This window comes from Streptomyces sp. WM6386 (genome assembly GCF_000972385.1).
Classification (GTDB): Bacteria; Actinomycetota; Actinomycetes; order Streptomycetales; family Streptomycetaceae; genus Streptomyces.
Map to the genome: position 1 here is coordinate 57,672 of NZ_JXTE01000009.1, position 56,878 is coordinate 114,549.

General features: G+C 71.3%; 55 protein-coding genes and 1 riboswitch (1 of these 56 running past the window's edge). Of the genes, 26 read left to right on the top strand and 29 right to left on the bottom strand.

Going from position 1 to position 56,878, the window contains the following annotated elements:
• The 3 genes from ectA to TN53_RS07845 all read right to left on the bottom strand — a co-directional run.
• Window positions 1–388, bottom strand: the 5' portion of a protein-coding gene (gene ectA / locus TN53_RS07835; RefSeq protein WP_046257673.1) for a diaminobutyrate acetyltransferase. The gene continues 131 nt to the left of window position 1, outside the view; only the first 388 of its 519 coding nucleotides appear in the window; the start codon lies at window positions 386–388; its stop codon lies beyond the left edge, outside the window.
• 299 nt (window positions 389–687) lie between these two features.
• Complete coding sequence (locus TN53_RS07840; protein WP_046257674.1) at window positions 688–1,215, bottom strand: DinB family protein; 528 nt, start codon at window positions 1,213–1,215, stop codon at window positions 688–690.
• A gap of 191 nt (window positions 1,216–1,406) precedes the next feature.
• On the bottom strand, window positions 1,407–2,507 hold the full coding sequence (locus TN53_RS07845; protein ID WP_046257675.1) for a pyridoxal-phosphate-dependent aminotransferase family protein: 1,101 nt from the start codon (window positions 2,505–2,507) through the stop codon (window positions 1,407–1,409).
• Between the two features lie 189 nt (window positions 2,508–2,696).
• Between TN53_RS07845 and TN53_RS07850 the strand changes: the two genes are divergently transcribed.
• From TN53_RS07850 to TN53_RS07895, 10 genes are all read left to right on the top strand, one after another.
• On the top strand, window positions 2,697–3,554 hold the full coding sequence (locus tag TN53_RS07850) for a transporter substrate-binding domain-containing protein (protein WP_046257676.1): 858 nt from the start codon (window positions 2,697–2,699) through the stop codon (window positions 3,552–3,554).
• Window positions 3,551–4,384: an amino acid ABC transporter permease gene (locus TN53_RS07855; RefSeq protein WP_046257677.1), complete on the top strand. Its 834-nt coding sequence runs from the start codon at window positions 3,551–3,553 to the stop codon at window positions 4,382–4,384. The genes TN53_RS07850 and TN53_RS07855 overlap by 4 nt, the downstream gene beginning before the upstream one ends.
• Complete coding sequence (locus TN53_RS07860; protein ID WP_046257678.1) at window positions 4,381–5,157, top strand: amino acid ABC transporter ATP-binding protein; 777 nt, start codon at window positions 4,381–4,383, stop codon at window positions 5,155–5,157. Before TN53_RS07855 ends, TN53_RS07860 begins: the two co-directional genes overlap by 4 nt.
• Window positions 5,158–5,242: 85 nt before the next feature.
• Window positions 5,243–6,340, top strand: a complete 1,098-nt coding sequence (locus tag TN53_RS07865) for an amidohydrolase family protein (protein WP_046257679.1) — start codon at window positions 5,243–5,245, stop codon at window positions 6,338–6,340.
• Window positions 6,341–6,574: 234 nt separating this feature from the next.
• Complete coding sequence (locus tag TN53_RS07870) at window positions 6,575–7,471, top strand: SCO1860 family LAETG-anchored protein (RefSeq protein ID WP_046257680.1); 897 nt, start codon at window positions 6,575–6,577, stop codon at window positions 7,469–7,471.
• 233 nt (window positions 7,472–7,704) lie between these two features.
• The gene (locus tag TN53_RS07875) at window positions 7,705–8,559 is read left to right on the top strand and encodes an ABC transporter permease (RefSeq protein ID WP_046257681.1); all 855 of its coding nucleotides are present in this window, start codon (window positions 7,705–7,707) and stop codon (window positions 8,557–8,559) included.
• Window positions 8,556–9,443 carry a carbohydrate ABC transporter permease gene (locus TN53_RS07880; RefSeq protein ID WP_046257682.1) on the top strand — a complete coding sequence of 296 codons (888 nt, stop codon included), beginning with the start codon at window positions 8,556–8,558 and terminating at the stop codon, window positions 9,441–9,443. Before TN53_RS07875 ends, TN53_RS07880 begins: the two co-directional genes overlap by 4 nt.
• Window positions 9,444–9,480: 37 nt before the next feature.
• Window positions 9,481–11,118 carry an extracellular solute-binding protein gene (locus TN53_RS07885; RefSeq protein ID WP_046257683.1) on the top strand — a complete coding sequence of 546 codons (1,638 nt, stop codon included), beginning with the start codon at window positions 9,481–9,483 and terminating at the stop codon, window positions 11,116–11,118.
• A gap of 52 nt (window positions 11,119–11,170) precedes the next feature.
• Complete coding sequence (locus TN53_RS07890) at window positions 11,171–12,220, top strand: LacI family DNA-binding transcriptional regulator (RefSeq protein ID WP_046257778.1); 1,050 nt, start codon at window positions 11,171–11,173, stop codon at window positions 12,218–12,220.
• Between the two features lie 109 nt (window positions 12,221–12,329).
• Window positions 12,330–14,228: a DUF2264 domain-containing protein gene (locus TN53_RS07895; RefSeq protein WP_046257684.1), complete on the top strand. Its 1,899-nt coding sequence runs from the start codon at window positions 12,330–12,332 to the stop codon at window positions 14,226–14,228.
• Here TN53_RS07895 and cobC read toward each other — a convergent pair.
• The 6 genes from cobC to cobM are packed head-to-tail and all read right to left on the bottom strand — an operon-like array spanning window position 14,176 to window position 20,499.
• Window positions 14,176–15,252, bottom strand: coding sequence for an Rv2231c family pyridoxal phosphate-dependent protein CobC (gene cobC, locus TN53_RS07900; RefSeq protein WP_046257685.1), 1,077 nt, complete (start codon window positions 15,250–15,252; stop codon window positions 14,176–14,178). The genes TN53_RS07895 and cobC overlap by 53 nt on opposite strands.
• Window positions 15,242–16,168: a sirohydrochlorin chelatase gene (locus TN53_RS07905; RefSeq protein WP_046257686.1), complete on the bottom strand. Its 927-nt coding sequence runs from the start codon at window positions 16,166–16,168 to the stop codon at window positions 15,242–15,244. Before TN53_RS07905 ends, cobC begins: the two co-directional genes overlap by 11 nt.
• Complete coding sequence (locus tag TN53_RS07910) at window positions 16,165–16,755, bottom strand: precorrin-8X methylmutase (protein ID WP_046257687.1); 591 nt, start codon at window positions 16,753–16,755, stop codon at window positions 16,165–16,167. Before TN53_RS07910 ends, TN53_RS07905 begins: the two co-directional genes overlap by 4 nt.
• On the bottom strand, window positions 16,752–18,455 hold the full coding sequence (cobJ, locus tag TN53_RS07915) for a precorrin-3B C(17)-methyltransferase (protein WP_046257688.1): 1,704 nt from the start codon (window positions 18,453–18,455) through the stop codon (window positions 16,752–16,754). The genes TN53_RS07910 and cobJ overlap by 4 nt, the downstream gene beginning before the upstream one ends.
• Window positions 18,452–19,684 carry a bifunctional cobalt-precorrin-7 (C(5))-methyltransferase/cobalt-precorrin-6B (C(15))-methyltransferase gene (locus tag TN53_RS07920; RefSeq protein ID WP_046257689.1) on the bottom strand — a complete coding sequence of 411 codons (1,233 nt, stop codon included), beginning with the start codon at window positions 19,682–19,684 and terminating at the stop codon, window positions 18,452–18,454. The genes cobJ and TN53_RS07920 overlap by 4 nt, the downstream gene beginning before the upstream one ends.
• A complete protein-coding gene (gene cobM, locus TN53_RS07925; protein ID WP_046257690.1) occupies window positions 19,681–20,499 on the bottom strand; it encodes a precorrin-4 C(11)-methyltransferase in 819 nt (272 codons plus the stop codon). The genes TN53_RS07920 and cobM overlap by 4 nt, the downstream gene beginning before the upstream one ends.
• Window positions 20,500–20,588: 89 nt before the next feature.
• Here cobM and TN53_RS07930 point away from each other — a divergent pair, with 89 nt between their 5' ends.
• Entirely contained in the window at window positions 20,589–21,317 is a 729-nt protein-coding gene (locus tag TN53_RS07930) for a ZIP family metal transporter (protein ID WP_046257691.1), read from the top strand.
• Window positions 21,318–21,343: 26 nt separating this feature from the next.
• Here TN53_RS07930 and cobI read toward each other — a convergent pair whose 3' ends face one another.
• From cobI to TN53_RS07980, 10 genes are all read right to left on the bottom strand, one after another.
• Window positions 21,344–22,090: a precorrin-2 C(20)-methyltransferase gene (gene cobI, locus TN53_RS07935; RefSeq protein ID WP_046257692.1), complete on the bottom strand. Its 747-nt coding sequence runs from the start codon at window positions 22,088–22,090 to the stop codon at window positions 21,344–21,346.
• A complete protein-coding gene (locus TN53_RS07940) occupies window positions 22,075–23,598 on the bottom strand; it encodes a cobyrinate a,c-diamide synthase (protein WP_046257693.1) in 1,524 nt (507 codons plus the stop codon). Before TN53_RS07940 ends, cobI begins: the two co-directional genes overlap by 16 nt.
• A complete protein-coding gene (cobO, locus tag TN53_RS07945) occupies window positions 23,598–24,197 on the bottom strand; it encodes a cob(I)yrinic acid a,c-diamide adenosyltransferase (RefSeq protein WP_046257694.1) in 600 nt (199 codons plus the stop codon). The genes TN53_RS07940 and cobO overlap by 1 nt, the downstream gene beginning before the upstream one ends.
• A complete protein-coding gene (locus TN53_RS07950; RefSeq protein WP_046257695.1) occupies window positions 24,197–26,191 on the bottom strand; it encodes a putative cobaltochelatase in 1,995 nt (664 codons plus the stop codon). The genes cobO and TN53_RS07950 overlap by 1 nt, the downstream gene beginning before the upstream one ends.
• Before the next feature lie 109 nt (window positions 26,192–26,300).
• Entirely contained in the window at window positions 26,301–29,954 is a 3,654-nt protein-coding gene (gene cobN, locus TN53_RS07955; protein WP_046257696.1) for a cobaltochelatase subunit CobN, read from the bottom strand.
• Window positions 29,951–31,462 carry a cobyric acid synthase gene (locus TN53_RS07960; protein ID WP_046257697.1) on the bottom strand — a complete coding sequence of 504 codons (1,512 nt, stop codon included), beginning with the start codon at window positions 31,460–31,462 and terminating at the stop codon, window positions 29,951–29,953. Before TN53_RS07960 ends, cobN begins: the two co-directional genes overlap by 4 nt.
• The gene (locus TN53_RS07965) at window positions 31,459–32,400 is read right to left on the bottom strand and encodes a cobalamin biosynthesis protein (RefSeq protein ID WP_046257698.1); all 942 of its coding nucleotides are present in this window, start codon (window positions 32,398–32,400) and stop codon (window positions 31,459–31,461) included. The genes TN53_RS07960 and TN53_RS07965 overlap by 4 nt, the downstream gene beginning before the upstream one ends.
• Before the next feature lie 100 nt (window positions 32,401–32,500).
• Window positions 32,501–32,633: riboswitch (cobalamin riboswitch) on the bottom strand.
• A 140-nt stretch (window positions 32,634–32,773) separates the two neighbouring features.
• Window positions 32,774–32,995, bottom strand: coding sequence for a hypothetical protein (locus tag TN53_RS07970; protein WP_046257699.1), 222 nt, complete (start codon window positions 32,993–32,995; stop codon window positions 32,774–32,776).
• Between the two features lie 34 nt (window positions 32,996–33,029).
• Window positions 33,030–34,277 (bottom strand): inorganic phosphate transporter, encoded by a 1,248-nt coding sequence (locus tag TN53_RS07975; protein WP_046257700.1) that lies wholly within the window; start codon window positions 34,275–34,277, stop codon window positions 33,030–33,032.
• Between the two features lie 144 nt (window positions 34,278–34,421).
• On the bottom strand, window positions 34,422–35,171 hold the full coding sequence (locus tag TN53_RS07980; RefSeq protein WP_046257701.1) for a lysozyme: 750 nt from the start codon (window positions 35,169–35,171) through the stop codon (window positions 34,422–34,424).
• Between the two features lie 196 nt (window positions 35,172–35,367).
• Here TN53_RS07980 and TN53_RS07985 point away from each other — a divergent pair, with 196 nt between their 5' ends.
• The 3 genes from TN53_RS07985 (at window position 35,368) to TN53_RS07995 (ending at window position 38,917) form a co-directional block, all read left to right on the top strand.
• Window positions 35,368–36,099 carry a class II aldolase/adducin family protein gene (locus TN53_RS07985; RefSeq protein ID WP_095046365.1) on the top strand — a complete coding sequence of 244 codons (732 nt, stop codon included), beginning with the start codon at window positions 35,368–35,370 and terminating at the stop codon, window positions 36,097–36,099.
• Between the two features lie 123 nt (window positions 36,100–36,222).
• Window positions 36,223–37,350, top strand: coding sequence for an alpha/beta hydrolase (locus TN53_RS07990; protein ID WP_046257702.1), 1,128 nt, complete (start codon window positions 36,223–36,225; stop codon window positions 37,348–37,350).
• Between the two features lie 319 nt (window positions 37,351–37,669).
• Window positions 37,670–38,917, top strand: coding sequence for a hypothetical protein (locus tag TN53_RS07995; protein WP_046257703.1), 1,248 nt, complete (start codon window positions 37,670–37,672; stop codon window positions 38,915–38,917).
• 7 nt (window positions 38,918–38,924) lie between these two features.
• Here the strand turns inward: TN53_RS07995 and TN53_RS08000 are convergent, their stop codons facing one another.
• Window positions 38,925–39,338 (bottom strand): VOC family protein, encoded by a 414-nt coding sequence (locus TN53_RS08000; protein WP_046257704.1) that lies wholly within the window; start codon window positions 39,336–39,338, stop codon window positions 38,925–38,927.
• A 297-nt stretch (window positions 39,339–39,635) separates the two neighbouring features.
• On the opposite strand from TN53_RS08000, the gene TN53_RS08005 reads away from it, so the two are divergent.
• The 3 genes from TN53_RS08005 to TN53_RS08015 all read left to right on the top strand — a co-directional run bounded on the left by TN53_RS08005 (window position 39,636) and on the right by TN53_RS08015 (window position 42,716).
• Complete coding sequence (locus TN53_RS08005) at window positions 39,636–41,234, top strand: ABC-F family ATP-binding cassette domain-containing protein (RefSeq protein ID WP_046257705.1); 1,599 nt, start codon at window positions 39,636–39,638, stop codon at window positions 41,232–41,234.
• A gap of 335 nt (window positions 41,235–41,569) precedes the next feature.
• On the top strand, window positions 41,570–41,791 hold the full coding sequence (locus TN53_RS08010; protein ID WP_004002281.1) for a helix-turn-helix domain-containing protein: 222 nt from the start codon (window positions 41,570–41,572) through the stop codon (window positions 41,789–41,791).
• Window positions 41,792–41,921: 130 nt separating this feature from the next.
• Complete coding sequence (locus tag TN53_RS08015; protein WP_046257706.1) at window positions 41,922–42,716, top strand: enoyl-CoA hydratase/isomerase family protein; 795 nt, start codon at window positions 41,922–41,924, stop codon at window positions 42,714–42,716.
• Between the two features lie 4 nt (window positions 42,717–42,720).
• On the opposite strand, the gene TN53_RS08020 is transcribed toward TN53_RS08015, so the two are convergent.
• The gene (locus TN53_RS08020) at window positions 42,721–43,419 is read right to left on the bottom strand and encodes a hypothetical protein (RefSeq protein ID WP_046257707.1); all 699 of its coding nucleotides are present in this window, start codon (window positions 43,417–43,419) and stop codon (window positions 42,721–42,723) included.
• A gap of 87 nt (window positions 43,420–43,506) precedes the next feature.
• Between TN53_RS08020 and TN53_RS08025 the strand changes: the two genes are divergently transcribed.
• The 5 genes from TN53_RS08025 to amaP are packed head-to-tail and all read left to right on the top strand — an operon-like array spanning window position 43,507 to window position 45,832.
• Window positions 43,507–43,971 carry an Asp23/Gls24 family envelope stress response protein gene (locus TN53_RS08025; RefSeq protein ID WP_046257708.1) on the top strand — a complete coding sequence of 155 codons (465 nt, stop codon included), beginning with the start codon at window positions 43,507–43,509 and terminating at the stop codon, window positions 43,969–43,971.
• Between the two features lie 28 nt (window positions 43,972–43,999).
• Window positions 44,000–44,191: a hypothetical protein gene (locus tag TN53_RS08030; protein WP_046257709.1), complete on the top strand. Its 192-nt coding sequence runs from the start codon at window positions 44,000–44,002 to the stop codon at window positions 44,189–44,191.
• Window positions 44,192–44,196: 5 nt separating this feature from the next.
• On the top strand, window positions 44,197–44,571 hold the full coding sequence (locus TN53_RS08035; protein ID WP_046257710.1) for a hypothetical protein: 375 nt from the start codon (window positions 44,197–44,199) through the stop codon (window positions 44,569–44,571).
• Complete coding sequence (locus tag TN53_RS08040; RefSeq protein WP_046257711.1) at window positions 44,568–45,248, top strand: DUF6286 domain-containing protein; 681 nt, start codon at window positions 44,568–44,570, stop codon at window positions 45,246–45,248. The genes TN53_RS08035 and TN53_RS08040 overlap by 4 nt, the downstream gene beginning before the upstream one ends.
• A 5-nt stretch (window positions 45,249–45,253) precedes the next feature.
• Window positions 45,254–45,832, top strand: a complete 579-nt coding sequence (gene amaP / locus TN53_RS08045; protein ID WP_046257712.1) for an alkaline shock response membrane anchor protein AmaP — start codon at window positions 45,254–45,256, stop codon at window positions 45,830–45,832.
• Between the two features lie 60 nt (window positions 45,833–45,892).
• Here the strand turns inward: amaP and TN53_RS08050 are convergent, their stop codons facing one another.
• From TN53_RS08050 to TN53_RS08070, 5 genes are read right to left on the bottom strand one after another with little or no spacing between them, the layout of a single operon-like run.
• The gene (locus TN53_RS08050; RefSeq protein WP_046257713.1) at window positions 45,893–46,648 is read right to left on the bottom strand and encodes an SDR family oxidoreductase; all 756 of its coding nucleotides are present in this window, start codon (window positions 46,646–46,648) and stop codon (window positions 45,893–45,895) included.
• A 5-nt stretch (window positions 46,649–46,653) separates the two neighbouring features.
• Window positions 46,654–48,438: a glycoside hydrolase family 15 protein gene (locus TN53_RS08055; protein WP_046257714.1), complete on the bottom strand. Its 1,785-nt coding sequence runs from the start codon at window positions 48,436–48,438 to the stop codon at window positions 46,654–46,656.
• Window positions 48,439–48,472: 34 nt separating this feature from the next.
• Entirely contained in the window at window positions 48,473–48,748 is a 276-nt protein-coding gene (locus TN53_RS08060) for a hypothetical protein (RefSeq protein WP_046257715.1), read from the bottom strand.
• A complete protein-coding gene (locus tag TN53_RS08065; RefSeq protein WP_046257716.1) occupies window positions 48,745–49,314 on the bottom strand; it encodes a SigE family RNA polymerase sigma factor in 570 nt (189 codons plus the stop codon). The genes TN53_RS08060 and TN53_RS08065 overlap by 4 nt, the downstream gene beginning before the upstream one ends.
• Window positions 49,311–50,843, bottom strand: a complete 1,533-nt coding sequence (locus TN53_RS08070) for a sodium:solute symporter family protein (RefSeq protein ID WP_046257717.1) — start codon at window positions 50,841–50,843, stop codon at window positions 49,311–49,313. Before TN53_RS08070 ends, TN53_RS08065 begins: the two co-directional genes overlap by 4 nt.
• A 179-nt stretch (window positions 50,844–51,022) precedes the next feature.
• On the opposite strand from TN53_RS08070, the gene TN53_RS08075 reads away from it, so the two are divergent.
• From TN53_RS08075 to TN53_RS08090, 4 genes are all read left to right on the top strand, one after another.
• Entirely contained in the window at window positions 51,023–51,238 is a 216-nt protein-coding gene (locus tag TN53_RS08075) for a DUF3311 domain-containing protein (RefSeq protein ID WP_046257718.1), read from the top strand.
• 106 nt (window positions 51,239–51,344) lie between these two features.
• Window positions 51,345–53,447, top strand: coding sequence for a carbon starvation CstA family protein (locus tag TN53_RS08080; protein WP_420719087.1), 2,103 nt, complete (start codon window positions 51,345–51,347; stop codon window positions 53,445–53,447).
• Window positions 53,444–53,632: a YbdD/YjiX family protein gene (locus TN53_RS08085; RefSeq protein WP_046257720.1), complete on the top strand. Its 189-nt coding sequence runs from the start codon at window positions 53,444–53,446 to the stop codon at window positions 53,630–53,632. Before TN53_RS08080 ends, TN53_RS08085 begins: the two co-directional genes overlap by 4 nt.
• Before the next feature lie 73 nt (window positions 53,633–53,705).
• Window positions 53,706–54,644, top strand: a complete 939-nt coding sequence (locus TN53_RS08090; RefSeq protein WP_046257721.1) for a hypothetical protein — start codon at window positions 53,706–53,708, stop codon at window positions 54,642–54,644.
• Window positions 54,645–54,689: 45 nt separating this feature from the next.
• Here TN53_RS08090 and TN53_RS08095 read toward each other — a convergent pair whose 3' ends face one another.
• From TN53_RS08095 to TN53_RS08105, 3 genes are all read right to left on the bottom strand, one after another.
• A complete protein-coding gene (locus TN53_RS08095; protein WP_046257722.1) occupies window positions 54,690–55,481 on the bottom strand; it encodes an SURF1 family protein in 792 nt (263 codons plus the stop codon).
• Window positions 55,482–55,529: 48 nt separating this feature from the next.
• The gene (locus tag TN53_RS08100; RefSeq protein WP_079083468.1) at window positions 55,530–55,763 is read right to left on the bottom strand and encodes a hypothetical protein; all 234 of its coding nucleotides are present in this window, start codon (window positions 55,761–55,763) and stop codon (window positions 55,530–55,532) included.
• 79 nt (window positions 55,764–55,842) lie between these two features.
• Window positions 55,843–56,829: a DEDDh family exonuclease gene (locus TN53_RS08105; RefSeq protein ID WP_046257724.1), complete on the bottom strand. Its 987-nt coding sequence runs from the start codon at window positions 56,827–56,829 to the stop codon at window positions 55,843–55,845.
• Window positions 56,830–56,878: the final 49 nt, after the last annotated feature.

Sequence of the window (56,878 nt, forward strand, 5' to 3'; positions counted from 1 at the left end):
GCTCGGAGGCGGTGTTGCCGGGCGTGATGGTGGTCTCGACGGCGGTGATCCGCTGCTCGGCCGAGGCCCGCACGGCGAGTGCGTCCAGCAGCGCCCCGGCGAGCCCGCGCCCGCGGTGCGCCTCGTCCACCGCCACCTGCCAGACGAGCAGGGTGCGCGGACGGTCCGGCCGCAGGTAACCGGTGACGAAGCCGACCGGCTCCCCGCGCTCGTCCCGCGCGACGGCCGACGTCGCGGCGAAGTCGCGACACCACAGCAGATAGCTGTACGACGAGTTCAGGTCGAGGACCTTGGAGTCCCTCGCAATCCGCCACAACGCGGCACCGTCCGCGATGGACGGACGGTCGATTTGCAGTTCTGCTGTCGTGTCTGCTTGTGCGGCAGTCATGCGAATTGAATTTACCCAGGGAAATTAAAAATTGCATCGCCGAGAGGGGTTACGGGTCGGCGGTGCATGTGTTATCACGCGGGCGGACGCGTGAAAGGTGCGAGGTATGGGTGCTTTTATCCCCGCCAAAAGGCACAAACAACCCACGATGTGTAACGCGTCACAGCCATGTAATCCCCATGAGATCTGCCCGAATTCATCCGGTTGGCGTTCGCAGAATCTTTGCGTTTAGGATGGGAGAAAGCGGGCAGGAGAAGACGGGAAACTGCTCTGGAATGAATTCCAGAATTGCCCCTGAATTAGGCTCCGGTCACCCCGTCGATTCGTTCCCGCAAGATGTCGGCATGCCCGTTGTGCCGGGCGTACTCCTCAATCATGTGGATGAACACCCACCGCAGACTCACCTCCATCCCGGGAGCGGGCCCCTCCATGACCCGCCCGGTGTCGTCGAGCGACCGCCCGGCGACGATCTCGCGTCCCCGGGCGATCTCCCGCCGCCAGACATCGAGCGCGTCCTCGAGCGTGCGGGCGGGATCGAGGCGGTACCCGGTCGCCTCACCGAACACGGGCGGCACATCAAGCCCCGCGACCACCCGCTGGAACCAGTTCCGCTCGACCTCGGCAAGATGCTGCACCAGCCCGAGCAGCGTGAGCCCGGACGGCTCGGCAGAAGGGCGCCGCACCTGCTCATCGTCCAGCCCCGCGCACTTCAACTCCAACGTGGCCCGATGAAAGGCCAACCAGCTCTCCAGCATGGGGAGTTCACCGCCGGTGAGGAGGGGGACGGGGCGGCCGTCGGGCAGGGTGAGGGATGTGTTGGTGGTCATGGGGGGAGCATGGCACGGGGGTACGACAGTCGGTACGTGCCTTCCAGCCCGTCCGGCGTTCGAGGACGAGGCCCTTTCGGGGCCGATCGGGGTCTGGGGCGGAGCCCCGGTGGGGTCGAAGGGGCGGAGCCCCTGGGGATGGGACGGGTAGGGGCGGCGGGGGGGAGGAAACCCGGCCCCCGCCCGAACAGCTACGGCCAACTGTCCCCCACAGCCCGCAGTGCCCCCTCCACCTCCACATCCAGCCCCTGCTCGCTCAACGCGGCCCCCAGCGCCGCAAGGCTCGCCCGCACGGCCCCCGGCGTCGCATCCGCCCCGTAGTGGTTGACCCGGATCATCTCCTTGGCCAGCGCGCCCCCACCCGCGGCCAGCGGCAGCGCCGGATCCGATGCCAGCGCCCGAGACACCAGCTCCGACGCCACCACCCCCGCCGGCGCCCGCAGGGTCGTGGCGACCGGCGCCGCGTCCCGGGCCTCGTACACGTACGGCTCCAGCCCGCCCCCCAGGGCCACGACCCCCGCCCGGGTCGCCGCGGCCGCCGACGCGTGGCGAGCCATCACCGTGTCGAGCCCGACCGACTCGATCCGCTCGACGCAGGCCTGAAGCGCCAGCATCTCCAGCTGGGCCGGCGCGTGCAGCAACGCCTTGCGTCCGCCGTCGACCCACCGCTCCTTCCAGTCCAGCAGCGAGAGGTACGACCGTCGCGGCGCCTGCGGGTTCGCCGCCATCCGGGCCCACGCCCGGGAGCTCACCGAAACCGCCGAAACACCCGCGGGCCCGCCCATCGCCTTCTGCGCCCCGATCACACACAGGTCGACACCCCACGCGTCCGGCAGCACCGGCTCCGCCCCGATCGAGGCGACGGCGTCCAGATAGAACAGCGCACCGTGCGACCGCACCACCTCCCCGATCTCCGCGACCGGGTTGGTGTTGCCCGTCGCCGCCTCCGCATGCACCAGCGAGACGAAGTCGATCGACGGATGCTCGGCGAAGGCCTCCCGGATCTGCTCCGCGGTCACCGCCGTGTGGAACGGCACCGCCAGATCGATCACGGTGGCCCCGCAGTCCCGCAGCCAGTCCCCGAAGGTCTGCCCGTACGGCCCGGTGATCACGTTCAGCGCCACGGTGCCGGGACCCGCGGTCGCGCGGATCGCCCCCTCCAGCGGCAGCAACGCCTCTCCCTGCATGATCACGACATCCTGCGAGGTGCTCAGCAGCCGCGCCACGCGGTCCTCGATCGACGCGAAGTGCGCCGCGCTGAGCGGGGCCAGGTCCAGGAAGGGGTGCGTCACAGTGGTGCTCTCTTCACTCACGGGATCAACGAATCGAGGGTAACCGGCACCCTGGACACCCCGCCCCGCCACCGACTTCTTAGGTCAGACGGCCCTATAACCATCAGTTTGATTTGAGGGTCTCAAACTTCTCCTTATAATCGGAACCCGATATCCGGAACAGACAGTTCCCTCACAGGAGGCTTCCCCGTGCAGACGATCCTCGGGCGTCGGGCCCGCATCCTGGCCGCCACCACCGCGACGGCCGGGCTCGTGCTCGTGGCCGGCTGCTCCTCGGACGACGACGGCGGCAGCGGCACCAAGACCGCCGCCGGCGGTGTCGAGCTCGTCAAGGCGGGGCAGCTCACCACCTGCACCCACCTTCCGTACCCGCCCTTCCAGTCGGAGATCGACGGCAAGGTGCAGGGCTTCGACGTGTCGCTGATCGACCTCGCCGCCAAGAACCTCGGCGTGAAGCAGGAGATCCTCGACACGCCGTTCGAGAACTTCAAGACCGGTGCGTTCCTCAACTCCGGCGAGTGCGACCTCGCGGCCGCCGGCATGACCATCACCGAGGAGCGCAAGAAGAACGTCGACTTCTCGGACCCGTACTTCGAAGCCACCCAGGCCCTCCTCGTCGACAAGGGAAGCGGCATCACGTCGCTCGCCGACGCCAAGTCCGAGAAGGTCGCGATCGGCGCCCAGGCGCAGACCACCGGCGAGGACTACGCCAAGAGCCAGGGCCTGGACCCGGTCTCCTTCGAGTCCTCCGACGCCGTCCTCAACGGTCTGCGCTCCGGCCAGGTCAAGGCCGTCGTCATCGACTACCCGGTCGTCCAGGGCTGGCTGAAGACCAAGGCCAACGCCGACGCCTTCCAGGTCGCCGAGCAGATCAACACCGGTGAGGAGTACGGCTTCACGGTCAAGAAGGGCAACACCAAGCTGCTCGCCGCCATCAACAAGGCCCTCGCCGAGGCCAAGTCCGACGGCACGTACAAGACGCTGTACGAGAAGTGGATCGGCCCCTACGACGAGTCCGCGGCCTCCGCGTCCCCGTCCGCCTCATGACGAGCCCCGACGCACAACTCCAGCCTCGCAAAAAGGGCCTGACCCGCAGTCAGAAGCGCAGTCTGTCGCGCGGCGCCCAGTACGTCGTGTTCGTCGCGGCCGTCGTCGCCTTCGCGGCGTCGGCCGACTGGGGCCGGCTCAAGAACCAGTTCGCGCAGTGGGACATCGCCGAGCAGATGTTCCCGGACGTCATCACGCTCGCGCTGAAGAACACCGTGCTCTACACGCTGTCCGGCTTCGCGTTCGGGCTCGTCCTCGGCATGGTCATAGCGTTGATGCGGCTGTCGTCGGTGGGCCCGTACCGCTGGTTCGCCGGCGTGTACATCGAGATCTTCCGCGGCCTGCCCGCCCTGCTGATCTTCATCTTCATCGGCGTGGCGGTACCACTGGCCTTCCCGGGGACCGAGATCCCCGGCGGCACCTACGGCAAGGTCGCCCTCGCGCTCGGCCTGGTGGCGGCCGCGTACATGGCGGAGACGATCCGCGCGGGCATCCAGGCGGTGCCCAAGGGGCAGATGGAGGCGGCCCGTTCACTGGGCTTCTCGCCCGCGCGGGCCATGATCTCGATCATCATCCCGCAGGCGTTCCGGATCATCCTTCCGCCGCTGACCAACGAACTCGTCCTGCTCTTCAAGGACTCCTCGCTGGTCCTCTTCCTCGGCGTCACCCTGGAGGAGCGCGAACTGTCCAAGTACGGCCGTGATCTGGCCAGTACGACCGCCAACTCCACGCCGATCCTCGTCGCCGGCCTGTGCTATCTGCTGGTGACGATCCCGCTCGGCTTCGTCGTGCGCCGTATGGAGGCGAAGGCCCAGGAGGCCGTGAAATGAGCCGACCGGAAATCGAAGTCCGCGGCCTGCACAAGTCGTTCGGCGACAACGAGGTCCTCAGGGGTATCGACCTGGAGATCGGCCAGGGCGACGTCGTCTGCGTCATCGGCCCCTCCGGCTCCGGCAAGTCCACGCTGCTGCGGTGCGTGAACCTCCTGGAACAGCCCACCAAGGGCCAGGTCTTCGTCGGCGGCACCGAACTCACCGACCCCGATGTCGACATCGACGCCGTACGCCGCCGTATCGGCATGGTCTTCCAGCAGTTCAACCTCTTCCCGCACCTCACCGTCACCGAGAACCTCACGCTGCCCCAGCGCAGGGTGCTCAGGCGGGACAAGGCGCAGGCGGCGAAGGTGGCCGCCGAGAACCTGGAGCGGGTGGGCCTGTCCGAGAAGGCGAACGCCTACCCGGCCTCCCTCTCCGGCGGCCAGCAGCAGCGGGTCGCGATCGCCCGTTCGCTGTCGATGGGCCCCGAGGTGATGCTCTTCGACGAGCCGACGTCGGCACTGGACCCGGAGCTGGTGGGGGACGTGCTCGCGGTGATGCGGATGCTGGCCCAGGAGGGCATGACGATGATGGTCGTCACGCACGAGATGACGTTCGCGAAGGAGGTCGCGGACAGGGTGGTCTTCATGGACGGCGGGGTGATCGTGGAGGACGGCACCCCGGCCCAGGTCATCAGCAGTCCCAGCCATGAGCGGACGCGGCATTTCCTGTCGCGGCTACTGGACCCGGCGATGGCTGATGTCGAGGAGGAGGACAGCGCCCCGTAAGGGGCGCGGGGAACTGCGCGACAAGCCCCCCACCGGGCCGCAGTCCAAGAACAACCCGTCGAGCCAAGCGCATATCGTGCGGTACATGAGTGATCAGGTGGTGCTGCACGTAAAGGGCCGAGTTCTCGTAGGCCCAGAGGACGTCCGAGACGAACTCTGGATCATCGACGGCCGCATCACCTACGACCGCCCCCTCGGCGCCCAGGACATCCGCACCGTCGAGGGCTGGACCCTCCCCGGCCTGGTGGACGCGCACTGCCACGTGGGCCTGGGCCCGCACGGCCCGGTCGACACCGACGTAGCCGAAGCGCAGGCCCTCACCGACCGGGACGCCGGCACCCTGCTGATCCGCGACGCCGGCTCCCCCTCGGACACCCGCTGGACGGACGCCCGCGAAGACCTGCCAAAGATCATCCGCGCCGGCCGCCACATCGCCCGCACCCGCCGCTACATCCGCGGCTACGCCCACGAGATCGAACCGGACGACCTGGTCGCGTACGTCGCCCAGGAGGCCCGCCGGGGCGACGGCTGGGTCAAACTCGTCGGTGACTGGATCGACCGCGAAGTCGGCGACCTGGCCCCCAGCTGGCCGCGCGACGCGGCGCAGGCGGCGATCGCCGAGGCCCACCGCCTGGGTGCGAGGGTGACGGCCCACTGCTTCGCGGAGTCATCGCTGCGAGACCTGGTCGAGTCGGGCATCGACTGCATCGAACACGCCACGGGCCTCACCGACGACCTGATCCCCCTCTTCGCCGACCGCGGCGTGGCGATCGTCCCGACACTGGTCAACATCGCCACGTTCCCGAGACTGGCCGAGGGCGGCGAGTCCAGGTTCCCCCGCTGGTCGGCCCACATCCGCCGCCTCCACGAACGCCGCTACGACACGGTCCGCAGCGCTTACGACGCCGGCATCCCGGTCTACGTCGGCACCGACGCCGGCGGCACCCTGCCCCACGGCCTGGTCGCGGCCGAGGTCGCGGAACTGACCAAGGCGGGCATCCCCCCGACCGAGGCCCTCGCGGCGACGACCTGGGCTGCCCGCGAGTGGCTGGGACGCCCGGGCCTGGAGGAGGGAGCCGCGGCCGACCTCGTGGTGTACGACGAGGACCCGCGGGTCGATGTACGCGTACTGGCGGCGCCGCGACGGGTCGTGCTGAACGGGCGCGTCGTTGACGGAGCGTGACCGAAAGTCGCCCTGCTTCGTTGTGCACTCCAGCTCTCGGACCGGCGCGTCAACGGGAGCGCTCGCACACATGGGGGTCCAGGGGTGACTTCGAGGAACACCCGTGCCGCACGATTCGAAAAGGTTCACGGAAACACCACGTTGGGGTGAAGTCCCGCCGGACTGCTGACTGTTCACTCTGAGTACGTAATTCTTGCCGGGTCCCGAGCAAGTCTCCTCTGAGGGGTCCCCACCTTGAACGGCAAGAACTTCCGCATGCCCGCACGCCGTCTCGCGACCGTCGCGACGGCCATGGCCCTGGCCGCAGGTCCCGCGGTCCTGGCCGGCGCCGGCTCCGCGCACGCGACCGGTGACGAAGGGCGTGCGAGCGCCGTCGTCCTGCGTACCGGGCTCGACGTGTCCCTGCTCAACAAGACCGTGAACGTCCCGCTCGCGGTCTCCCTCAACGAAGTGCAGGCGCCGCAGAGCGCCGAGAAGACCGCGCTGAGCGCCCAGTTGAACGGCGTCGACGGCGGAAAGGCCTTCAGCGTCCTCGACGCACAGGTGGCGTCGGCGAAGGCGGACGTGACCGACGCCAAGGCCGAGGCCTCCACCACCCTCGCCCACGCCAAGCTCCATGTCCCCGGCCTGCCCCTGCTCTCGCTCATCGAGCTCGGCACGGTCACCTCCAAGGCGACGTGCGAGGCGGGCAGGACCCCGACCGCCACCTCCAACCTGCTGGGCTCGGTCACCGTCCTCGGCAAGAAGGTCACGCTCACCGCCGGCGGCCCGACCGAGGTCAAGGTGCCCGGCGTCGGCGAGGTCCGTCTCGACCTCTCCAGGACCGAGACCACCACGGACACGGCAGCCGCCACCGCCCTCGAACTCACCGTCTCCATCAACCCGTTGAAACTCAACGTGGCCGAGGTCGAGGGAACCCTGACGCTGGCGAAGGCCACCTGTGAGGCCCCGGCCGCACCCGCCGCCGCGACCACTCCCGCGGGAGAAGTGGAGCCCCAAGGCGCCCCCGCCGAGGCCGGTTTGGCCGAGACAGGCGGCAGCTCGACGACCCCGTACATCGTGGGCGGCGCCCTCGCCCTGCTCCTCGCCGGCGGGGGAGCGGTCGCAGTCGCCCGCCGCGCCCGGAACTGATCCCGGGGTCCCCAAAGTCAACAGCCTTTCTCTGCCAGAGCTGTTGACCGACCAATGAAAACGTTTTAACTTCCTCTCGCTCCGACTTCGAGACGTGAGGGGGACCCGTGGCCGCTGTACTACGGGAACGTGCAGGTACCGAGGAGGTGAAGGAGGCGCGCCGTCGATCCGGCGGTGCGCCCCGACGGCGAAAAGGTTTTCAGGGCAGGGCCTCACGATCCCTGGTCCTGCTCATGCTGCCCGGCCTCGCCTACTTCCTGCTCTTCCACTACGGCGCCCTCGTCGGCAACGTCATCGCCTTCAAGGAGTACGTCCCCTTCGACGGCATCTGGGGCAGCCCCTGGGTCGGACTGGGCAACTTCCAGCGGATGTTCGAGGACGCGGCGTTCTGGGACTCGGTCCTCAACACCCTCTGGATCTCCGTCCTCCAGCTGGTCTTCTTCTTCCCCGTGCCGCTCGCCCTCGCCCTGCTCCTGCACAGCCTCACCTGGAGCAGCGTCCGCCGGTTCGTGCAGTCGGTGGCGTATCTCCCCCACTTCATCTCGTGGGTGATCGTCGTCGCCCTCTTCCAGCAGCTCCTCGGCGACACCGGGCTGCTCAACTCCGGCCTGGACGGCATGGGCCTGCACACCGTCGACATCATCGGCAACCCCGACGCCTTCAAGCCGCTCGTCGTCGCCCAGGTCATCTGGAAGGACGCCGGCTGGGGCACGATCATCTTCCTCGCCGCCCTCGCCCAGGTCGACGAGCAGCAGTACGAGGCCGCCGCGATCGACGGCGCCGGCCCCTGGCGGCGCTTCTGGCACGTCACGCTGCCCGCCATCCGCCCGGTGATCGTGCTGCTGCTGATCATGCGGCTCGGCGAGATCCTCTCCGTCGGCTTCGAGCAGATGCTGCTCCAGCGCGACGCGGTCGGCCCGGAGGCCGCCGAGATCATCGACACCTTCGTCTACTACCAGGGCATCGTCGGCGGCGACTACGGATTCGCCGCCGCCGCGGGCCTGTTCAAGGGCGTCGTCGGCGCCCTCCTCGTCTACGCCGCCAACAAGGTCGCCCACCGCCTCGGCGAACAGGGGGTCTACAAGTGAGCAGCCATGTACGGCCCGGCTGGATGGAGAAGCCGAAGCCGCTGACCCAGGCAGCCAAGGGCCTCGCCCTCGTGGCCGTCGTCCTCCTGGTCTGCGTCCCGTTCCTCGTCATCGTCTCGACCTCACTCGCCTCCACCGACGAGGTCGTGGCCAACGGCGGCTGGGTGCTCTGGCCGACCGAGCCCTCGCTCGACGCCTACCGCGACATCCTCGACGGCGGCATCGTCACCCACGCCCTCGGCGTCAGCGCCGGCGTCACGATCGTCGGCACCCTGCTCAGCCTCGCCTGCACGGTCACCCTCGCCTACGCCCTGTCCCGCCCCGGCGTCTTCGGCGGCAGGCCCGTCCTGCTGCTCGTCCTGTTCACGTTCCTCTTCCCGCCCGGCATGATCCCGAGCTTCCTGCTGGTCAAGGAGCTCGGCCTGCTGGACAGTTACGCCTCGCTCGTCCTGCCGGTCCTCGTGAACGTCTTCAACCTCGTCGTCCTGCGCGGCTTCTTCCAGGGCATCCCCGAGGAGCTGTACGAGGCCGCGCGTCTGGACGGCGCGGGGGACTGGCGGGTGCTCTTCTCCGTCGTACTGCCGCTGTCCAAGGCCGCGCTGGCGGTCGTGGGACTGTTCTACGCGGTGGCCTACTGGAACTCCTGGTTCTACGCCTCGCTCTATCTGGAGAGCGATCACTGGCCGCTCCAGCAGGTGCTGCGCACCTATGTGGTGGCCGGCTCCGGACTCACCGACGCGACCACCGGCGAGGGCTCGGTCACCGCGCCGCAGACCGTGCAGATGGCGGTCCTGGTGATCGCCACCGTGCCGATCCTGCTCGTCTACCCCTTCCTGCAGAAGTACTTCACCAAGGGCGTGCTCACCGGCGCCATCAAGAGCTGACGCAAGCTCCCACAAGCTGACACGAGGTGATTCACCCATGCCCCGCATGTCCCGTCGCACCCTGCTCGGCTCCATGGCCGCCGTCGCCGTACCGGGCGTACTGACGGCCTGTTCCACCGGCTCCGGCGACAGCGACGTCTCCAACGCCGGCAAGAAGCTCGCCCCCTGGCCGTCGTACCGGCCCGCCACCGGTCCCAAGCCCGACCTGGCCCCCACCGACGCCGGCGTCCAGGCCGGATACACCGCCTACCCCGCCGAGTTGGTGAAGTCCGTCGCCCGCACCCCGGGCGACGGTTCCACGGTCAAGGTCATGTCGGTGTCCTTCGGTACGCCGCCCAAGCCGGCCTCCGCCAACCAGTTCTGGGCGGCTGTCGAGAAGGCCCTCGGCGTGAAGATCGAGTACACGATCATCTCCCAGGCCGACTACCAGAAGAAGATGGCGACGGTGATGGCGGGCGATCCCGACAGCCTGCCGGACATCATCAACATGTTCTCCGGGTTCGTCCTGCCCCGTGAGGCCGAGTTCGTGCAGCGCAGGGCCGAGGACCTCACCCCGTTCCTCTCGGGTGCGGCCATCGCCGACTACCCCAACCTCGCCAACATCCCCACCCACGCCTGGCGCGACATGGGCCGCATCGGCGGCCGTGTCTACGGCATCCCCCTGGAACGCCCGCTGCCCGGCTCCACCCTCTGGCTCAACCAGGGCATGTTCACCGACGCCGGCATGACGGAGGGCTGGACGTCGGAGGACTTCGCGGCCGTCGCCAAGAAGGCCACCAGCGGCCGTACCTACGCACTCGGCGCCGCCCAGGGATCCCTGTTCGGCAACGCCGTGCACTCCGCCGCGCACAACGCGCCCCAGGAGTGGGCCGTCACCAAGTCCGGTGCGTTCCAGCCGGGTTGGGCCGACGAACGCTTCAAGGCCGCGATCGCCTTCCAGGCCGGACTGCGCAAGGGAGGCGCGTACCACCCGGACGCGACCTCCATCTCCCAGATCGACCTGACGACCCTCTACTACAACGGCACCGTCGGCTCCATGCAGGACGGCTTCGGCGCCTACCTCCCCAAGTATCGTGAGAGCCAGGGCAAGTTGACCCCGGCCGCCGCCCTCCCGTACAGCGTCGACGGCACCACCGGCGGGATCGTCGCCGCCCGTCGCTCATTCGGCTACACCGTCCTGAAGAAGGCGAAGAAGGAACGCGTCGAGCTGCTCCTGCGCATCCTCGACTACCTCGCCGCCCCCTTCGGCAGCAAGGAGTGGGAGCTCGTCCACTACGGCGTCGAGGGCACCCACTTCACCCGCGGCAAGGACGGCTCCCCGCAGCCCACCAAGCTCGGCGAGGTCGAGAACAACACCAACCTGCCGCTGAAGTACCTCGCCGAAGGCCCTCAGGTGCTGTTCGTGCCGGGGATGCCGGACGCCGTACGGGCCCTGCACGCCTGGCAGCAGCAGACTGTGCCGCATGCCGTCCGCAACGCCTCGTACGGACTCCAGTCCCGCACGAAGAACGCTCAGGGGACCACACTCAAGGCGATGCTCGACGACACGGTCACCGGGATCGTCGCCGGACGGATCTCGCTGTCGGAGTGGGACGCGGCCGTGAAGAAGTGGCGATCGCGGGGCGGCGACAGAATGGCCGAGGAGTTCGCGAAGGACTATGCGGCCAATACGTGACGCTCCGCCGGTGGAGCGAGAGGCGCGGGGGATGGGGAACGGCATGACCGGTATGACAGGCAAGGGACGGGTCACGATCCGCGAGGTCGCCGAGCGGGCGGGTGTCTCGACGGCGACGGCGTCGCGTGCGCTCAGCGGGAACCATCCGGTGCCGCCCGCGACCCGGGCCCGTGTGCTGCGTGCCGCGCGTGACCTCGACTATGTCGCCAACGCGCACGCCCGGGCGCTGGTCGGGGGCGGCCGGAAGATGGCCGCGGTCGTCGTCCGACAGGTCACCAGCCCCTTCTACGCCCAGGTCGCCGAGGGCGTCGAGGCCGAGGCCGCCGATCGGGGGTGGCTGTGCGTCGTGGGGGCCACCGGCGGGGATCCGCAGCGGGAGATGGAGTTCGTGCAGCTCATGCGGGAGGAGGGGGCGCGGCTGGTGATTCTGGTGGGTGGCGTGGTCGAGGACGACGCGTACCGCTCGCGGGTGGCTCACTACGCGCAGGCACTGGACTCGTCGGGGGCGCGGCTCGTGCTGTGCGGGCGTCCGGCGCCGGATCCGGACATCCCGGCGCTGGTCGTGGAGTTCGACAACGAGGCGGGGGCGCGGGCGATCACGGGGCACCTGTTGTCGGCGGGGCATCGCCGGATCGTCTTCCTCGGTGGACTGCCCGGGAACACGGCTCTGGATGCTCGTGTCGCCGGTTATCGTGCGGCGCTCGCCGAGCACGGGCTGCCCGGGGAGTCCGCGCGTGTCGTCGACTGCGGGCTCGGACGGGCGGCGGGGTTGCGGGCCATGGCCGAACTCCTCAAGGAGACACGGGAGTTCACCGCTGTCGTGGCCGGTGACGACATGGTCGCGGCGGGGGCGCTCCGCGCGATAGCGGACGCGGGGCTGAGGGTGCCGGACGACATTTCCGTCGTGGGTTACAACGACATCCCGCTCGCCGAGGACTTCAATCCGCCGCTGACCACTGTCCGTACGCCTGCCGAGGAGTTGGGGCGGGCCGCCGTGCGGATCGCTCTGCGGGATCCGGACAGTGCGGCCGGGAGCCATCACCTGCTGGGCACGCACATCGTTGTGCGCCGCAGTGTCGCACCGCCGGATCGGCCGTCGTGAGGCTGCGGGTGCGTTGTGGCTGGTCGCGCCCACGCGGCGGTAGCCGCAAATCGACACAGCCCCGCGCCCCTAGGGCACCTATGTACCGACGTTCGGAGGACCACCCCGCATGACCGCGCCGTACGTGTCGCTTCCTGACGACCCGACGCATCTTTCCGACCTCCCGCCCCAGAACCCAGAACTGTCTCCCCTCACCGGCTGGACCCGCGCCCACTGGGAAGCCCTCGCCGACCGGCTCCTCGACGGCCTGCTTCCCTACGCCTCCCCGAACTACGCCCAATACCGGCTCCCCGGGCCTCCCAGCCACTCCGGCCCCTGGTCCGACGGACTCGAAGGGTTCGCCCGGTCCTTTCTGCTCGCCGCGTTCCGTGTCGCGGGCGCCGAGGGCCGGGTCGACCCTGCCCTCATCGAGCGGTACGCGGCCGGGCTGGCCGCCGGTACCGATCCGTACGGCGACGAGCGCTGGCCGCCCATCACCGACCGGGGGCAGCCGATGGTCGAGGCCGCCTCGATCGCCATCGCCCTGCACGAGTCGCGGCCCTGGCTCTGGGATCAGCTGGATGACACCGTACGAGGTCAAGTCACCGACTGGCTGGGCCACTTCGTTGGTGCCGTCGCCAACGACTCCAACTGGCGGCTCTTCCAGGTCATCACGGAGGAGTTCCTCGCCTCCGTCGGCGCCCCGCACAGCCGTGGCGAGATCGACGCCGGGCTGGCCAGGCTGGACGACTGGTACCGGGGCGGGGGCTGGTACACCGACGGTGAAGGCAAGAAGTTCGACTACTACAACGCCTGGGCGCTGCACCTGTACCCGGTGCTGTGGGCGCGGATCGCCGGCCCCCGTGCGGACGCCGGCACCGTCGCCCGACACCGCACCCGCCTGCGTGAATTCCTCACCGCCCACCAGTACTTCTTCGGTTCGGACGGCGCCCCCGTCCACCAGGGCCGCTCCCTCACCTACCGCTTCGCCGCGGCCGCCCCCCTCTGGGCCGGCGCCCTCGCCGACGCCACCCCGCTGCCGCCCGGCCGCACCCGGCGCCTGGCCTCCGGCACCCTGAAGCACTTCGCCGAGCGAGGCGCACCCGATGAAAACGGCCTGCTCAGCCTCGGCTGGTACCGGCCCTTCCTCCCCGTCACCCAGCGCTACTCGGGCCCCGCCTCCCCGTACTGGGCGAGCAAGGCCTTCCTCGGCCTCCTCCTGCCGCAGACCCACCCCGTGTGGACGGCCACCGAGGAACCCGGCCCCGTCGACACCGCCGACTCCACCCTCGCCCTGCCCGCCCCGGGCTGGCTGCTGCACTCCACGGCGGCCGACGGGATCGTCCGGCTCGTCAACCACGGCAGCGACCGCCTCCCGCCCCCACCGGCCACGGACGAGGACAGCCCGCACTACGCCAAGCTCGCCTACTCCAGTGCCACCGCCCCGGACACACCGAGCGGGCCCGACAACCACATCTCCCTCCTCGGCCCGGACGGGACACCGTCCGAACGGGGGCGCATCCACCCCCTGGGCGTCGAGGGCCGACGCGCCGCCTCCCGCCAGACCACGGGGATCGAGACGGTGAGCGTCGTGCACGGACCGTGGGAAGTACGGGTCCACCGCGTCCCCGGCAACTCCCGGGTGCGCGAAGGAGGTTGGGCCGTCGCCGACGACACCGCGGCACCCCGCGCGCAGACCGGCCCCGGCCACGCCCTCGCCCGCCGCACCGACGGCCTCACCAGCGCCCTCGTCGCCCTGTACGGCTGGAGCGACGCCGAGGGCACGGTCGTCCGCGCCCTCGACGCCAACGCCTACGGACGCCACTCCGCGACCCCCGTCCTCGAAGGCACCGGCCCGCTCCTGGTCACCCTTGTCGTCCTGACCAAGGGCGACGCCCGCACCACCGGCGCGAGCGTCACCGTCGACGACGAGGGCGCCATCGACATCCGCTTCCCGGACGGCACCCGGGAGCGGATCAGTACGTCGCCAGGACCATCGCCTGATCCAGCGCCTGGAGGAACGAGTTGACCGTCTGCCGGTCCCGCACCGCCAGCCGCAGCCACTCCTCGTCCAGACCCGGGAACGTGTCCCCGCGCCGCACCGCGAAACCGAGGTCGCGCAGATGCCGGCGTACGGCGGCCGCACGGGGCAGCCGTACGAGCACGAAGGGGCCCTCCGCCGGTTCGGCCACCGTCAGTCCGTCCGGGGCGAACTCCCGTAGTCCGGCGACGAGATGGGAGCGGTCGGCGGCGATGCGGTGGGCCGCGTGGGCCGCCTCGGCCAGGGCTCGTGGCTCGACGCAGGCCTGCGCCGCCGCGAGCGCCGGCGTGGACACCGGCCACAGGGGCTGGGCGCGTTCGAGTTCCGCGATGGTCTCCGGGGCGGCCAGGACGTAGCCGATGCGCAGGCCCGCCAGGCCCCAGGTCTTCGTCAGGCTGCGCAGGACGACCAGGCCCGGGATGTCCGTGCGGCCCGCCAGCGCCTCCCGCTCGCCCGGCACCGCGTCCATGAACGCCTCGTCCACCACCAACGTCCGCCCTGGACGGGCCAGTCGGGCGATGGTGTCGGCCGGGTGCAGGACGGACGTGGGGTTGGTCGGGTTGCCGATCACCACCAGGTCCGCGCCCGCCGGGACGGCCGCCGGGTCCAGGCGGAAGCCGTCCTCCTGGCGCAGCAGCAACCGGTCGACCGTGTGGCCCGCGTCCCGCAGCGCCGCCTCCGGCTCCGTGAACTGCGGGTGCACGACGAGCGGCTGACGGGCATTCAGGGCGCGGGCGAGCAGCACGAAGGCCTCGGCCGCGCCCGCCGTCAGCAGGACGCGGCCCGCCGGGAGGCCGTGCCGGGCCGCCACCGCCGCCCGCGCGTCCCGGCCGTCCGGGTAGGCGGCCAGGCCGGTCAGCGACTCGGCGATCCGCTCCCGCAGCCACGCCGGGGGCGTGTTCGCGCGGACGTTCACGGCGAGGTCGGTGAGCCGGGCCCCGTCGTCGCGGACCTCGGCGTCGCCGTGGTGGCGGAGGTCGTGCGCCGCCGCCCCCTCCTTGTCAGTGCGCATGTGAGTGGGTGCCATGGTGGTGTCCGTGGTGGTGATGGTGGCCGTCGTCGTCGGGGTGGAAGTGCGGCTGCTGCGGCAGACCGACCTTGTTCTCGAAGCCCGGCAGGGCGATGCGGTACACGCACGAGTCGCAGTTCATCCGCAGATCGCCCTCGAGGGCCTCCCGGTATCGCTCCATCACCAGGTCGAGGAGCTCCGGCTCCGGACCGATGACGTCCGCCGAGCGCACCTCGACCTCCGCGTGCGCTGCCGCCCAGCCCTCGGTCTGCTGCCGGACCCGCTCCGGGAGGATGCCGGTGAACAGGAAGTAGGGGAGCACGACGATCCGCCGCGCGCCCAGCTTCACACAGCGGTCGAGCCCGCTCGGCACGTCCGGCGCCGCCAGCGACACGAACGCCGTCTCCACACCCGCGTACCCGCGCCCCTCCCACAGCAGCCGGGCCGCCTTGTACACCTCGGCGTTGGCGTCCGGGTCGGTCGAGCCGCGCCCGACGAGCAGCACGGTCATGTCCGAACGGTCGCCGGGGGAGCGCTCGCCGGAGCCGAGTGCCTCGTCCAGCCGCCGCTCCAGCACCGACAGCAGCGCCGGGTGCGGGCCCAGCGGACGGCCGTAGGTGTACGAGATGCCGGGGTGCCGCTCCTTCTCGCGGGCCAGCGCCGCCGGAATGTCGCCCTTGGCGTGCCCGGCGGACACCAGCATCAGCGGAACGGCGGCGAACCGTCGTACACCCCGCTCCACCAGCTCGGCGACGGCCTCGCCCAACGGCGGCGGGGACAGCTCGATGAAGCCGCCCGCGACGGGCAGATCGGGGTTACGGTGCCCCAGCTCCCGTACGAAGTCGCGGAACGCCTCGGCTCCGGCCTCGTCCCGGGTGCCATGTCCGGCGATGAGCAGGGCGGGCTGGGGGGTGGTCACGATTTCTCCTCGGAAGACGAAACGGGGTGGTACAGCAGGGCGTTGAGCGCGGCAGAGGCGACCGCGGAGCCGCCCTTCTCGGACACGTTGCTCACGGCGGGCAGCCCGCTCTCGCGCAGCGCGGCCTTGGACTCGACCGCGCCGACGAAGCCGACGGGCAGACCGATGACGAGTGCCGGGGCGGCGTTCAGGGTCAGCAGCTCCTCCAGCGCGGTGGGCGCGTTGCCGATGACCCACAGGGCGCCGGGTCCGACCTGCTCGTAGGCGAGCCGGATGGCGTGCGCGGAACGGGTCAGCCCCGCACCGGCCACGGCGTCCCTCAGCCGGCAGACGGTCTCGCGCCGGGTGATGCCGGCCGCGACCATCTCCACGTCCACGACGACGGGCGCACCGCCGTGCAGGGCCGCGTGGGCCTTCTCCAGCTCGCCCTCGACCATGACGAGATCGCTCGCGTACTCCAGGTCGGCGGCGGAGTGGATGACCCTCTCGACCACTGACCGGGTCAGCGGCGGGAAGTGCGAGGTGTCCAGGCGGGCGCGCAGCCGCCGGTAGGACTCCACCTCGATCGGATGGACCTCACGGATCACCGGGCTCCCTCCTCTGCCGTCTGCCAGCGGTAGCCGCGCGGCGTCACCATGCGTCCCGCGATGTCACGGGTCGCCGTGTTGCCCACGGTCACCACTGTCATCATGTCGACCGTCGCCGGGTCCAGGGAGCCCAGCGACGTGAGACGACCGGACTCGTCCGGCCGCGACGCGTTCCGTACGACACCCACCGGCGTCGTCGGCTCCCGGTGCTCGGCGAGGATCGCGAGCGCCTTCGGCAGCTGCCAGTCCCGGCCGCGCGAGCGGGGGTTGTAGAAGGTGACCACGATGTCCGCCTCGGCCGCCGCGCGCACCCGCCGCTCGATGACCTCCCAGGGTGTGTGGAGGTCGGAGAGGCTGATGGAGACGTGGTCGTGACCGAGGGGCGCGCCGAGAATGGCTGCCGCGGCGAGCGCGGCGGTCACACCCGGTACGCCGATCACGTCGATGTCGTCGGACGCCTCGGCGAGCGCGGGGGAGGCCATGGCGTACACGCCTGCGTCCCCGCTGCCGATCAGCGCGACGGCCTGCCCCTTGCGGGCCTCCGCCACAGCGGTCCGCGCCCGCTCCTCCTCGGCCCCCAGCCCCGACTCCAGGATCCGGGTGCCGGGCCGCAGCAGATCGCGGATCTGGTCGACGTACTGGTCAAGCCCGACGAGCACCGAAGCCCGCCGCAACTCCGCCTTCGCGCGGGGCGTGAGCAGGTCCCGGGCGCCGGGGCCGAGCCCGACGACCGCGAGCCGGCCGCGCGCGGGACGCCGTACGACGGCACAGGTCGCCATCGCCGGCAGCCCGTCCGCACGCTCCGACTTCCGCTTGGGGACGAGAAGTTCGCCGCCCCGGACGAGCGCGGCGGCCTCCGCCACCGACGGCGTGCCCACGGCGGCGAGGGGCGCGTCCGAGGGGTTCGGGACCTCGACGGACGCCAGCTCCTCGGCGGAGTACGTCACCAGGGGCACGCCGAGCCGCTGAGCCGCCCCGACGATGCCGGGCTCCTCGGACTTGGCGTCCACGGTGGCCAGTTCGGCGACCGAGGCGGCCGACAATCCGGCGTCCCGCAACACGTTCTCGATCAGGCCCAGCACCTCGTCCACCGGCGCCCCCTTCGAGGCGCCGACCCCGACGACGAGGGACGGCGGCCGCAGCACGACCTCGCGCTCGCCGGCCTCGACGAGCCGGTCGGTGAGACGGACCAGGTACTCACCCTCCTCCCCGGTGGCCTTCAGCGCGGGCAGCGGCCACGTCAACTCCGCCTTGAGAGCGACCGGTTCACCGTCGAGCAGCGCCCGCGACACGGCGGCGACATCGCCCTCCACCGGGAACCCGAGCATGTCCAGGCCCGGCAGTCCCACGGCATCCGTGGCCGTCGTCACCACGGGCTCCGCGCCCAGCAACTCCCCGACCTCACGGGCGAGTTCATTGGCGCCACCGCCATGCCCGCCGACCAGCGACACGGCGAACCGCCCGCCCTCGTCGACGCACACCACACCCGGGTCCGACGTCTTGTCGCCGAGCAGCGGCGCGACCAGCCGCACCACAGCACCCGTGGCGAGGAAACACACGAGCTGCCCGCACTCCGCGAACGCGGCCCGTACGGCATCCCCGACGGGACCCTCGTACACACGCGTCCGCTCCGGCCACGCCGCGGCCAGCCGGTCCCGCGCAGCCGCGCCCGCCGAGGTGGCGGAAATGAGGCCGATCACAGAGCAACTCCTTCTTCAGGGACGGGGATTCGGACCCCCCACAACAGAAAAACAGGATTGGTGGCCGCCAGCCGGGTCACCTCACCCGGCAGCGGCGCGAGCCGCGAGGACTGCAACAGCACCCCGTCACAGCTGAACCCGGCACCGGTGAGCGCCTCGCGCACCCGCGGCACCCGGTCGAGCGCCGCCATCGCGACCACGACCGTCCGCCGGGCCCGTCGCGCACACGCCGTGACGATGGCGGGCAGCTCACGCCCCCCGCCGCCGATGAACACGGCGTCCGGGTCGTCGAGATCGGACAGCACGGTCGGCGCGGCCCCGTGCACGGCCCGTACGTCGACACCGTGCGCCGCCGCGTTGGCGCGGATCCGCTCGATACCGTCCCGGGTCTTCTCGACCGCGACGACGGCGGCCCCGAGCCGCGCGCACTCCACGGCCACGGACCCGGAGCCCGCGCCGACGTCCCAGACCAGATCGCCGAGCCGCGGACCGAGCCGGGCCAGCGCCAGCGCCCGCACCTCGAACTTGGTGATCATCGAGTCGCGATGGGTGAACTCGCCCTCGTCCAGGGCCCACCCCGCGGGCCCGGACGCGGCCCCGGCGACCGTCCGCAGGGCACCGAGCGCCCGCGCCTCGTCCAGACACAGCACCACGCTCACCGCCGTCCCCCAGTCCCGGGCCGCGGCCTCGGCGGGCGTGACCCGCTCGACACGCTCCTTCCGCGACCCGAGAGCGGACGCCACGACGAGGACCCGGTCGTCGGCCCTGAGCGCGGCCCCGATCTCCGCGGGCCCGGCCCCCGGCCCGGTCAGCACGGCGACCTTGGGCCGCGCCCGGCACACGTTGACGGCCGTACGAAGGTCCCTGCCGTGTGCGCTGACCACCACGGCGTCGTCCCACGGCAGCCCGGCGCGCGCGAAGGCGGCGGCGACGGAGGAGACCCCGGCACGGACATCGAGCCGCTCGGCCCCGAACCGCTCGGCCAGCACCCGCACGATCCCGAAGAACCCGGGGTCGCCGGAGGCCAGCACGACCACCCGGTCCTGCTTGTCCAGATGCCGCTCGATGACGTCCAGCGCGGGCGCGAGCGGCCCGAGGACGACCTGCTCCACGTCCCCGGGGACGGCCGCGGACGCCAGATGACGCCGGCCGCCCACGACCAGCCGGGCCCCGGCCAGCACATCGGCGGGAACCGGCGCCCCCGTCCCCGTACCGAAGACCGTGATCACGTACTCGCACCCCGCTGACGCAACGCCCGGCGGGCCTCCGGGTCGGCCTTGCGGTACCCGTGGAAGTGGCCGGGGTGGTAGAGGTGCGAGCGGGTGCCCTCGGCGTCGAGCGCCGGGCCGACGAGGAAGAGGGTGTGCTTCCAGAGCTTGTGCTCCTTGACGGTCTCCTCCAGCGTCTCGATCGTGCACCGCACGATGAGCTCCTCGGGCCAGGTGGCCTGGTAGGCGACGACGACGGGAGTGGCGGTCGGATAGCCGCCTTCGAGCAGCTCCCGCACGAGCTGCCCACTACGGGCCGCCGACAGGAAGATCGCCATGGTGGTCCCGTGCTTGGCGAACTCCCGTACCTCCTCGCCGGGCGGCATCGGCGTCTTGCCGCCGCCGAGCCGCGTGAGCACGACGGACTGCGCGACCTCCGGGATGGTCAGCTCGCGCCGGGCGAGCGCGGCGACGGCGGAGAACGCGGAGACGCCGGGGATCACCTCGGTGGCGATACCGATCCGGTCGCACCGGTCGAGCTGCTCCTGGGTGCCGCCCCACAGGGCGGGGTCGCCGGAGTGGATACGGGCGACCCTGAGTCCCTCGGCGAGGGCCCGCTCGTACACGGCGACGACGTCCTCCAGGGACATGGTCGCCGAGTCGAGGATCTCCGCGCCCGCGCGGGCGTGCTCCAGAACCTCCGCCTGGACCAGGCTGGCCGCCCAGATCACGACGTCGGCCTCGGCGATCGCGCGCGCGGCACGGAACGTCAGCAGGTCGGCGGCGCCGGGGCCGGCACCGACGAAGGTCACCTTGCCGGCAGGGGCGTCGGCCATGGTTTCGGGTCCTCTCGAACGAAGATTCACGGAGATTCGCAGGGCAGCTGGATGTGCGCGCACAGGGTCCGATCGGATACGAAGGGCCCATGGCGGTGTTCGTCGCGCTCGGCGCGTTCCTGATGACGTTGGCCGGCGGCTGGACGGCACAACGCGTCACCGACCGCCGCCACCTCGTCCTCGGCCTGGCAGGCGGCCTGATGCTGGGCGTGGTGGGCCTGGACCTGCTGCCGGAGGCGCTGGAGGCGGCGGGCACCGAGGTGTTCGGCGTACCGGCGGCACTCCTGCTGTTCGTGGCCGGCTTCCTGTTGGCCCATCTGGTGGAACGTCTGCTGGCGGTCCGCCAGGCGGCACACGGCGGAGAGGAACACGACGGCCGGGTCCCCGAGGTGGGCCTGACGGCCGCGGCCGCGATGGTCGGTCACAGCGCGATGGACGGCGTGGCGATCGGCGCGGCCTTCCAGGTCGGCGGCGGCATGGGCACGGCCGTGGCCCTGGCGGTGGTCGCCCATGACTTCGCGGACGGCTTCAACACGTACACGATCACGAGCCTGTACGGGAACGCCCGCCGCAAAGCCCTCGCGATGCTGTTCGCGGACGCGGTGGCCCCGGTGGTGGGAGCCGCGTCCACCCTGTTCCTCACCATCCCGGAGCAGGTGCTCGGCGCCTATCTGGGCTTCTTCGGCGGCGCACTGCTCTACCTGGCGGCAGCCGAGATCCTCCCCGAGGCGCACCACGAACACCCCGCCCGCTCGACCCTGCTGTGCACGGTCGCGGGCGCGGCGTTCATCTGGCTGGTGGTCGGCATCGCCGACTGAGCCTCTGACGGGCGGGCCGGGGGGTGTCACAGCTTGCCGCCCCGGCCACTATCGCGCGGGGCGGGCGCGATGAGCGTGGAGAGATAGGGAAGGGCTGCCTCGCCGAGCTCGGAGGCAGGCCGCACGGACTCCTCCGGCAGCCCGAGCGCGGACCCCCACACGGCGTCGTCGATCCGCCCGGTCTCCCGCAGCGCCTCGGCGACCTCCTGTGCCTGCCGCCCGAACTTGTACGCCACCACGGTCCCGGGCCCGGCGAGGGCCTCCTTGAGCGCCGCGGCTCCGGCGGTCACCGGCACCAGTGTCAGCGGCTCGGTCCCCTCGGTGAGCACGGCACCGGAACGGGCGGCGAGATCCTGCATGGCGGTGATGCCCGGCACGGTCTCGACGACGGTCCCCGGCATCAGCTCGGCGATGGTCTGCGCGAGATAGGTGAAGGTGGAGTACACGTTCGGATCGCCGATGGTGGCGAAGGCGACGCGGGAGTGCTCGGCGAGCAGCTGGGCGACCTGCTCCCCGGCGGCATCCCAGGCGGCCTCGCGCCGGGCCCGGTCGGTCCGCTCGTTGAGCGCGAACACGACCCGTACGACCTTCTCCTGACCCACGTAGTGCAGGACGGTGGCCTCGGCCCGCCCCCGCTCCCCAGTGTCCATCACGGGCACGACGACGACATCGGCGGCCCGCAGAGCGTTGACGCCCTTGACGGTCACCAGCTCGGGATCGCCCGGGCCCACGCCGACTCCGATCAACCTGCTGCTGCTCATGACCTCCGGCACCTCTCCACGAACCGACGGGCGACACCGGGCTGCGACGCCCAGTGCGTGTGCACATAACTCGCGTGCACCCCTTGTTGTACGAAACCTTCGACCCGCCGTTGAGGGGCGCGCACACCCCAGGCGGGAGCCGCCCCCGAGCCCGGCTCGACGACGGTCCGATGAAACTCGTGCCCGCGCATCCGGGTCCCCGCGACGGCGAGGACACTGTCACTCACGGCCACGGCATCCCGATACCCGAGCGTCAGCCGCTCGCTCATCCGCGCGGAGGCATCGAGCACCCCGCACATGGGCAGCCCGTCGAGCTCCCGGCACAGGTAGAGCAGCCCGGCACACTCGGCGGCAACGGGAGCACCGCTGAGAGCGAGCTCCCCGATGGCCTTGCGCAGCGGCTCGTTGGCGGACAGCTCGGCCGCATACACCTCGGGAAACCCACCCCCGATGACCAACCCGAGCGTGCCGTCAGGCAGTTGCTCGTCACGAAGGGGATCGAAGGGAACGACGACGGCCCCGGCGGCGGTGAGCAGCTCGGCATGCTCGGCATAGGAGAAGGTGAAGGCGGACCCACCGGCAACGGCGACCACCAGCCCTTCGGGCGTTCGGGGACGGGTGTTGCCGTCCCGATCCCCCACCCACCCGCTGGGTGCCTCGCCTGCCAATTCCAGCCCGCCCGGCGTTTGAGGACGAGGCCCTTCGGGCCGAAAGCGGGGGTCTGGGGGCGCAGCCCCCAGGGTCGGGACGGGAAGGGGCGGAGGGGGCGAAGGAGCCAGGACCTCAGCCGCATCCCAGGCCGCACAGGACAACGCACCCGCACCCCGCGCCAACCCCACCAGCGCCTCAAGATCACACCCGGCGGAAACCTGCGCGGCCATCGCCGCCACCGCGTCCACCGCCTCCGCCCGCCGCTCGGCGACCGGCACCAACCCCAGATGCCGCGAAGGCGTATCCACCTGAGCCACCCGCCGCAACACCCCGAGCACAGGCACCCCGGCCGAGTCCAACGCCTCCCGCAGCAACTCCTCATGCCGATCCGAAGCGACCTTGTTGAGGATCACGCCCCCGACCCGCACTTCGGGATCCCACGAGGCGAACCCATGCACCAGCGCCGCCACCGACCGCGACTGCGACGACGCGTCCACGACCAGCACCACCGGCGCCCGCAGCAACTTCGCCACATGAGCCGTGGACGCCAGCTCACCTTCCCCCGCGGCCCCGTCGTACAGCCCCATCACACCCTCGACGACGGCGATGTCGCACCCGCGCGCACCATGCGCGAACAACGGCCCGACCAACTCGGACCCACACAGATACGCGTCGAGATTCCGCCCCACCCGCCCGGTGGCGAGCGCGTGATACCCGGGATCGATGTAGTCAGGACCCACCTTGTGCGCAGACACGACAAGCCCCCGCGCGGCGAACGCGGCCATCAACCCCGTGGCAACGGTGGTCTTGCCGCTGCCCGACGAGGGTGCGGCGATGACCAGCCGAGGAACGGAAACGGACGAGGACATCACCACTCGATACCCCGCTGCCCCTTCTGCCCGGCATCCATGGGGTGCTTGACCTTGGACATGTCGGTCACGAGATCGGCGAAGTCGACAAGCTTCTCCGGAGCGTTCCGCCCGGTGATGACGACGTGTTGCGTGCCCGGCCGATCCCGCAGCACGGAGATCACCTCATCGGTGTCCACCCACCCCCAGTGCAGGGGATAGGCGAACTCGTCGAGCACGTACAGCTGATAGGTCTCGGCGGCCAGGTCCCGCTTGACCTGCTCCCAGCCCTCCCGGGCCTTCTCCTCGTTGTCCATCTGGGCGTCCCGCTGAACCCAGGACCACCCCTCGCCCATCTTGTGCCAGTCGACGGACCCACCCTCGCCACTGGCGCCGAGGACCCGCAGCGCGTTCTCCTCGCCGACCTTCCACTTCGCCGACTTGACGAACTGGAACACCCCGATGGGCCACCCCTGGTTCCAGGCCCGCAGCGCAAGCCCGAAGGCGGCGGTCGACTTCCCCTTGCCGATCCCCGTATGCACGACCACCAAAGGCCGATTACGACGCTGACGCGTAGTCAGACCATCGTCCGGCACCACACTCGGCTGCCCCTGAGGCATTACGCGGCCCTCCTCTGTACGTCCTTCACGAGCCCGGCGATGGAGTCCGCCCGCAGCTCGTCCAATGTGACCGCGGTACCGCCCAGTTCACCGGCGAGCTGCCCCGCCAGCCCCAACCGCACAGGCCCGGCCTCACAGTCGACGACCACGGAGGCAACTCCTTCCGCGGCGAACAGCCGAGCGGCCCGCGAGGCCAGCGCGACCGGCTCGGGCCCACCCGTGGCCCGCCCGTCGGTCACGACCACCACGAGCGCCCGCCGCGCGGGATCCCGCAGGCGCTCGACCCGCAGCACCTCATGGGCCTTCAGCAGCCCCGTAGCAAGCGGCGTCCGCCCACCGGTGGGCAACGTCTCCAGCCGAGCCGCGGCCGCGTCCACGGACGACGTCGGCGGCAACGCCACATCCGCCGCCGAACCCCGGAACGTCACCAGCCCCACCTTGTCCCGCCGCTGGTACGCGTCCAGCAGCAGCGACAGCACGGCCCCCTTCACCGCACTCATCCGCTGCCGCGCCGCCATCGACCCGGAGGCGTCCACGACGAACAGCACGAGGTTCCCCTCACGCCCCTCCCGCGTCGCCTGCCGCAGATCGTCCCGGCGCAGCACGAGGCCGGGTCCGGACCGCCCGCGCGCCCGCTGATGAGGGGCGGCGGCCTGGACCGTCGCGGCCAGGTGCAGCTTGGTCAGCGTCCCCCGGGGCCGTCGCGCACCGGTCGTCCGCCCGTGCTCGGTCCGCGCCCGCGAACGCCGCCCGGCGGCCCCGTCCCCGAGCCCCGGCACACTGAGCACCTTGGTACGGAAGGGCTCGGCGGCCCGTACGGCGGACTGCTCACCCGCACCGGCACCGCCGGCCTGCGGCTCACCACCCTCACCTGCCTCGGGCTGCGCACCGGAGCCACCGTCGTCCTGCGACCCCTCGGAGGGCGGCTGACCGCCACCGCCACCGGGCCCGTCCGGATCGGGATCCTCGTCGCCCTCGCCCTCGCCGGAGAACTCCTCCAGCGTCTCGTCGAGCTTGTCCTCGTCAAGTCCCGGCGCGTCAAAGGGATTGCGCCGACGCCGATGCGGCAGCGCGAGCAGCGCGGCCTGCCGCACATCCTCCGCGAGCACCTCGGTCCGCCCGGCCCAGGCCGCCAGCGCGGTGGCCGTCCGGGCCATCACGATGTCGGCCCGCATCCCGTCCACCTCGAACGCCGCGCAGGTCGCCGCGATCTGCCGCAGCGCACCGTCCCCGAGGCGCACTGACGGCAACAACTCCCGCGCGCCGACGATCCGTTGCCGTACAGACACTTCCTCGTCCGCCCAACGCGCAGCGAAGGACGCCGGATCGTCGTCGTACGCCAGCCGCCGCCGTACGACCTCCACCCGCTGGTCCGGCTCCCGCGAGGCCGCGACCTCGACGGTCAGCCCGAACCGGTCGAGCAACTGCGGCCGCAGTTCGCCCTCTTCGGGGTTCATGGTGCCGACGAGCAGGAACTTCGAGGCGTGCCGTACGGAGACACCTTCACGCTCGACGTACGACGCGCCCATCGCCGCCGCGTCCAGCAGCAGGTCGACCAGGTGGTCGTGGAGCAGGTTGACCTCGTCGACGTAGAGGATGCCGCGGTGCGCGTCCGCGAGAAGGCCCGGCTCGAAGGACTTCACGCCCTCGGCGAGCGCCCGCTCGATGTCGAGCGCCCCGACGAGCCGGTCCTCGGAGGCGCCGACGGGGAGCTCGACCATGCGGGCAGGTCGCTCGACGCCGTTACCGGGCTCGTGCGGCCCGTCCGGGCAGGCGGGGTCCGGCTTGGCCGGGTCACAGGAGAAACGGCACCCGGCAACGACCGGCACCTGCGGCAGCAACGCCGAAAGCGCCCGCACGGCCGTGGACTTGGCCGTGCCCTTCTCACCGCGCACCAGCACACCGCCGACCGCCGGGCTCACCGCGTTGATGAGCAGCGCCAAGCGGAGGCTGTCCTGTCCGACGAGGGCAGTAAAGGGATAGGGCGTGCTCACGCGGTGATCACTCCTTCGGGGGATTCATGGCAGAACGACTCGCAGCCAAGCCGCGGCCCCGTCATGGTCGAAGCCTGCTCCCCGCAGACGCGGGGGTTTACCAGGGCGCTCATGCGTCGCCCTCCAGATCTCCCTCAAGCTCGAGGTAGGTGGCGCGCAGCCGCTCCAGCGTCTCCGCGTCCGGCTCGGCCCACAGGCCACGGTCGGCGGCCTCAAGCAGCCGCTCCGTAATGCCGCGCAGCGCCCACGGGTTGGACTTCTTCATGAAGTCCCGGTTCTCCGGGTCGAAGACGTACTCGGCGCTGAGCTTCTCGTACATCCAGTCGTCGACCACGCCCGCCGTGGCGTCGTAACCGAAGAGGTAGTCGACGGTCGCCGCCATCTCGAAGGCGCCCTTGTAGCCGTGCCGGCGCATGGCCGCCATCCAGCGCGGGTTGACCACACGGGCGCGGAAGACCCGGTGGGTCTCCTCGCCGAGGGTGCGGGTCCTCACCTGGTCCGGGGTGGCCGAATCGCCCACGTACGCCTCGGGGTTGGCTCCCGTGAGATGGCGGACCATGGCGACCATGCCGCCGTGGTACTGGAAGTAGTCGTCGGCGTCGACGAGGTCGTGCTCGCGGGTGTCGACGTTCTTCGCGGCGACGTTGATGCGCTTGAACGCGGTCTCCATGTCCCCGCGCGCCGCCCGTCCGCCGAGTCCGCGCCCGTAGGCGTAACCGCCCCAGACGGCGTACACCTCGGCGAGGTCCGCGTCCGACCGCCAGTTCCGCGCGTCGATCAGAGGCAGCAGACCCGCGCCGTACGCACCCGGCTTGGAGCCGAAGATACGGGCCGTCGCGCGCCGCCGGTCACCGTGCTCGGCGGTGTCCTCGTCGGCGTGGGCCTTGACGAAGTTCCGGTCGGCGGGCTCGTCCAGCTCGGCCACCTTGCGGACGGCGTCGTCGATCAGCGCGATCACATGCGGGAACGCGTCCCGGAAGAAGCCGGAGATACGGACCGTCACGTCGATACGGGGACGGCCCAGCTCCTCCAGGCCGACGATCTCGAAGCCGGTCACCCGGCGCGAGGCCTCGTCCCACACCGGGCGGCAGCCCAGCAGCGCGAGGATCTCGGCGATGTCGTCGCCCTGGGTGCGCATCGCGGAGGTACCCCAGACCGTCAGGCCGACGGACTTGGGGTACTCGCCGGTGTCCTGGAGGTACCGCTGCACCAGCGAGTCGGCGAGCGACTGCCCGACCTCCCAACTCAGCCTGGACGGAATGGCCTTGGGGTCGACCGAGTAGAAGTTGCGGCCGGTCGGGAGCACGTTGACGAGACCGCGGGTGGGGGAGCCGGACGGACCGGCGGGGACGTAACCGCCGTTGAGCGCCTTGAGGATGTGGTCGATCTCGTCGGTGGTCTTCGCCAGACGCGGTACTACCTCGGCGCAGGCGAACTCCAACACCGCGACCGCGTCCGGGAGTTCCGTGCCGAGCACACCACGGACGAGAGCCGGGACGACCGAGACGTCCCAGTCCCGCGCCTCCATCCCCTCCGCGACCCGCCGGCACAGCTGCTCCAGCAGGTCGATCGCGTCGGCCGCCGTACGCGAGGGGCCCTCGACGAGGTCGGAGAGCTCCACCGGCACCTTCACCGGCGCCCCGGGCTCGGCGAGCAACTCCTTCTCGACCAGCCCGAAATGGGCCGCGAAGGAGGCCCGCAGACCCGGCAGCGCGTTCGCCTGCCCGCCCCACACCTGCGAGGCGCGCAGCACGGCGAGCACGAGGTTGACCCGTGCCTCGTCGACCGGGCCCCCGCCGAGGATGTGCAGACCGTCGCGGATCTGCACGTCCTTGATCTCGCACAGATAGCCGTCGATGTGCATGACGAACTCGTCGAAGGCGTCGTCGTCCGGCTGGTCCTCGACATGCAGGTCGTGATGGAGCTCGGCCGCCTTCACCAGCGTCCAGATCTGCGCCCGCACGGCCGGTGCCTTTGTCGGGTCCAGGTCGGAGACGAGCGCGTACTCGTCGAGGAGCTGCTCCAGCTTGGCCAGGTCGCCGTACGTGTCCGCACGCGCCATGGGCGGGACGAGGTGGTCGACGACGGTGGCGTGCCCGCGGCGCTTGGCCTGGGTGCCCTCACCGGGGTCGTTGACGATGAAGGGGTAGACGAGCGGCAGCTCACCGAGGACGGCGTCCGGCGCGCAGCCCCCGCTGAGACCGAGGCCCTTGCCGGGCAGCCACTCCATCGTGCCGTGCTTGCCCATGTGGACGACGGCGTCGGCGCCGAAGCTGTTGTCCAGCCACCGGTAGGCGGCCATGTAGTGGTGCGACGGCGGCATGTCGGGGTCGTGGTAGATCGCGATCGGGTTCTCACCGAAGCCGCGCGGCGGCTGGATCATCACGACGACGTTCCCGAACTGGAGGGAGGCGAGCACGATGTCGTCGCCGTCGACGTACAGGTTGCCCGGCGGCTCGCCCCAGGCCTCCAGCATGCCGTCCCGCAGCTCCGGGTCGAGCTTGTCGAACCACGCCCGGTAGTCGGCCAGCGGCACGCGCGCGGGCGCGGCGGCCAGCTGCTCCTCGGTGAGCCACTCCACGTCGTGGCCACCGGCGTTGATGAGCCGGTGGATCAGCTCGTCGCCGTTGTCGGGGTGCCCCTCGACGACGTAACCGGCGTCCCGGAGCGCGTCCAGGACCCGCACCGCCGACGCGGGCGTGTCGAGTCCCACCGCGTTGCCGACGCGCGAGTGCTTGGTCGGGTACGCGGTGAAGACGAGCGCGAGCCTCTTCTCGGCGTTCGGCTTGTGCTTCAACCGGGCGTGCCGTACGGCGATCCCGGCGACGCGCGCGGCCCGCTCGGGGTCGGCGACGTAGACCGGGACATCGTCCGGACCCTGCTCCTTGAAGGAGAAGGGAACCGTGATCAGCCGTCCGTCGAACTCGGGGATCGCGACCTGCATCGCCGCGTCCATGGGGGAGAGGGCGGCATCGGACTCGTCCCAGGCGGCCTTGGACGACGTGAGGCAGAGTCCTTGCAGCACCGGTACGTTCAGGTCGGCCAGTGCCCCGATGTCCCAGGCCTCCTCGTCACCGCCCGCCGAGGCCTGCGAGGCGTGGGTGCCGCCGGCGGCGAGGACGGTGGCGACGAGGGCGTCGGCCTTGGTCAGCAGTTCGTAGAACTCCGCGTCGGCCCCGCGCAGCGAACCGCAGTACACGGGAAGGGCGTTGGCGCCGCGTGCCTCGACGGCGTCGCAGAGGGTGTCCACGAAGGCGGTGTTGCCGCTGAGTTCATGGGCCCGGTAGAAGAGCACGCCGATGGTCGGGCGGCCTTCCACGAAGTTCCGCTCGCCGTGGACGCCGTACTCCGGCATCTTCTGCGGCTCGACGAACCCCTCGCCGGTCAGCAGCACGGTGTCGGACAGGAACCGGGCCAGCTCGGTCAGGTTGGCGGGCCCGCCCTCGACGAGGTATCTGAGCGCCTCGGCCACGACACCGGCCGGCACCGACGACTCGGCCATCAACTCGGCGTCGGGAACGCTCTCTCCGCCCAGCAGCACGGTCGGGACACCGGCGGCCTTCAGTGCGGCCAGCCCGTCCTCCCAGGCACGCTTGCCGCCGAGCAGTCGTACGACGGCGATGTCGGCGCCCTCGACGAGCGCGGGCAGTTCCTCCGCGACGTCCACGCGGGTCGGGTTGCCGATCCGGTAGTCGGCACCGGAAGCGGCGCGGGCCGCCAGCAGGTCCGTGTCGGCGGTCGACAACAACAACACAGTGCTCATGCAGGCGCTCCCGGTGGAATGAAAGGCAGTCCTTGCGGCGCGCCGGACTCGATGAGCCGCCACAGCGCGTCGGTGTCCGCGTGTTGTTCGATGAGGTCGCCGAGCCGGTCGAGCTGCTCCTCGCGCAGCGCGGCGAACGACGTGTCCGGGGCCGGCACGAAGCGGCGGCCCGCGGCGGCCGCCACCTCGCGCAGGAAGGCCCGCCGGAATCCGTCCGACTCCAGCGAGCCGTGCCAGTGGGTGCCCCAGGTCTGGCCGACCCGGCAGCCGTCCAGGAAGGGTGTGCCCCCACTGATGTCGGCGACCCCGTGATGGATCTCGTACCCGGCGACGTGCTCGCCGAGGGCTTCGCCTTCCGGCCGGGTGAGGGTCTTCTCGCGGGCGAACCGCACCCGCACGGGCAGCACGCCGAGCCCCTCGACATGACCGCGTCGGCTCTCGACCTCGTCCTCGATGTGCTCACCGAGGACCTGGAAGCCACCGCAGATACCGAGGACCGGCCGCTGCTCGGCGACCCTGCGCTCGATGGCCTGCGCAAGTCCCCGCTCCCGCAGCCACTCCAGCGCCCGGACCGTCCCGCGGGTCCCCGGGATCACCACGAGGTCGGCGTCGGCCAGCTCCTCCGGCCGGTCCACGAACCGCACGACGACGCCCGGTTCGGCGGCGAGGGCGTCCACGTCGGTGAAGTTGGACATGAGCGGAATCGCGCAGACGGCGACCCGCAGCACGTCCTCGCCGACGGGCGGGGCCGTGTTCGACTCCCGTACGGTCCCCCGCAGGGAGACCCGGAGCCCGTCCTCCTCGTCGATGCCGAGCCCGTGCCGGAAGGGCAGCACGCCGTACGTGTGCCGCCCGGTGAGGCCGTGGAGCATGTCGAGCCCGGGCTCCAGGAGGCTGACATCGCCGCGGAACTTGTTCACGAGGAACCCGGCGACCAGGGCCTGGTCCTCCGGCGAGAGCAGCGCGACGGTCCCGAAGAAGGAGGCGAAGACGCCCCCGCGGTCGATGTCGCCGACGACGAGGACAGGAAGCCGGGCATTCCTGGCGATGCCCATGTTGACGATGTCGGTCCGCCGCAGATTGATCTCGGCAGGACTGCCGGCCCCCTCACAGATCACCGCGTCATACGTGCCCCGCAGTTCGGCGAGACAGTCCAGCACGGTGCCGAGCAACTGCTGCCGGCGTCCCCCGTGATACCCGCGCGCACTGAGCTCACCGACCGGCTTGCCGAGCAGCACGACCTGACTGCTCTGCTCGCCACCCGGCTTCAGCAGCACGGGATTCATGAGCGCGGTCGGCTCGACACGGCAGGCCTGGGCCTGCATGGCCTGCGCCCGCCCGATCTCGGCACCCTCGCGGGTCACGAACGAATTGAGGGACATGTTCTGCGCCTTGAAGGGCGCGACCTTGACCCCCTGCCGTACCAGCCACCGGCAGATCCCGGCGGTGACGACGCTCTTGCCCGCGTCGGAGGTGGTACCGGCGACGAGCAGCCCACCGCCGCTCATGACGCACGCGCCGTGAGAGCGGCCCGCGCGGCGACACTGACGCAGAGCGCGAGCAGACCGACGCGACGGGACAGCCGTACGGCCCGCTCGATGTCGTGGACCTCCACGGAACGCCCCTCCTGGTTCAGCACGGGCCGGTGCTCGACGCGCCCCGCATACGACAAGGTCCCGCCGAGCCGCACGCCCAGGGCCCCCGCGAACGAGGCCTCCACGGGCCCGGCGTTGGGGCTCGGATGCCGGCCGGCATCGGCACGCCAGGCTCGTACGGCCCCCCGCGGATCGCTCCCGGCGACAGCGGCGAGTACGGCGGTCAGCCGAGCCCCCGGCCACCCGGCGACGTCGTCCAGCCGCGCCGAAGCCCAGCCGTAGCGCCGATGACGCGGCGACTTGTGCCCGACCATGGCGTCAAGGGTGTTGACGGCGCGGAAGCCGAGCAGCCCGGGCACTCCACCGACGGCCCCCCACACCAGGGCCCCCACGACGGCGTCGGAGGTGTTCTCGGCGACGGACTCGACCACCGCCCGGGCGATCCCGTCGGCGTCGAGGGCCTGCGGATCCCGCCCGCACAGATGAGGCAGCCGCTCCCGCGCCGCCTCGACGTCCCCGACTCCCAGGGCACGTCCGATGGTTCGTGCCTCGCGTACGAGTGAGGTGCCGCCCACGACGGCCCAGGTGGCGACACCGGTCAGCGCGACGGAGGCGGCCGGGGAGGGACGTACGGCTTTCTGCGCCACGGCACCGAGCACGACGGCGCCCCCGGCACACACCGCGGTGTGCAGGGCCCCCCGACCCCGGTGGTCCCGCCACAACACCCGCTCCACGGCAGCCGCGGCCCGCCCGAACACGGCGACCGGATGCCCCCGGCGTGGATCACCGAGCAGCAGGTCCCCGAGAAGTCCGGCGGCGGCGCCGTACGCGAAGACGCGATCGGCACGCATCGGCTCAGCCGGCCGTGGCGTCGGGCAGCGATCCGGTGCTGTGTCTCAAACGGCAGGCGAGCATGGCGATATGTCCTCACTCAGGGTGTCCGCGCCCTGGTTCGACGAGACCGACGACGAGAGTTCCTGGCTCCCGGGGCTACCTACCCCGGTGACAGTGGCGGGACCGCGCCGGACTTCCACCGGCTTCCTCTTCTGCCGTCGTACATGGCCCCGGCAGTCCACCACGGGCCCGGAAGGGCCGTCAACTTGCCGTTGACCTGGGACGGGAGAGTGTGCTGAGGCCCACACACGAGGGGTTGCGGGCGTGACGAAAACGTGGGGTGCGGGACGGTGAACCGTCCCGCACCCCACGGGGTGTTCGCTCGTCGCGTCAGGCGACGATCAGATAGATCCCGTACGTCACCGCCGCCGCGCAGGCCGCGAAGCAGGCGTACGCGCCGGTGACCGCGAGAGACGCGGATCCGCCCTGTGCGGTGGCCCGTTCCTGGCGGGAGAGGCCCATGATGCCGAGGGTGAACAGGGCCACGAGGGCCACGGTGACCACGAGGCTGACGCCGAAGACGGAGCCCAGCGCTTCCCAGTCGATCTTCATGTCGGTGATTCCTTCGTTCCTGGGTGCGGCGGGCTCAGACGGCGGCCGGCGGAGCGGCGGGCTCCGGGGCTGCGGTCGGGGCCGGGGCCGGGATCGTGGCCGTGAGGTCCTCGGTCACCGTGCCCGCCGGGGGAGGGGTGACCGCGGCGATCGCCGTCGTCACCACGCCGGCCGGCTCCTCGTCGCTGTCGTTGACGTTCGTGTGGTCGATGACCTCGCGGCGCGAGAGCTTCCAGATCGCCGCGCTGGAGGCGATCAGGAAGACCGCCACGACCGCCGTGCCCCAGTCGCCGAGGCCGGTGACCCACTCCGCCAGTGCGCCCACCAGGGCCGCGGCCGGCAGGGTCAGGCCCCACGCCACGAACATCCGCGTCGCCGTGGACCAGCGGACGACGCCGCCCTTGCGGCCGAGGCCCGCGCCCATCACCGCACCCGAGACCGAGTGCGTGGTGGAGAGGGAGAAACCGAGGTGCGAGGAGGCCAGGATGACCGTGGCCGCGCTGGTCTGGGCGGCGAAGCCCTGCTGCGGCTGGAGGTCGGTCAGACCCTTGCCCATCGTGCGGATGATGCGCCAGCCGCCGAGGTAGGTGCCGAGCGCGATGGCGAGACCGGCGGAGAGGATGACCCAGGTGGGCGGGTCGGAGTCGGGAGCGACGGCGCCGCCGGCGACCAGGGCCAGGGTGATGATGCCCATCGTCTTCTGCGCGTCGTTCGTGCCGTGGGCCAGCGAGACCAGGCCCGCCGAGGCGATCTGGCCGGCGCGGAAGCCCTTCGCGGCGGCCTTGCCGTCGGCCTTCTTGCCCATGGAGTAGGAGAGGCGGGTCGCGAGCATCGCGGCGAGGCCCGCGACGATGGGCGCCGCGATCGCCGGGATCAGGACCTTGGTGACCAGGACGTCACCGTGGACCGCGCCCATGCCCGCCGAGGCGATGGTGGCGCCGATCAGACCGCCCATGAGGGCGTGCGAGGAGCTGGAGGGGAGTCCGACCAGCCAGGTCAGCAGGTTCCAGAGGATCGCGCCCACCAGGGCCGCGAAGATCACCTCGGGATGGATGCCGCTCTCGTCGACGAGACCCTTGGAGATCGTGTTGGCGACCTCCACGGAGAGAAACGCGCCCACAAGGTTCAGCACGGCGGACATGGCCACCGCGACCTTGGGCTTGAGTGCACCGGTCGAGATGGTCGTGGCCATCGCGTTGGCGGTGTCGTGAAAACCGTTCGTGAAATCGAACGCAAGTGCGGTTACTACCACAATCGCGAGGATCAGCGAGAAGTTTTCCATTTACCCAGGCAATCGTTCGAGCGTCATTGGCTGGTCGAACGTAGGTAACCAGGGTGAACGGAAGATGAACTGAGGCGGGCCGCACGGTGTATGGAATCGAGGGTTTCCCCTCCGATCCTCCAGTGCGGCCCGACCGCCGCACGGTTAGGAGCCCCGGGCGAACTTCTTCAGCTGTGCCAGGGACCCGTTGAAGAGATTCTGATCACCCGGCAGGCTGCCGCTGTTGTCGTACTGCCAGATGGTCCAGAACCCCCAACCGTTCGGCAGTGCCCCGGCGTCCGCCGAGTTGTAGCGGGCCACCCACAGTGCGTGGTTCGAGGCGAAGGCGCCGCTGCCGCCGGTGCAGGTGTTCCACCAGTGGGCGGTCGTGTAGATCACCGGGCGGCGCCCGGTCAGCCGCTTCACCTCGTTGCTGAAGGACTTGATCCAGCTGACCATCCTGGCCTTCTTGAGGCCGTAGCACTTGTGCTTGCTGTCGTACGGGTTGTACTCGATGTCGAGCGCGGGCGGCAGCGTCCAGCCGTCCGCGCTCCAGCCGCCGCCGTTGCGGACGAAGTGCGCCGCCTGTGTCTTGCCCGACGACTTGTTCGGCAGGGCGAAGTGGTAGGCCCCGCGGATCAGGCCCGCGTTGCGCGCGCCGTTGTACTGCTGGTCGAAGTACGGGTTGCGGTAGCTGTGCGACTCGGTCGCCTTGACGTAGACGAACTTCGCCCCCTTGGACTTCGCCTTCTGCCAGTCGACGTTCTTCTGATGCGAGGAGACGTCGTGCCCCTTGGGTTTACCGGCCGCCGAAGCCGGAAACTCGGCCAGCGCGGTCCCCGCGAGGGTGAGCGCTGCCACGGACGCGGCAAGGACGCGGCCGCGGTGACGGGAAGGTTTGCGATCACGGGCCATATTTCCCCCCGGAATGGCGACGTGCACGACGAAACAGGCAGAGATTACTGGAAGATCCGCGCATGTTCGGCGCTCTACGGCCAAGCCGCGGCGAAGGGGGAAGTATCCGCATTTGCGACCTTCCGGACGCCTGGCCTCCGCCCTAAAGTGCCCCCGCCCGGCCGCGTTCGGCGGCCCCACCTGACAGGATCGCGGCATGGGTGAGCAGCGACGCGACCAGCGGGACGGACGGGGCGCCGGAGAGGGCACACAGGATGTGCCGGAGCCGTGGAAGCGGAGTGTGCGCGCCGAGGAGGTGCCCGCCTGGGAGGAACTGGTCGCGACCGCCCGCCGCACCGTCTCCGACGGACTCGTCGTCGGCACCTCCGGCAATGTCTCCGTACGCGTCGGCGACACAGTGCTGGTCACGCCCTCGGGTGTCCCCTACGACCGGCTGACGCCGGACGACGTGACCGGCGTCGACCTCGACGGCCGCCCGGTCCTCGGCCGGCTCGTCCCGACGAGCGAACTCCCCATGCACCTCGCGATCTACCGCACCACCGACGCCGGCGCCGTCGTCCACACCCACGCCGTCCACGCGACGGCCGTCTCGACGCTCGTCCCGGAGCTCCCGGCGATCCACTACATGTCCGGCGCCCTCGGCGGCGCTGTCCGGGTTGCCCCGTATGCGACGTACGGCACCCAGGAGTTGGCCGAGAACATGCTCCACGCCCTCGTCGACCGCACCGGTTGCCTCCTGCGCAACCACGGCACGATCGCCTACGGCACCACCCTGGACCAGGCCTACGACCGCACCGCCCAGCTGGAGTGGATGTGTCGTCTGTGGCTGACGGCGTCCTCCGTGCCGGGCCTCACCCCGGCCCTGCTGTCGCAGGAACAGGTGGCGGAGGCGGGGGAGCGGCTACGGGGGTACGGGCAGCGCGGGTGACGCGGGTCCGTGGGCGCCCGGCCGTCCCGGCGATGACCGGGCCCGGCGGCGGCGAACTGTCCCGCATCACTCCGAATCGTCCTCCCACTGGCCCGTGACCGGGTCCGCCAGGACACTGGACGGGTGCGCACTGTCAAAGCGACGGCCGCAGCCGTCACCATGGCCCTGGCCGCCGGCGCCGCGAGCGTCGCCGCGGGACGACTCGCCAGCGACGCCGCGCTGAAGGCGCCCCCGGGCCGTCCCCTGCCGGGCGAACCCCGGCTCACCGTGCACGCCACGGCCGCCGGCCAGGTCGCGCTCACCCGCGACCTGGCAGCCCTGCGCCCCGGCACCTACGGCCTCCTCGGCGACACCACCCACGCGGTCGTCGGCCCCGTCCTCGGCACCGCGTCCCACTCCGCCGACACCGTCGTACGCCGCCTGGAACGTGTCACACACGGCACCCTGCGACCCGGCGACAAGGTGTGGTTCACCCCGAACACCCACACCGGCGACCCCGGATCCGCCCTGGGCCTCGACCACGAGGACGTCGAGATCCCGGGCGAACTCGGCGCCCTGCCCGCCTGGTTCGTCCCCGGCGTACGCAGTACGTGGGTCATCTCCGTGCACGGCCTCGGCACCACCCGCGAACTCTCCCTGAACGTCATGGAGTTCCTCGCGAGCCGTCGCTTCCCGGTACTCGCCCTCGCCTACCGCGGCGACCTCGGCGCGCCCCGCCCGCCGGACGGGCTGGGCCACCTCGGCGAGACCGAGTGGCGCGACCTGGACGCGGCGATCCGCTACGCCGTCCGAAACGGCGCCAGGAAGGTCGTCCTGCACGGCTGGTCCACCGGCGCCACCATGGCGCTGCGCGCCGCCGCCCACTCCGGGGTCCGCGACCGCCTCTCCGGATTGATCCTGGACTCCCCGGTCCTCAGCTGGCAGACCACCCTGCGCGCCCTCGCCGGCGCCCGCCGCACCCCCGGCGCCCTGCTGCCGCTCGCCGTCCGCGCCGCCCAGGGCCGCACCGGACTGCACTCCGACGCCGCCGCCGAGGGCGCCGACCCGGACCTCCTCAAGGTGCCCACCCTGATCGTCCACGGCCCCGACGACACGATCGCCCCCTGGACCCTCTCGCGCCGTCTCGCCGCCGCCCGCCCCAACCTGATCGCCCTCCACACCGTCCGGCACGCACCGCACGGAGCCATGTGGAACGCCGACCCCATGGGGTACGAAGAGGCGCTCCGCCGCTTTCTGACCCCGCTGATGTAACGACCGCCGACGGCACCCGGCAGACACATCCACCGGTTCCGTTTAAGGGCGTACTACTGGCCAGTTTCCGGTCCCCGGCCGCCCGCCGGGACCCCTGCGTCGGCCATCCCCGTAGCCCGCCGTTACATTCCGTTTGGGTTTTCGGACCGTCAACCGGAAGACTGCACCCGTGACGTCCCGTATCCCGCGCGACTCCAGGCTTCGACTCGTCCGACCGCGACCCCTGGCCGCCGCCCCCCGAGCGATGACCCAGCGGCCCTCGCGCCGCCCTGCACCCCGCCCCCCGGAGGGCACCCCGGCCCAGGCCGAGCTGGCCAGAATGGCGCGCTCCCTCCTGGCCGGCGCCGCCCGCGTCGCCCACTGGGCCGACGCCGCCCTGGGCCCCGGCCGGGACGCCGGGCAGCACGACGGCCAGGCCACCCTGTCCGACGCCAGCGCCGAACAGGCCGCGGCCTCTCTGGGGCTGAGCACGGCTCAGGTGCGTGCCGAGTGGGACACCGCCCGGCTCGCCGGGCTGATCGAGGTGCACGGCGACAGCGCCCGCCCCGGCTGGCGCCTGCGCGCCTGGGACCGCGACGACAGCGCCGTCCTGCGCGGCTGGGTCGCTCTCTTCGACGCCTGGTCGCTCGCCCACCCGGAACCCGCGGAGCACGAGGGCGCCACGGTCGCCGAGGTCGTCTCCGCCATGCCGCAGGTGCTCTCCTTCCTCCAGCTCTCCGCGGGGCCCGTGCCCGTGGAACAGCTGCTGGACCTCCTGGAGCAGCGGGTCACCGAACTGCGCACCGAACGCTGCGAGATCCCCTACGGTCCGCAGCCCGACCCGGACCAGGCACAGCCCCGGGACACCCCGCTCGCCCCCCTCCTCGACTGGGCCCTGCACGCCCTCGCCTCCGTCGGCGCCCTCACCTACGGCGACGCGCAGGCCACGCTGACCCCGCTCGGCAGCTGGGCGGTCTGGGTCAAGCTGGAGCAGATCTGCGTCGCCGCGCAGAGCCCCGCCGGCAACATCGAGGCCGTCGCCGAGGAGATGCTCCGCGGCTGTGCCCAGCTCCGCCCCAAGGCGGCCCGCGACGAGTACCGGGCCTGGCTCGCCGCCCGCCCGGTCGGCAGCGCGGTCACCGAGCTCCTCGGCGCCGCCCGCGGCGAGGACGCCCTGCTGCGCGGCCTCGCCTTCGAGGCGCTGCGGGTCGTCGGCGCCCCCGCCGAGCCCGATGTGCGCGCGGTGGCCGACGAGCCGACCCTGCGGCCGTACGCCCTGCTGTGGCTCGCCGTGCACGACGGCGCCGACCCGGAGGATGCCCACGAGGTGCTCACCCGGGAGGAGGCCACCTGGCTGTGGGTCGACACCGCCGCCGCCGTCGCCGACCACGGGGAGGCCCCGCTGCTGGTGCGGCATCTGGAGTCCGCGGTGCAGCCGACCGTGCCCATGCTGCTCGACGAGGTGCGCGCCGTCGGTCACCCCCGCACGGTGCAGGTCCTGGTGGCGCTCGCCGCCGCCCACCCCGACCCCGCGCTGGCCAAGGCGGTCCGCCGGGCGGCCTTCCAGGTGCACACCGGGGGCAGCTGACGGCGGGTCAGGCCGTGATCTCGGGGGCGTACGTCCCGAAGCTCCACACGTTGCCCTCGAGGTCCCGGGCCATGTAGTCCCGCGATCCGTAGTCCTGGTCGGTCGGGGGCATCAGGATCTCCGCGCCCTTCTCCACCGCGCGCCGGTGGTGTGCGTCGACGTCGTCCACGACGACGTACACCCCGGTGGTGCCGGCGTCCTTCATCGCCGCGTCGAAGAGGCCGCCGCGCCCCTTTGAACCGAGCATGATCGCGCCGTTGCCCTGGACCAGCTCGGCGTGCTGCACCAGGCCGTCCTCGCCCTCGTACACCGCCAGCTCGGTGAAGCCGAAGGCCTCCGTGAGCTGGCGCACGGCCGCCTTGGCGTCCGCGTACAACAGGGTCGGGTAGATGCTGGGACGCCCACCGCTCGTGCCTGCCATGCCGATCACTCCCTGTGATCCCGTGCCGGAATTCCGAACCCGGCCCAGTCTTGCAGCGACCACTGACAACACCACTGGCCTGCCAGAGCGCCTGCCCGGTGCCCGGGGGCCGGGGCACGGCGCCGGGCGCTCACCCGAACGAGGGACACCGCGCAGTGCGCCATCGAACACCCGAACTCAGAAAAAGTGGTTGCACGGTCCCGTTAGACTTGGCCCATGGCCATTCTCCTCGCGCATTAGACGGCGGGAACGTCCTCAGCCGCCCAACCGCCAAACAACCTGCCCTGGAGTCTGTCCGTGATCTCCGCCTCCGGTATCGAGCTGCGCGCCGGCGCCCGAGTACTCATCGAGTCCGCCACCTTCCGTGTCGCCAAGGGCGACCGCATCGGTCTGGTCGGCCGCAACGGCGCGGGGAAGACCACCCTCACCAAGTGCCTCGCCGGCGAGGGCCAGCCGGCCGGCGGCGCCATCACCCGCTCCGGCGAGGTCGGCTACCTCCCGCAGGACCCCCGCACCGGCGACCTCGACGTCCTCGCCCGCGACCGGATCCTCTCCGCGCGCGGTCTCGACGTACTGATCCGCAAGATGCGCGAGAACGAGCAGCGGATCGCCAACGGCAGCGGCGCCACCCGTGAGAAGGCCCTGCGGCAGTACGAGCGCCAGGAGACCGAGTTCCTCACCAAGGGCGGGTATTCCGCCGAGGCCGAGGCCGCCACCATCGCCGCCGCGCTCAACCTGCCCGACCGGGTGCTCGGCCAGCCGCTGCACACGCTCTCCGGCGGTCAGCGCCGCCGTATCGAGCTGGCGCGGATCCTGTTCTCGGACGCGGACACCCTGCTCCTCGACGAGCCCACGAACCACCTCGACGCCGACTCGATCGTCTGGCTGCGCGACTACCTCAAGACGTACCGCGGCGGCTTCATCGTGATCTCCCACGACGTCGACCTGGTCGAGACGGTCGTCAACAAGGTCTTCTACCTGGACGCCAACCGCGCCCAGATCGACGTCTACAACATGGGCTGGAAGCTCTACCAGCAGCAGCGCGAGGCGGATGAGAAGCGTCGCAGGCGCGAGCGGCAGAACGCCGAGAAGAAGGCCGCCGCGCTGCACTCCCAGGCCGACAAGATGCGCGCCAAGGCCACCAAGACGGTCGCCGCGCAGAACATGGCCAAGCGCGCCGACCGGCTGCTCGCCGGGCTCGACGCGGTGCGGGTCTCCGACAAGGTCGCCAAGCTCCGCTTCCCCGATCCCGCGCCCTGCGGCAAGACCCCGCTGACGGCCGAGGGTCTGTCGAAGTCCTACGGCTCCCTCGAGATCTTCACCGATGTCGACCTGGCCATCGACAAGGGCTCCAGGGTCGTCATCCTCGGGCTCAACGGCGCCGGAAAGACGACCCTGCTCCGGCTCCTCGCCGGTGCCGAGCAGCCGGACACCGGCGCGGTCGTCCCCGGCCACGGGCTCAAGATCGGCTACTACGCCCAGGAGCACGAGACCCTCGACCCGGAGCGCTCGGTCCTGGAGAACATGCGCTCCTCCGCGCCCGACCTGGACCTGGTCGAGGTCCGCAAGGTGCTGGGCTCCTTCCTGTTCTCCGGCGACGACGTGGACAAGCCCGCCGGGGTCCTCTCCGGCGGCGAGAAGACCCGTCTGGCCCTCGCCACCCTGGTCGTCTCCTCGGCGAACGTGCTGCTTCTGGACGAGCCCACCAACAACCTCGACCCGGCCAGCCGCGAGGAGATCCTCGGCGCGCTGCGCACCTACAAGGGTGCGGTCGTCCTGGTCACCCACGACGAGGGCGCCGTCGAGGCGCTCCAGCCGGAGCGGATCATTCTGCTGCCGGACGGGGTCGAGGATCTGTGGGGTTCCGACTACGCGGACCTCGTCGCCCTCGCTTGATCGAACGGTTGATCAACTAGGTATGGATCATTCGGCCTACCGGTGATCCATCATCTGTGTGAGATCTCCTCGTACCGAGGTGTGTCCTACATCCAATTCGCGGCCGATCCCTTTATCGACAAGGGCTCGGCCGCGCTGCGTCTCTGACCAGGCACTTCACAAAGGAACCCGTTCGGCGGTACGAACAACTCTCTGCGGAATTGCAGATTCCGTATGTGGGGATGCGCTCCTGTCGTCACAACCTTGTCCTACGGACCTTGCCGAATGGGTGGCCATGAAGCCCCGGAGGGGTGATCATGAGGGGACCAGAGCGCACTTCCCACGAGGAGGCACGGGTGGCCGAGACTCTGAAGAAGGGCAGCCGGGTAACCGGCGCCGCGCGCGACAAGCTCGCGGCAGACCTGAAGAAGAAGTACGACTCCGGTGCGAGCATCCGAGCGCTGGCCGAGGAAACCGGCCGCTCGTATGGCTTCGTACACCGGATGCTCAGCGAGTCGGGCGTCACGCTCCGTGGGCGTGGCGGCGCGACCCGGGGCAAGAAGGCCGCGTCGTCCTGATTCCGGGCGGCCCCCTCGGCTTTCGATGGTGGCCACCCGGTCGGTCTTCCGATCGTCCGGGTGGTTACTGTGCAGTCACTTAGCCGTGCCATGCGGCACGGAGGATGACCGCACTCATCGGAGGCGCCCCATGGGCCAGGAACTCGTTCCCCTGCTCGACAAGGACGGCGTACGGCTCACCGTCGACAACGCGCTCGCCACGGTGACGCTGACCAACCCCGCCAAGCGCAACGCGCAGAGCCCCGCTCTGTGGCGCGCGCTCACCGAGGCCGGTCGGCTCGTACCCGGCTCCGTCCGTGTCGTCGTGCTGCGTGGAGAGGGCAAGTCCTTCTCCGCGGGGCTCGACCGGCAGATGTTCACGCCGGAGGGGATCGAGGGCGAGCCGTCGTTCATCGACCTCGCCCGCAGTGGTGACGCCGAAATCGACGCTGCCATCGCGGAGTTCCAGGAGGGCTTCACCTGGTGGCGGCGTAGTGACGTCGTGTCCATCGCCGCCGTCCAGGGGCATGCCATCGGGGCGGGCTTCCAGCTCGCGCTCGCCTGCGACTTTCGCGTCGTCGCCGACGACGTGCAGTTCGCCATGCGCGAGACCGGCCTGGGCCTCGTCCCGGACCTCACGGGCACGCATCCGCTCGTCTCGCTGGTCGGCTACGCCCGGGCGCTGGAGATCTGCGCCACCGGGCGCTTCGTGCCGGCCGAGGAAGCGGTGAACACCGGCCTCGCCAACATCTCCGTACCGCTCGACCAACTCGACGGCGCGGTCCAGGACCTGGCCGCGGCACTTCTGGCCGCCCCCAGGGACGCCGTCATCGAGACGAAGGCCCTGCTGCGCGGTGCGCAGGACCGCACCTACGACGAGCAGCGCGCCGCCGAGCGTGCCGCTCAGACGCGCCGTCTGCGGGACCTGGCCGGCGTGGGCGAGTGAGCCCTCACCCGACAGCGGTGACCAGCACCGCCACCGTCGGGTGACCGGGGAGCGCCTTCCCCACTTCTCGGCGGACCGCCCGGGCGACATCCACCACCCGGTGCTCCGCATCCACCGCCACCTCCACCCGGACGTGCCGCCGCGGCAGGGCCGTCTCGCCCTGCCGCTCCGCCACCTGCACCGCACGGCCCAGCGCGGCGGTCAGCCCGGTGACACCGGGCACCGACAGCGCCGCGATGGCCGCGGGATCGTCGGCCGGCCCGGCCGACGCCGGTTCCGGCCGACGTACGGGATCGGCTTCCGGTGCCTCGTCCAACAGGGACGTCACCCGCAGGTCGACCTCGGTCACCGTCAGACCGAGCCGATCCGTCGCCGCCGTCGCCAGGGCGGTGCGCAGGAGGGCCGCCATGGCCGGCAGCGGCTCGTCCGCCGTCGCCGCGAACTCCGCCGTCACCCGCAGCGGGCCCGGCGGCAGCGCACTGGGCGGAGGCGGTACGACGGGGTCGTGCACGTCCTGTGGGTCGGCGAGGGAGATCCGCAGCCGGTCCAGTCGTACGCCGCGCAGCTCCCGTACCGCACGCCGCAGCACCGCCTCGGCCGCCTCCTCCGCGATCCACGCGCCGTCGTGCGCGCCCCCCAGCGGCAGCAGCCTGCCGAGCCCCAGCTGATGCCGCACTGTCTGCGCCCACCGGTCCGCCGTCATTGCTCCAGCCTGCCGCATCACCGGCGCGCGACGGCGTAACCCCGCTTACCGTGGTCGAAGGGGACGATCGAGAAGGGACGTACCGCGATGACCGACATGACGCAGACTCCCGAGGTGGAGACCGGCGTGCAGCCGCGCAAGCCCACCAAACGCGGTGGCGGGGACCCGGCGACGCGCGGGCGCACCACGATCGCCGACGGGGTCGTGGAGAAGATCGCAGGGCTGGCCGCCCGGGACGTGGTCGGCGTGCACGCGATGGGCAGCGGCCTGAGCCGCACCTTCGGGGCCGTGCGGGACCGGGTGCCGGGCGGGGCGAAGTCCGTGACCCGGGGCGTGAAGGTCGAGGTCGGCGAGGTGCAGACCGCGCTCGACCTGGAGATCGTCGTCGACTACGGCGTGTCGATCAACGAGGTGGCCCACGCCGTACGGGAGAACGTGATCGCGGCGGTGGAGCGGATGACCGGCCTCGAGGTCGTCGAGGTCAACATCGCGGTGAGCGATGTGAAGCTGCCCGAGGAAGAGGACGAAGAGCCGGAGTCACGGCTCCAGTGAGTCCGGCGAGAGCTGAGGGGAGCGCAGGATGAGCATGGCCGTGGTCGGCATGATCGCCGGCATGGCGCTGGGCTTCGCCGGGTACTTCGGCGGGTTCGGTGCCTTCCTGCTGGTGGCGGCCCTGGGCGCCATCGGTTTCGTCGTCGGGCGGTTTCTGGAGGGGGACCTGGAGCTCGGTGACTTCTTCCGTACCCGTGACAGCCGCCGTGACCGGCGGTGACATAGGTGACCACCGACTCCGGTGAGCTCCGCGGACCGCTGACCGTCGTCCCGCCCGGCGAGCGCGGTGCGACCCGGATCGCCGACCGGGTCGTGGCGAAGGTCGCCGCCCAGGCGGCGGGCGAGGCGATCGGCGACCTCCCCGAGGGGGCCGCACCCCCGCACGCAACCGTGGTCGTCCACCATGAAGCCGCCCGCGTCCGTGTCCACCTCGAACTCGGCTACCCCGGCGACATCGGCGCCCGCTGCGCGCGGGTGCGTCGTCATGTCGGGGAGCGGGTAGTCGCGTTGGTGGGAATGGAGGTGTCGGAGGTCGTCGTCCATGTGGAACGACTGCACCTGACTCCGCCGCACGGTCCGGCACAGGGGAGGACGCGATGAGCGAGCCCCAGGGCTCACAGGGCACGGAAGGCACCACACAACGACTGCCGGTGCTGGAGAAGGCGCCCGACACCGGCACGGACACCGGGGAGTACGAACCCCCACCCGTACTGGAGGGCGAGGCCGAGGGCGCGGCGGAGAGCCGCTTCTGGTCGGCACGGCGCGTCCCCGCGGGCATCGTCGCGCTGCTGCTCGTGGTGATCGCCGGGTTCTTCCTCTACGACATCACAGCGGTCCGCGCCGAGCAGCCCGCCATGCGCTGGCGCCGCGAGCTGGCCGCGCAACTCGCCGAACGCCCCCTGGACGACATCTGGGTCCTCGTCGGCGCCGGCATCGCCGCGGCCCTCGGCGTCTGGCTGATCGTCCTCGCCGTCACCCCCGGTCTGCGCGGCGTCCTGCCGATGCGGCGCACCCGGACCGACGTACGCGCCGGACTCCACCGCGAGGCCGCCGCCCTGGTCCTGCGCGACCGGGCCGTGGAGGTCGCCGGTGTCCAGTCGGTACGCGTACGCCTGACCCGCACCAAGGCCGACGTCGGCGCTCTCTCGCACTTCCGTGAACTGGACGACGTACGCGCCGACCTGGACGCCACGCTGGCCGAGGCGATCAGCGGGCTGGGCCTGGCCAGGCCGCCCGCGCTGTCGGTGCAGGTACGGCGGCCGGGAAAGAAGGGGTGAGTCCGATGCTGCGGATCGTCAACCGTGTCGTGCTCGGTGCGGCCGGACTCGTGCTGCTGGTGGCCGGCGGTTCGGTGCTGGCCGTGGGGCTGGGTCTGAACCCGCCGTCCTGGTGGATCCACGACGGCCCTCACGACGTACTGCTCGACGACACCGAACGCACCCGCTGGGAGCACCACGGCTGGTGGTGGCCGACCGTGCTCGCCGTACTGGCCGTCCTCGTCCTGCTCGCCCTGTGGTGGCTGACCGCGAACCTGCGCCGGCACCGTCTGACCGAGGTCCTGGTGGACACCGGCGACGGCGAGGGCGCGCTGCTGCGGGGCCGGGCCCTGGAAGGCGTACTGGCCAACGAGGCGACCGAACTGGACGGCGTGTCCCACGCCCACGTCCAGCTGACGGGCAGGCGCAACGCCCCGGAGACGCGCGTACGGCTCCTGCTGGAACCGCATGTGGACCCCGGGACGGCGCTGAGCCACCTGACGACGGAGGCCCTGGCACACGCTCGCAACTCGGCGGGCCTGGCGTCACTGCCGGCAGAGGTCCGCATGAAGGCGGTCAAGCACCGGGCAGAGAGGGTCAGTTGAGACACCCGAGGGGCGCGCGTGGGGACTGTGCGACCAGCCCCCACCGGCCCGCGGGCGAACTCAGAATCCGTGCCGCATCCCACCGTCGACAGGCACCATGATCCCGGTCAGGTAAGAGGCGGCCGGCGACAACAGGAACGCCGCCGTGCGCCCGAACTCCTCCGGCGTCCCGTACCGCCGCAACGGAATCCTCGACTCGTTGGCCGCACGCGTGGCCTCCGGGTCCGCGGACAGCCCGTCCAGCTCGCGCACGCGATCCGTGTCGATACGGGACGGGAGCAGCCCCACGACCCGAATCCCGCGCGGCCCCAACTCGTCCGCGAGGGACTTCGCGAACCCGGCGAGCCCCGGCCGCAGCCCGTTCGAGATGGTCAGCCCCGGAATCGGTTCGTGCACCGAGCCCGACAGCACGAACCCGATGACACCGCCCGCCTCCAACTCGGCCGCCGCCGCACGGGCGAGCCGCACCGCGCCCAGGAACACCGACTCGAAGGCCGTGGCCCACTGTTCGTCCGTGTTGTCCGCGAGGAAGCCGGGCGCCGGGCCGCCGACGCTGATGAGGATGCCGTCGAAGCCGCCGAAGCTCTCCCGCGCGGCCGCGATCAGCCGTGCGGGCGCCTGCGGTTCGGCGTTGTCGACGGCGATCCCGACCGCGTCGGACCCCAGCTCGGCCGCCGCGTCGGCGGTCCGCTTCTCGTCGCGCCCGGTGAGAACGACCTTCGCGCCGTCGGCGACCAGCTCACGCGCGGACGCGTTGCCGAGGCCACGCGTGGCTCCGGTGACGACGTACACGCGGTCCTTCAGTCCAAGATCCATGGCTCCTATCCTGCCTCCTCGCCCCCGAACAGGGCGAGGGCGGTGTTCACCAGACCGATGTGGCTGAACGCCTGCGGGAAGTTGCCGAGGTGGCGGTCGTGCACCGGGTCGTACTCCTCGGACAGCAGCCCCACGTCGTTCGTCAGAGCGACAAGCCGTTCGAACAACTCTCGGGCTTCCTTCCTACGGCCGGTCATGTGCAGCGCGTCCGCGAGCCAGAACGAGCAGACCAGGAAGGTTCCCTCGTCGCCCGGCAGCCCGTCGACCGTCGTGCCGTCGGTGCTGTAGCGGCGCAGGAAGCCATGGTGGCCGAGCTCCTCGCGGATCGCGTCGATGGTGCCGATGACGCGCGGGTCGTCCGGCGGCAGAAAGCCCACGCGAGGGATCAGCAGGAGTGAGGCGTCGAGTTCGCGGGAGCCGTAGGACTGGGTGAAGGTGTTGCGCTCGGCGTCGAAGCCCTTCTCGCACACCTCGCGGTGTACGTCGTCGCGCATCGCGCGCCAGCCCTCCAGATCACCGCTCAACTCCGGGTACGCCTCCATCGTGCGCACGGCACGGTCGGCGGCCACCCACACCATCACCTTGGAGTGCACGAACTGCCGGCGGCCGCCGCGCACTTCCCACAGCCCCTCGTCGGGCTGCTGCCACGCCGAGCAGAGGAACTCCATCAGGGCAGACTGCAGGGACCACATGTGCGGCTTGACGGGCAGGCCCGAACTGCGGGCCAGCGAGAGGGAGTCCATCACCTCGCCGTACACGTCGAGCTGCAACTGCCGCACGGCCTCGTTGCCGATGCGTACGGGCTTGGAGCCGGCGAACCCGGCAAGCCACGGCAGCTCGAACTCGGGCAGCCGGCGCTCGCCCGCGAGGCCGTACATGATCTGCAGGTCCGCCGGATCGCCCGCGACCGCGCGCACCAGCCAGTCGCGCCAGGCCCCGGCCTCCTCGTGGTAGCCGGCGGCCAGCAGCGCGCCGAGGGTGAGGGTGGAGTCGCGCAACCAGCAGTAGCGGTAGTCCCAGTTGCGTACGCCGCCCATCTGCTCGGGCAGCGAGGTGGTCGGGGCGGCCACGATGCCGCCGGTCGGGACGTAGGTGAGGGCCTTGAGGGTGATCAGGGAGCGCAGTACGGCGTCCTTGTGCGGACCGTCGTAGCGGCAGCGGGCCGACCAGGCCTGCCAGTCCGCGACGCTGGCGCGCAGCGACTCGTAGGGGTCGATCTGCGGTGGGCGCCGCTCGTGCGAGGGGTGCCAGGTGAGCACGAACGCGACCGACTCGCCCTCCTTGACGGTGAACTCGGAGTGCGTGCCGTAGTCCTCGCCCCAGGTGCGTACCTGGGGTTCGCTGCGCAGCCACGCCGAGTCCGGTCCGGCGACGGCCACCCGATGGCCGTCGGACCTGCGCATCCACGGCACGATCGAGCCGTAGTCGAAGCGGAGCCGGAGCGTGCTGTGGACGGTCACCTCGCCGCTCAGGCCCTCGACGACGCGTACCAGGTCAGGGGCGCGGTCGCGCTGTGGCATCAGGTCGGTGACGCGTACCGCCCCCTCGTCCGTCTCCCATTCGGTGTCCAGGACGAGGGTGCCGGGGCGGTAGGCGCGGCGGGTGCAGTCACCGTCGACGGCCTCGGGTGCGATGCGCCAATGGCCGTTCTCCTCGTCGCCGAGAAGTCTGGCGAAGCAGGCGGCGGAGTCGAAGCGGGGCAGGCACAACCAGTCGACGCTGCCGTCCTTGCCGACCAGGGCCGCTGTCTGTTCGTCGCCGATCAGGGCGTAATCCTCGATACGGGGCACGGGAATGCGGGTTCCCGGTGAACCCGGGCGACAATCAGGGGGAGGGCCGGGGGAGTGACACCCGCGTACCGGAGAAGATGACCCCCGGGTCCGCGGGCGCCTGGTTCAGCACCCACAGACCGATCAGCGTCGTCAGCGCGAAGACGACCGCGATGAGCACGGCCAGGACGAGCCGGCGGCGGCGTTCGCGGCGCAGCCACTCGCCGCGTGCCGTGCGATAGGCGTCGGGGGCCGCGTGCACACCGCCCGCCAACGCGGCCAGCGCCTCCTGGAGTTCCCGCTCGGTGCGGTCCGGGGTCGTGTCCTTCATCGCCGGGCCTCCATCGTCTGGGTCAGGGCGGCGAGGCCGCGTGCCGTGTGCGTCTTGACGGAGCCGCAGGAGATCCCCATCGCGGAGGCGATCTCGCTCTCCTTCAGACCGAGCCAGTGTCGCAGCACCAGCGCCTCGCGCTGCCGGGGCGGCAGCTGCTGGAGGGCGTCGATGAGGACGCGCTGGTCGTCGTGGAGGAGTGCGGTGCTCTCGGCGGAGGCGACGAGCTCGTCCAGTGGGGCAGGGGGGTTCTCCACATGCCTGCGGGCGACCTGGAGGTGGCGTATCCGCATCCGGGTCAGATTGCAGACGGTGGAGCGCAGATAGGCCTCCGCCGCCTCGGTGTCCCGCAGCCGCCGCCACTTGCGGTAGATCTGGTAGTAGGCCTCGGCGACCACGTTCTCCGGGTCGTCGGCGCCGAGCAGCACGGCGAGCCGCAGCATTGAGGCGTAGTGCTGCTCGAAGAGCCGGGCCACCCCGGCCTCGCGTTCCAGTTCGGCCGGATCGGTCGCCGCGGGGGTGAGCGGTACCGGTACGGAGGGGGTGTGTCTCAGGTGCTGTCTCACGGGTTGTTCGCTCCCGTCTCCGGGCGCCGCCCGACGGACAGGCGCGACGGCAGATCGGTCAGGTCGGCGCCGCGCGGGACGCCGAGTCGTTCGAGGACCGCGGTGCCGATCATGGCGACGGTCAGGTTGAGCAGGAGGGCGGTGAGGCCGGCGTAGATCTGGAAGGGGCCGGTGCCGACCGACGAGAACCCCTCGCGGACGACCAGGTAGGTGCCGGACAGCATTCCCGCGCCCCAGCTGGCGAGCAGCGCCCGTGGATGCAGCCGGCCGGTGAACAGGCCCACGGCGACGGCCGGGAAGATCTGCAGGATCCAGACCCCGCCGAGGAGTTGGAGATTGACGGCGTCCTGGTCGCGCAGTCCGAACACGAACGCGACCGCGCCGACCTTCGCCGTCAGCGACACCGCTTTGGCGATGCGCACCTGGCGCTTGGGTGTGGCGGTGGGGTGCACGTACTCGACGTAGACGTTGCGCACGAAGCTGGTGGCCGCCGCGATCGACATCACCGCGGCCGGGACCAGCGCCCCCACGGTGATCGCCCCGAACACCAGTCCGGCCAGCGGCCCCGGCATCAGCCGGTCCACCAGCATCGGTACGGCGGTCTCGGCGCCGCCCTCCGGTGCCCGTACGCCGGCCGCGAGCGCCGCGATGCCGAGGAACCCGAAGAGGGCGAGCAGTCCGGTCCAGGCGGGCAGGGCCACGGCGACCTTGCGCAGGGTGCGCGGGCTGTCGGCGGCGAAGGCGGCGGTCAGGACGTGCGGGTACATCAGCAGGGCGAGGGCGGAGCCGAGGGCGAGGGTGGCGTAGGAGGGCTGCTGCTCGGGGGAGAGGAGCAGCGCCGGGCCGCCGAGGCGTTCGGCGGCTCCGTCGAAGACCGCGCCCGGTCCGCCGAGCCGTTCCAGGACCAGCCAGGTGACGGCGGTGAGCGAGACGAAGACGGCGACGGCCTTGAGCGCGGAGATCACGGTGGGCGCCCGCAGTCCGTGCCGGTAGGTGGCCACCGCGAGACCCGCGAACAGCGCCACCATCACCAGATCACCGGCCGCGCCCCGCGGATAGACGCCCCCCGCGGTCAGCACCGCCCGTATCCCGAGCAGCTGGAGCGCCAGATACGGCATCGTCGCGAGGATCCCGGTCAGCGCGACCACCAGGGCCAGCGGCGCCGAACCGTAGCGGCCGCGCACGAAGTCGGCGGCGGTGATGTAGCCGTGCCGCCGGGCCACCTCCCCGAGACGGCTGAGCAGTACGAAGGCGATCGGGCAGACGATCACCGTGTACGGCACCGCGAAGAAGGCGGCCGCGCCGTTGCCGTACGCCAGTCCGGGGACGGCCGTGAAGGTGTACGCGGTGAAGATCGTGCCGCCCAGCAGCAGCCAGGTCCACACCGGGCCGAGGCTGCGGTCGGCGAGCGCCCAGCCCTCCAGGGACGGCAGCCGGTCGCTGGGGTGCAGCCGGCGCGCGGTCACGGCGAGCAGCGACGCTCCGCCGATCACGGCGAGGAACGTCGCGGTCATGGCGCTGTCGGCCATGGTCACCGTCCTTGGTGTGCCCGCAGGTGTGGCTTGACCCTCGCGCAAGAGTTGCGCGTGCGGCCGGTTCGGATGACAGGGAACCGGCGGGAAATCTTCTGGACATTCGCTGTCAACCGTCTGCGACAGGTGGGCAACTCTTGCACAGACCCACAGTGAAGGGGAGAGGAGCGCAGGTCATGGCACGGACCGGTCATCACCGGCTACGGCGCGTCGCGATCGCCGTACTGCTTCTCGCACCCGCCGCGGGACTGCTGTGGGTTCCGCTGTACGCCGGCGCGGAGCCGCGGCTTGCGGGGACGCCGTTCTTCTACTGGTACCAGCTCGCCTGGGTGCCGGGGTGCGGTCTGTGTCTGCTCGCGGCGTACGCGCTGACGGACCGACATCACCGCTGAGTCTTCTTCCTTTTCTCTTCCTGTCTCGTTCCACCGTTTCCGGTGAGGAGCCGCCATGCCCGAAAACGCCCTTCAGTCTGCCCTTGAGGCGCCTGAAAAATCACGTATGTCACCTCGGTCGATCCTCGTGTGGGCCGTCGTCGCGCTGCTCGGCGCGGTCGCCTGGGGCGTCCTCGCGCTGGCCCGCGGGGAGAAGATCTCCGCGGTCTGGCTGGTCGTCGCCGCGCTCGGCTCGTACGCGATCGCCTACCGCTTCTACTCCCGCTTCATCGTGCGGCGCGTCCTGAAACCGGACGACCGCCGGGCCACCCCGGCCGAGCGCCTGGAGGACGGCGTCGACTTCCACCCCACCGACCGCCGGGTGCTCCTCGGCCACCACTTCGCGGCGATCGCGGGCGCCGGACCGCTCGTGGGCCCGGTCCTCGCGGCCCAGATGGGCTATCTGCCCGGCACCCTGTGGATCGTCGCCGGAGTGATCTTCGCGGGTGCGGTGCAGGACATGATCGTGCTTTTCCTGTCCATGCGCCGGGACGGCAAGTCGCTCGGGCAGATGGCCCGTGACGAGATCGGCCGGGCGGGCGGCGCGGCGGCGCTGATCGCGGTCTTCGCCATCATGATCATCCTGCTGGGTGTGCTCGCCCTGGTCGTGGTCAACGCCCTCGCCCACTCCCCGTGGGGCACCTTCTCCGTCGCGATGACCATCCCGATCGCCCTGTTCATGGGCTTCTGGCTGCACCGCATCCGCCCGGGCCGGGTCGTGGAGACCAGCCTCATCGGTGTCGTCCTGCTGCTCCTCGCGATCGTCGGCGGCAGCTGGGTCCAGGAGTCCTCGCTGGCCTCGGCCTTCACCCTGAGCCCGACGACCCTCGTCTTCTGTCTCATCGCCTACGGCTTCGTCGCCTCCGTCCTCCCGGTCTGGATGCTGCTCGCCCCCCGCGACTACCTCTCCACCTTCATGAAGATCGGCACGATCGCACTGCTCGCGGTGGGGGTCGTGATCGCCGCCCCGGTGCTCCGCGCGGACGCGGTGACCGACTTCGCCTCCTCGGGCGCGGGCCCGGTCTTCGCCGGTTCGCTGTTCCCCTTCCTCTTCATCACCATCGCCTGCGGCGCCCTGTCCGGCTTCCACGCCCTGGTCTCCTCCGGGACGACTCCGAAGCTGATCCAGAAGGAGTCGCAGATCCGGATGATCGGCTACGGCGCCATGCTGATGGAGTCGTTCGTCGCGATCATGGCGCTGATCGCCGCGGCGACCCTGGAGCCGGGGCTGTACTACGCGATGAACGCCCCCGCGGGGCTGCTCGGCACGACGGCCGAGTCGGCGTCCCACGCGGTCGCGGGCCTGGGCTTCACCATCACGCCCGACCAGCTCACGCAGGCCGCGAAAGCGGTGGAGGAGCAGACGCTGATCGCCCGCTCCGGAGGCGCCCCGACCCTCGCGGTCGGCATGTCGGAGATCTTCTCCGGCGTCTTCGGCGGTACGGCCATGAAGGCCTTCTGGTACCACTTCGCGATCATGTTCGAGGCGCTGTTCATCCTGACGACCGTCGACGCGGGCACCCGGGTCGGGCGCTTCATGCTCCAGGACATGCTCGGCAACGTCTGGAAGCCGGTCGGCCGGGTCAACTGGAAGCCCGGTATCTGGCTGTGCAGCGGGCTCGTCGTGGCGGCCTGGGGCTACTTCCTCCACAGCGGCGCCACCGACCCGCTCGGCGGGATCAACCAGCTCTTCCCGCTCTTCGGCATCGCGAACCAGTTGCTGGCGGCGGTGGCCCTGACGGTGTGCACCACGGTCCTGGTGAAGTCCGGTCGGCTGCGCTGGGCCTGGGTCACCGGCGTCCCGCTGGCCTGGGTGGTCGCGATCACCTTCACCGCCGGCTGGCAGAAGATCTTCTCCGACGACCCGCGCGTCGGCTTCTTCGCCCAGCGCGCCAAGTACGCCGACGGCATCGACGCCGGGCAGGTGCTGCCACCCGCCAAGTCCCTCGACGACATGCGGACCGTGGTCACCAACTCCACCGTCGACGGCGTACTGATCGCCCTGTTCCTGCTGCTCGTCGCGGTCGTGATCGTCAACGCGGCGGTGGTGTGCGTATGGGCCGTCCGCACACCGGGCACCCTGGCGACGACCGAGTCGCCGTACGTCGAGTCCCGCATCGAGGTGCCCGAGCAGACCGGTGAGGCGCCGCTGGCCGGAGTGCGGTCGTGAGCGTCCGGCAATGGGCGCGGGCCGTCCGCTGGTACCTGAGGGAGCTGACCGGGGAGACGGAGTACGACCGCTACTGCGAACGCCACCTCCGCCACCACCCGCTCGCGCCCGTACCGACCCGGCGCGACTACCAGGTGCTGCGCACCCGGCACCAGGAGGCCCACCCGCAGGGCCGCTGCTGCTGACCTCCACCGCCAGGGGACCGCGGGGCGGACGACACCGCCCCGCGGTCCCCGACGACTCACCACCGGGACCGAGATGTTCAGACGCCGCCCCGCCCTGCTGGTCCGCCCCGCACTCGACGACGACGCGCTGCACACGACCCTGACGGAGCTGCGCCCCACTCCTCAGCTGCACGGCCTGGGCGCCGGCCGCACCCGCCCCGTGTGGCAGCCGGTCGCCGAACTGCTGCGCGACACGGGCCGCGACTGGGACCGCCGGTGGCACCGGATGTCCGTACTGGCGGGGGATCTGCCGCCCGCGGTCTGCGAGCGCTGGACCGCCGAGCGGCCCGGTGACGGGGACGCCCTGGTGCTGCGGGCCTGCGTACGGTCCGCGCGGGCCGCTTCCGAGGGGTGGGCCGCCGCCCGGGAGGCGGAACAGGCGTGCCTGCGTGCCGCCGACGCCTGCCCCGAGGACCCGACCCCGTGGCTGGCCCTGCTCGACGTGATGTACGCGCTCGCCGTCCCGGTCCGGGACGCCGTGCCCGTGTGGACCGAGGCCGTCAACCGCGCCCCCTGGCACCGGGGTGCCTACCACCGGCTGTTGCGCCATCTGTCCCCGCGCGGACCCGGCACGGTCACCGCCATGACGGACTTCGCCCGGCACGCGGCCTCCCGCGCACCGCACGGATCACCCCTGGCCCTGCTTCCCGTGGCGGCCCGCGTCGAACTGGTCGCGCACCGGCAACTGTGGGGGCGGACGGGGCTCGGGGCCGACGCCCACTGGAACGAAGCCCGGGCCGGCGAGGAGATCGAGACGGCTCTGGCCGGCTGGTTCCGCACCGCCGCCACGCCGCATGCCGAGGCCGTCGCCGACCTCAACCTCCTCGCCTTCGCCCTGGTCCGCACCCACCGTCCGAACGAGGCCGCACCCGTCTTCCGGCGTATCGGCCGCCATATGACGACGCATCCGTGGGAGCTGCTGCCGGCGCCGGAGCGCACGTTTCTCTACTGGCGCGACCGGCAGGGGGTGTGAGGTGAAGAGGGGGTGTGAGGAGAAGGGGGACAGGCGTCGACCGTCTCAGACCGCCGCCGGCTCGGCCTCCGTCGCCGCTTCCTTCTCCGCCGCCTCCCTGCGGTCCCGCAGCTCGCGCCGGACCAGGACGACCCAGCCGATCGGGACGCCCGCGGCGAACAGCCACCACTGGAAGGCGTAGGCGTAGTTCAGCGGAGCGTTCTCCTTGCCCGGCCTGCCGAGCAGCTCCGGGGTGTCGCCCTTGGGTTCGGGCGTGGTCAGGGCGATGTAGCCGCCGAGGACCTGCTTGCCGAGGCGCTGGGCCTCGTGCTCGCTGTTGATCAGCATGATCTGGCGGTCCGGCAGACCCTTGAGGTTCTTGATGCCGCTCGCCTCGGTCGTCTCGTCGGGCATCAGCCGCCCGGTGACGGTGACCTCGCCCGCGGGGGGCACCGGGACCTTCGGGAAGGCGGTCTGGGTGGCGCCGGTGGGGACCCAGCCGCGGTTGACCAGCAGCACCTTGCCGTCGTTCAGGACGAACGGGGTCAGGACGTGGTAGCCGACCTCGTCGTCGGAGTTGGTACGGCGGCGGACGACGAGCTCGTCATCGGTGTCGAAGCGACCCGTCGCGGTCACCGACCGGTACCGCTCCTTGCTGGTGACCGTGTGCCCGGCGGCCGTCATCCGCTCCACCGGCACCGGGTCGGCGGACAGTGCGTCGGAGACCAGCTGGTTACGGGCGCTGCGCTCCTCGTAGCGATGCATCTGCCAGATGCCCAGCCGGATCATCGTGGGGATGAGAACGAGGGCGACCAGCGTGAGGATCACCCACTGCCGGGACAACAGGAAGCGGTACACCCCATGACCGTACAACTCGGGCCATGGGGTGTTCGCACAGGGGTGTGGTCAGACGCGGTCGACGATGCCCACCTTTCCCTCCGCGCGGGCGCAGTGGGCGCCGCAGAACCAGTGGCCCTCGACCTCGACGCCCTGGCCGATGATCTGCACACGGCAGTGCTCGCAGATCGGGGCCATGCGGTGGATCGCACAGGAGAAGCAGTCGAAGACGTGCACCGCTCCCTGCGCGTGCACCTCGAAGGTCATGCCGTAGTTGTTTCCGCATACTTCGCAAGTCGCCATGCGCCACAGGGTGGGCCGTCGGTCCGGCGCGGGCGAGGCGGCGGCGGGCGAGTCGCGGCGCAATCACCCGTCCGTACGGTCATCCCCGCGATGCCGGTGCCACGTTGCCGAGAAGTTGTCCGAAGGCCGCCTCGTCGACGACCGGCGTGCCGAACTGCCGGGCCTTGACCACCTTCGACGTGCCCGAGTCCGGGTCGTTGGTGACGAGCAGGCTGGTCAGCCGGGAGATGCTGGTGGCGACGTGCAGCCCGGCCTCGATCGCGCGGTCCTCCAGGAGGTCGCGCTCGGTGGAGGTGTCGCCGGAGAAGGCGATGCGCATGCCCTGCTTGAGCGGTTTGCCCTCTTCGTAACGCCCCGGGTTGGGATAGGGGCATGCGGGCCTTTTGCGGGCGGGGCGCCAACTGGTCGGCCGATAGCTGCCGTAGCTCGACTGCTGCTGCCGGGGCACGGCCCGGTCCGTCCACTCGGTCAGTGGCCGGCACTCGTGCAGCGGCAGCCGTACGCCACCCTCGGCCGCCGCCCGCAGGCTCGGCCGGAACGCCTCCGCGAGCACGCGCGCGTCGTCGAGCGCGTGGTGGGCGCGCTGCTGTACGACGCCGAAGTGGGCGGCCAGCGACTCCAGCTTGTGGTTGGGCAGCGGCAGGGCGAGCTCCTTGGAGAGCGCGATGGTGCACAGCCGCTGTCGCACCGGCGCCTCGCGCTCCGCACGCGCGTACTCCCGCGCAATCATCTGCCAGTCGAAGACCGCGTTGTGCGCGACGAGCACCCGGCCGTCCAGCCGGGTCGAGAACTCCTCGACGATGTCCGGGAAGAGGGGCGCGCCCTCGAGCACATCGCTCGTCAGACCGTGGATCCACACCGGGCCGGGGTCGCGCTCCGGGTTGACCAGCGTGTACCAGTGGTCCTCGACCTCGCCGCGCGCGTCCAGCCGGTAGACGGCCGCGGAGATTATCCGGTCGTCCCGGGCGAGGCCGGTGGTCTCCACGTCGACGACCGCGTACCCCTGCGGATACGCGGCCGGCCACGTTGTGGGGGAGGACGCTGCGGTCGACTGGTCTTCGAGCATGGTCCCTGAGGATACGGGCCCCCACTGACAGCGCCGCGCGCACCCGGCC

Coding starts and splice junctions, on each gene's coding strand:
- TN53_RS07840 (WP_046257674.1), bottom strand. CDS start 1,215: ATGACCACCAACACATCCCTCACCCTGCCCGACGGCCGCCCCGTCCCC.
- TN53_RS07855 (WP_046257677.1), top strand. CDS start 3,551: ATGACGAGCCCCGACGCACAACTCCAGCCTCGCAAAAAGGGCCTGACC.
- TN53_RS07860 (WP_046257678.1), top strand. CDS start 4,381: ATGAGCCGACCGGAAATCGAAGTCCGCGGCCTGCACAAGTCGTTCGGC.
- TN53_RS07865 (WP_046257679.1), top strand. CDS start 5,243: ATGAGTGATCAGGTGGTGCTGCACGTAAAGGGCCGAGTTCTCGTAGGC.
- TN53_RS07875 (WP_046257681.1), top strand. CDS start 7,705: ATGCTGCCCGGCCTCGCCTACTTCCTGCTCTTCCACTACGGCGCCCTC.
- TN53_RS07885 (WP_046257683.1), top strand. CDS start 9,481: ATGCCCCGCATGTCCCGTCGCACCCTGCTCGGCTCCATGGCCGCCGTC.
- TN53_RS07890 (WP_046257778.1), top strand. CDS start 11,171: ATGACAGGCAAGGGACGGGTCACGATCCGCGAGGTCGCCGAGCGGGCG.
- TN53_RS07895 (WP_046257684.1), top strand. CDS start 12,330: ATGACCGCGCCGTACGTGTCGCTTCCTGACGACCCGACGCATCTTTCC.
- cobC (WP_046257685.1), bottom strand. CDS start 15,252: ATGCGCACTGACAAGGAGGGGGCGGCGGCGCACGACCTCCGCCACCAC.
- cobM (WP_046257690.1), bottom strand. CDS start 20,499: ATGGCCGACGCCCCTGCCGGCAAGGTGACCTTCGTCGGTGCCGGCCCC.
- TN53_RS07930 (WP_046257691.1), top strand. CDS start 20,589: ATGGCGGTGTTCGTCGCGCTCGGCGCGTTCCTGATGACGTTGGCCGGC.
- TN53_RS07940 (WP_046257693.1), bottom strand. CDS start 23,598: ATGTCCTCGTCCGTTTCCGTTCCTCGGCTGGTCATCGCCGCACCCTCG.
- cobO (WP_046257694.1), bottom strand. CDS start 24,197: ATGCCTCAGGGGCAGCCGAGTGTGGTGCCGGACGATGGTCTGACTACG.
- cobN (WP_046257696.1), bottom strand. CDS start 29,954: ATGAGCACTGTGTTGTTGTTGTCGACCGCCGACACGGACCTGCTGGCG.
- TN53_RS07960 (WP_046257697.1), bottom strand. CDS start 31,462: ATGAGCGGCGGTGGGCTGCTCGTCGCCGGTACCACCTCCGACGCGGGC.
- TN53_RS07965 (WP_046257698.1), bottom strand. CDS start 32,400: ATGCGTGCCGATCGCGTCTTCGCGTACGGCGCCGCCGCCGGACTTCTC.
- TN53_RS07970 (WP_046257699.1), bottom strand. CDS start 32,995: ATGAAGATCGACTGGGAAGCGCTGGGCTCCGTCTTCGGCGTCAGCCTC.
- TN53_RS07975 (WP_046257700.1), bottom strand. CDS start 34,277: ATGGAAAACTTCTCGCTGATCCTCGCGATTGTGGTAGTAACCGCACTT.
- TN53_RS07980 (WP_046257701.1), bottom strand. CDS start 35,171: ATGGCCCGTGATCGCAAACCTTCCCGTCACCGCGGCCGCGTCCTTGCC.
- TN53_RS07985 (WP_095046365.1), top strand. CDS start 35,368: ATGGGTGAGCAGCGACGCGACCAGCGGGACGGACGGGGCGCCGGAGAG.
- TN53_RS07995 (WP_046257703.1), top strand. CDS start 37,670: ATGGCGCGCTCCCTCCTGGCCGGCGCCGCCCGCGTCGCCCACTGGGCC.
- TN53_RS08000 (WP_046257704.1), bottom strand. CDS start 39,338: ATGGCAGGCACGAGCGGTGGGCGTCCCAGCATCTACCCGACCCTGTTG.
- TN53_RS08015 (WP_046257706.1), top strand. CDS start 41,922: ATGGGCCAGGAACTCGTTCCCCTGCTCGACAAGGACGGCGTACGGCTC.
- TN53_RS08020 (WP_046257707.1), bottom strand. CDS start 43,419: ATGACGGCGGACCGGTGGGCGCAGACAGTGCGGCATCAGCTGGGGCTC.
- TN53_RS08025 (WP_046257708.1), top strand. CDS start 43,507: ATGACCGACATGACGCAGACTCCCGAGGTGGAGACCGGCGTGCAGCCG.
- TN53_RS08030 (WP_046257709.1), top strand. CDS start 44,000: ATGAGCATGGCCGTGGTCGGCATGATCGCCGGCATGGCGCTGGGCTTC.
- TN53_RS08040 (WP_046257711.1), top strand. CDS start 44,568: ATGAGCGAGCCCCAGGGCTCACAGGGCACGGAAGGCACCACACAACGA.
- amaP (WP_046257712.1), top strand. CDS start 45,254: ATGCTGCGGATCGTCAACCGTGTCGTGCTCGGTGCGGCCGGACTCGTG.
- TN53_RS08050 (WP_046257713.1), bottom strand. CDS start 46,648: ATGGATCTTGGACTGAAGGACCGCGTGTACGTCGTCACCGGAGCCACG.
- TN53_RS08060 (WP_046257715.1), bottom strand. CDS start 48,748: ATGAAGGACACGACCCCGGACCGCACCGAGCGGGAACTCCAGGAGGCG.
- TN53_RS08070 (WP_046257717.1), bottom strand. CDS start 50,843: ATGGCCGACAGCGCCATGACCGCGACGTTCCTCGCCGTGATCGGCGGA.
- TN53_RS08075 (WP_046257718.1), top strand. CDS start 51,023: ATGGCACGGACCGGTCATCACCGGCTACGGCGCGTCGCGATCGCCGTA.
- TN53_RS08080 (WP_420719087.1), top strand. CDS start 51,345: ATGTCACCTCGGTCGATCCTCGTGTGGGCCGTCGTCGCGCTGCTCGGC.
- TN53_RS08090 (WP_046257721.1), top strand. CDS start 53,706: ATGTTCAGACGCCGCCCCGCCCTGCTGGTCCGCCCCGCACTCGACGAC.
- TN53_RS08100 (WP_079083468.1), bottom strand. CDS start 55,763: ATGGCGACTTGCGAAGTATGCGGAAACAACTACGGCATGACCTTCGAG.
- TN53_RS08105 (WP_046257724.1), bottom strand. CDS start 56,829: ATGCTCGAAGACCAGTCGACCGCAGCGTCCTCCCCCACAACGTGGCCG.